General features: G+C 70.9%; 52 protein-coding genes and 1 pseudogene (2 of these 53 only partly in view). 28 read left to right on the top strand and 25 right to left on the bottom strand.

Annotated elements, in window-relative coordinates; translation table 11 throughout:
* Window positions 1-2,390, bottom strand: partial view of an FAD-dependent oxidoreductase gene (locus QSK17_RS16215; RefSeq protein WP_285705592.1) — the 5' portion only. The gene continues 349 nt to the left of window position 1, outside the view; the window shows 2,390 of its 2,739 coding nt (coding positions 1-2,390); its start codon is at window positions 2,388-2,390; the stop codon falls past the left edge of the window.
* A 158-nt stretch (window positions 2,391-2,548) separates the two neighbouring features.
* Between QSK17_RS16215 and QSK17_RS16220 the strand changes: the two genes are divergently transcribed.
* Window positions 2,549-3,166 (top strand): TetR/AcrR family transcriptional regulator, encoded by a 618-nt coding sequence (locus QSK17_RS16220; protein ID WP_285705593.1) that lies wholly within the window; start codon window positions 2,549-2,551, stop codon window positions 3,164-3,166.
* A gap of 710 nt (window positions 3,167-3,876) precedes the next feature.
* Here QSK17_RS16220 and QSK17_RS16225 read toward each other — a convergent pair.
* The gene (locus tag QSK17_RS16225; RefSeq protein WP_285705594.1) at window positions 3,877-4,296 is read right to left on the bottom strand and encodes a hypothetical protein; all 420 of its coding nucleotides are present in this window, start codon (window positions 4,294-4,296) and stop codon (window positions 3,877-3,879) included.
* A gap of 692 nt (window positions 4,297-4,988) precedes the next feature.
* Between QSK17_RS16225 and QSK17_RS16230 the strand changes: the two genes are divergently transcribed.
* Window positions 4,989-5,765: an SDR family oxidoreductase gene (locus tag QSK17_RS16230; RefSeq protein WP_285705595.1), complete on the top strand. Its 777-nt coding sequence runs from the start codon at window positions 4,989-4,991 to the stop codon at window positions 5,763-5,765.
* Between the two features lie 71 nt (window positions 5,766-5,836).
* Here QSK17_RS16230 and QSK17_RS16235 read toward each other — a convergent pair whose 3' ends face one another.
* Complete coding sequence (locus tag QSK17_RS16235) at window positions 5,837-6,775, bottom strand: 3-oxoacyl-ACP reductase (protein ID WP_285705596.1); 939 nt, start codon at window positions 6,773-6,775, stop codon at window positions 5,837-5,839.
* 232 nt (window positions 6,776-7,007) lie between these two features.
* Between QSK17_RS16235 and QSK17_RS16240 the strand changes: the two genes are divergently transcribed.
* The 5 genes from QSK17_RS16240 (at window position 7,008) to QSK17_RS16260 (ending at window position 11,829) form a co-directional block, all read left to right on the top strand.
* Window positions 7,008-8,180 carry a steroid 3-ketoacyl-CoA thiolase gene (locus QSK17_RS16240; protein ID WP_285705598.1) on the top strand — a complete coding sequence of 391 codons (1,173 nt, stop codon included), beginning with the start codon at window positions 7,008-7,010 and terminating at the stop codon, window positions 8,178-8,180.
* Between the two features lie 41 nt (window positions 8,181-8,221).
* Complete coding sequence (locus QSK17_RS16245; protein ID WP_285705599.1) at window positions 8,222-9,445, top strand: lipid-transfer protein; 1,224 nt, start codon at window positions 8,222-8,224, stop codon at window positions 9,443-9,445.
* A gap of 3 nt (window positions 9,446-9,448) precedes the next feature.
* Window positions 9,449-10,315, top strand: coding sequence for a MaoC family dehydratase (locus QSK17_RS16250; protein ID WP_285705600.1), 867 nt, complete (start codon window positions 9,449-9,451; stop codon window positions 10,313-10,315).
* Window positions 10,312-10,932: a PaaI family thioesterase gene (locus QSK17_RS16255; RefSeq protein ID WP_285705601.1), complete on the top strand. Its 621-nt coding sequence runs from the start codon at window positions 10,312-10,314 to the stop codon at window positions 10,930-10,932. The genes QSK17_RS16250 and QSK17_RS16255 overlap by 4 nt, the downstream gene beginning before the upstream one ends.
* A gap of 93 nt (window positions 10,933-11,025) precedes the next feature.
* Complete coding sequence (locus tag QSK17_RS16260; protein WP_285705602.1) at window positions 11,026-11,829, top strand: ribonuclease FAU-1 family protein; 804 nt, start codon at window positions 11,026-11,028, stop codon at window positions 11,827-11,829.
* 123 nt (window positions 11,830-11,952) lie between these two features.
* On the opposite strand, the gene gnd is transcribed toward QSK17_RS16260, so the two are convergent.
* The 4 genes and pseudogenes from gnd to zwf form a co-directional block, all read right to left on the bottom strand.
* Window positions 11,953-12,981: a phosphogluconate dehydrogenase (NAD(+)-dependent, decarboxylating) gene (gene gnd / locus QSK17_RS16265; RefSeq protein WP_285705603.1), complete on the bottom strand. Its 1,029-nt coding sequence runs from the start codon at window positions 12,979-12,981 to the stop codon at window positions 11,953-11,955.
* Between the two features lie 8 nt (window positions 12,982-12,989).
* Entirely contained in the window at window positions 12,990-14,621 is a 1,632-nt protein-coding gene (pgi, locus tag QSK17_RS16270; RefSeq protein WP_285705604.1) for a glucose-6-phosphate isomerase, read from the bottom strand.
* 12 nt (window positions 14,622-14,633) lie between these two features.
* On the bottom strand, window positions 14,634-16,697 hold the full coding sequence (tkt, locus tag QSK17_RS16275; RefSeq protein WP_285705605.1) for a transketolase: 2,064 nt from the start codon (window positions 16,695-16,697) through the stop codon (window positions 14,634-14,636).
* 270 nt (window positions 16,698-16,967) lie between these two features.
* A pseudogene (gene zwf / locus QSK17_RS16280) lies at window positions 16,968-18,360 on the bottom strand (glucose-6-phosphate dehydrogenase).
* 215 nt (window positions 18,361-18,575) lie between these two features.
* Between zwf and QSK17_RS16290 the strand changes: the two are divergent.
* Window positions 18,576-19,118, top strand: coding sequence for a DUF7822 domain-containing protein (locus QSK17_RS16290; protein WP_285705608.1), 543 nt, complete (start codon window positions 18,576-18,578; stop codon window positions 19,116-19,118).
* A gap of 110 nt (window positions 19,119-19,228) precedes the next feature.
* On the opposite strand, the gene casG is transcribed toward QSK17_RS16290, so the two are convergent.
* Window positions 19,229-20,890 (bottom strand): steroid-24-oyl-CoA synthetase, encoded by a 1,662-nt coding sequence (casG, locus tag QSK17_RS16295; RefSeq protein WP_502889224.1) that lies wholly within the window; start codon window positions 20,888-20,890, stop codon window positions 19,229-19,231.
* A 134-nt stretch (window positions 20,891-21,024) separates the two neighbouring features.
* Here casG and casI point away from each other — a divergent pair, with 134 nt between their 5' ends.
* The 7 genes from casI to QSK17_RS16330 are packed head-to-tail and all read left to right on the top strand — an operon-like array spanning window position 21,025 to window position 28,620.
* Window positions 21,025-22,680, top strand: coding sequence for a steroid-22-oyl-CoA synthetase (gene casI, locus QSK17_RS16300; protein ID WP_285705612.1), 1,656 nt, complete (start codon window positions 21,025-21,027; stop codon window positions 22,678-22,680).
* Between the two features lie 38 nt (window positions 22,681-22,718).
* Window positions 22,719-23,885, top strand: coding sequence for an acyl-CoA dehydrogenase family protein (locus tag QSK17_RS16305; RefSeq protein WP_285705613.1), 1,167 nt, complete (start codon window positions 22,719-22,721; stop codon window positions 23,883-23,885).
* Window positions 23,882-24,919 carry an FAS1-like dehydratase domain-containing protein gene (locus QSK17_RS16310; RefSeq protein ID WP_285705614.1) on the top strand — a complete coding sequence of 346 codons (1,038 nt, stop codon included), beginning with the start codon at window positions 23,882-23,884 and terminating at the stop codon, window positions 24,917-24,919. Before QSK17_RS16305 ends, QSK17_RS16310 begins: the two co-directional genes overlap by 4 nt.
* Window positions 24,919-26,112 carry an acyl-CoA dehydrogenase family protein gene (locus tag QSK17_RS16315; protein ID WP_285705616.1) on the top strand — a complete coding sequence of 398 codons (1,194 nt, stop codon included), beginning with the start codon at window positions 24,919-24,921 and terminating at the stop codon, window positions 26,110-26,112. Before QSK17_RS16310 ends, QSK17_RS16315 begins: the two co-directional genes overlap by 1 nt.
* The gene (locus QSK17_RS16320) at window positions 26,109-26,600 is read left to right on the top strand and encodes a MaoC family dehydratase (RefSeq protein ID WP_285705617.1); all 492 of its coding nucleotides are present in this window, start codon (window positions 26,109-26,111) and stop codon (window positions 26,598-26,600) included. The genes QSK17_RS16315 and QSK17_RS16320 overlap by 4 nt, the downstream gene beginning before the upstream one ends.
* Complete coding sequence (locus QSK17_RS16325) at window positions 26,597-27,781, top strand: lipid-transfer protein (RefSeq protein ID WP_285705618.1); 1,185 nt, start codon at window positions 26,597-26,599, stop codon at window positions 27,779-27,781. Before QSK17_RS16320 ends, QSK17_RS16325 begins: the two co-directional genes overlap by 4 nt.
* Window positions 27,778-28,620 carry a MaoC/PaaZ C-terminal domain-containing protein gene (locus tag QSK17_RS16330; protein ID WP_285705619.1) on the top strand — a complete coding sequence of 281 codons (843 nt, stop codon included), beginning with the start codon at window positions 27,778-27,780 and terminating at the stop codon, window positions 28,618-28,620. Before QSK17_RS16325 ends, QSK17_RS16330 begins: the two co-directional genes overlap by 4 nt.
* A 29-nt stretch (window positions 28,621-28,649) precedes the next feature.
* On the opposite strand, the gene QSK17_RS16335 is transcribed toward QSK17_RS16330, so the two are convergent.
* Window positions 28,650-29,426 carry an SDR family oxidoreductase gene (locus tag QSK17_RS16335; protein WP_285705620.1) on the bottom strand — a complete coding sequence of 259 codons (777 nt, stop codon included), beginning with the start codon at window positions 29,424-29,426 and terminating at the stop codon, window positions 28,650-28,652.
* 188 nt (window positions 29,427-29,614) lie between these two features.
* Here QSK17_RS16335 and QSK17_RS16340 point away from each other — a divergent pair, with 188 nt between their 5' ends.
* The 4 genes from QSK17_RS16340 (at window position 29,615) to QSK17_RS16355 (ending at window position 33,622) form a co-directional block, all read left to right on the top strand.
* Window positions 29,615-31,252: an AMP-binding protein gene (locus QSK17_RS16340; RefSeq protein ID WP_285705621.1), complete on the top strand. Its 1,638-nt coding sequence runs from the start codon at window positions 29,615-29,617 to the stop codon at window positions 31,250-31,252.
* A gap of 73 nt (window positions 31,253-31,325) precedes the next feature.
* Window positions 31,326-31,787, top strand: a complete 462-nt coding sequence (locus QSK17_RS16345; protein WP_285705622.1) for a hypothetical protein — start codon at window positions 31,326-31,328, stop codon at window positions 31,785-31,787.
* Entirely contained in the window at window positions 31,784-32,140 is a 357-nt protein-coding gene (locus tag QSK17_RS16350; RefSeq protein WP_285705623.1) for a hypothetical protein, read from the top strand. Before QSK17_RS16345 ends, QSK17_RS16350 begins: the two co-directional genes overlap by 4 nt.
* 186 nt (window positions 32,141-32,326) lie before the next feature.
* On the top strand, window positions 32,327-33,622 hold the full coding sequence (locus QSK17_RS16355) for a sensor histidine kinase (RefSeq protein ID WP_285705698.1): 1,296 nt from the start codon (window positions 32,327-32,329) through the stop codon (window positions 33,620-33,622).
* Window positions 33,623-33,671: 49 nt separating this feature from the next.
* Here QSK17_RS16355 and QSK17_RS16360 read toward each other — a convergent pair whose 3' ends face one another.
* Both QSK17_RS16360 and QSK17_RS16365 read right to left on the bottom strand, forming a co-directional pair.
* Complete coding sequence (locus QSK17_RS16360; RefSeq protein WP_285705624.1) at window positions 33,672-34,826, bottom strand: sensor histidine kinase; 1,155 nt, start codon at window positions 34,824-34,826, stop codon at window positions 33,672-33,674.
* A complete protein-coding gene (locus tag QSK17_RS16365; RefSeq protein ID WP_285705625.1) occupies window positions 34,823-35,479 on the bottom strand; it encodes a response regulator transcription factor in 657 nt (218 codons plus the stop codon). The genes QSK17_RS16360 and QSK17_RS16365 overlap by 4 nt, the downstream gene beginning before the upstream one ends.
* Before the next feature lie 185 nt (window positions 35,480-35,664).
* Between QSK17_RS16365 and QSK17_RS16370 the strand changes: the two genes are divergently transcribed.
* Window positions 35,665-37,110: a hypothetical protein gene (locus tag QSK17_RS16370; protein WP_285705626.1), complete on the top strand. Its 1,446-nt coding sequence runs from the start codon at window positions 35,665-35,667 to the stop codon at window positions 37,108-37,110.
* An 82-nt stretch (window positions 37,111-37,192) separates the two neighbouring features.
* Here QSK17_RS16370 and QSK17_RS16375 read toward each other — a convergent pair whose 3' ends face one another.
* The gene (locus tag QSK17_RS16375; RefSeq protein WP_285705627.1) at window positions 37,193-38,095 is read right to left on the bottom strand and encodes an SDR family oxidoreductase; all 903 of its coding nucleotides are present in this window, start codon (window positions 38,093-38,095) and stop codon (window positions 37,193-37,195) included.
* 104 nt (window positions 38,096-38,199) lie between these two features.
* Here QSK17_RS16375 and QSK17_RS16380 point away from each other — a divergent pair, with 104 nt between their 5' ends.
* From QSK17_RS16380 to QSK17_RS16395, 4 genes are read left to right on the top strand one after another with little or no spacing between them, the layout of a single operon-like run.
* The gene (locus tag QSK17_RS16380; RefSeq protein ID WP_285705628.1) at window positions 38,200-38,967 is read left to right on the top strand and encodes an enoyl-CoA hydratase family protein; all 768 of its coding nucleotides are present in this window, start codon (window positions 38,200-38,202) and stop codon (window positions 38,965-38,967) included.
* A gap of 22 nt (window positions 38,968-38,989) precedes the next feature.
* Entirely contained in the window at window positions 38,990-39,856 is an 867-nt protein-coding gene (locus QSK17_RS16385; protein WP_285705699.1) for a CoA transferase subunit A, read from the top strand.
* Window positions 39,853-40,605, top strand: coding sequence for a CoA-transferase subunit beta (locus QSK17_RS16390; RefSeq protein ID WP_285705629.1), 753 nt, complete (start codon window positions 39,853-39,855; stop codon window positions 40,603-40,605). The genes QSK17_RS16385 and QSK17_RS16390 overlap by 4 nt, the downstream gene beginning before the upstream one ends.
* On the top strand, window positions 40,605-41,666 hold the full coding sequence (locus tag QSK17_RS16395; RefSeq protein ID WP_285705700.1) for an NAD(P)H-dependent flavin oxidoreductase: 1,062 nt from the start codon (window positions 40,605-40,607) through the stop codon (window positions 41,664-41,666). Before QSK17_RS16390 ends, QSK17_RS16395 begins: the two co-directional genes overlap by 1 nt.
* A 19-nt stretch (window positions 41,667-41,685) precedes the next feature.
* Here the strand turns inward: QSK17_RS16395 and QSK17_RS16400 are convergent, their stop codons facing one another.
* The 4 genes from QSK17_RS16400 to QSK17_RS16415 form a co-directional block, all read right to left on the bottom strand.
* Entirely contained in the window at window positions 41,686-42,489 is an 804-nt protein-coding gene (locus tag QSK17_RS16400; RefSeq protein WP_285705630.1) for a DUF1838 family protein, read from the bottom strand.
* 224 nt (window positions 42,490-42,713) lie between these two features.
* Window positions 42,714-43,748 carry an acyl-CoA dehydrogenase family protein gene (locus QSK17_RS16405; RefSeq protein WP_285705632.1) on the bottom strand — a complete coding sequence of 345 codons (1,035 nt, stop codon included), beginning with the start codon at window positions 43,746-43,748 and terminating at the stop codon, window positions 42,714-42,716.
* 104 nt (window positions 43,749-43,852) lie between these two features.
* The gene (locus QSK17_RS16410) at window positions 43,853-44,980 is read right to left on the bottom strand and encodes an acyl-CoA dehydrogenase family protein (protein WP_285705634.1); all 1,128 of its coding nucleotides are present in this window, start codon (window positions 44,978-44,980) and stop codon (window positions 43,853-43,855) included.
* On the bottom strand, window positions 44,970-45,809 hold the full coding sequence (locus tag QSK17_RS16415; protein WP_285705635.1) for an enoyl-CoA hydratase: 840 nt from the start codon (window positions 45,807-45,809) through the stop codon (window positions 44,970-44,972). The genes QSK17_RS16410 and QSK17_RS16415 overlap by 11 nt, the downstream gene beginning before the upstream one ends.
* Window positions 45,810-45,881: 72 nt before the next feature.
* On the opposite strand from QSK17_RS16415, the gene QSK17_RS16420 reads away from it, so the two are divergent.
* From QSK17_RS16420 to QSK17_RS16430, 3 genes are read left to right on the top strand one after another with little or no spacing between them, the layout of a single operon-like run.
* Window positions 45,882-46,658: an SDR family oxidoreductase gene (locus tag QSK17_RS16420; protein WP_285705636.1), complete on the top strand. Its 777-nt coding sequence runs from the start codon at window positions 45,882-45,884 to the stop codon at window positions 46,656-46,658.
* A gap of 40 nt (window positions 46,659-46,698) precedes the next feature.
* On the top strand, window positions 46,699-47,325 hold the full coding sequence (locus QSK17_RS16425; protein ID WP_285705637.1) for a TetR/AcrR family transcriptional regulator: 627 nt from the start codon (window positions 46,699-46,701) through the stop codon (window positions 47,323-47,325).
* Window positions 47,325-48,482 (top strand): acetyl-CoA C-acetyltransferase, encoded by a 1,158-nt coding sequence (locus QSK17_RS16430; protein WP_285705638.1) that lies wholly within the window; start codon window positions 47,325-47,327, stop codon window positions 48,480-48,482. Before QSK17_RS16425 ends, QSK17_RS16430 begins: the two co-directional genes overlap by 1 nt.
* A 63-nt stretch (window positions 48,483-48,545) precedes the next feature.
* Here the strand turns inward: QSK17_RS16430 and QSK17_RS16435 are convergent, their stop codons facing one another.
* Window positions 48,546-50,033: a hypothetical protein gene (locus QSK17_RS16435; protein ID WP_285705639.1), complete on the bottom strand. Its 1,488-nt coding sequence runs from the start codon at window positions 50,031-50,033 to the stop codon at window positions 48,546-48,548.
* Window positions 50,034-50,512: 479 nt separating this feature from the next.
* Between QSK17_RS16435 and QSK17_RS16440 the strand changes: the two genes are divergently transcribed.
* A complete protein-coding gene (locus QSK17_RS16440; RefSeq protein WP_285705640.1) occupies window positions 50,513-50,902 on the top strand; it encodes a PadR family transcriptional regulator in 390 nt (129 codons plus the stop codon).
* Window positions 50,903-50,921: 19 nt separating this feature from the next.
* Here QSK17_RS16440 and QSK17_RS36420 read toward each other — a convergent pair whose 3' ends face one another.
* The 8 genes in view from QSK17_RS36420 to QSK17_RS16475 are tightly spaced (at most 42 nt apart) and all read right to left on the bottom strand, a layout consistent with a single transcriptional unit that may run on beyond the window.
* Window positions 50,922-51,029, bottom strand: a complete 108-nt coding sequence (locus QSK17_RS36420) for a DUF6893 family small protein (RefSeq protein WP_502889225.1) — start codon at window positions 51,027-51,029, stop codon at window positions 50,922-50,924.
* 42 nt (window positions 51,030-51,071) lie between these two features.
* Window positions 51,072-51,938 carry a hydrogenase maturation protease gene (locus QSK17_RS16445; protein WP_285705641.1) on the bottom strand — a complete coding sequence of 289 codons (867 nt, stop codon included), beginning with the start codon at window positions 51,936-51,938 and terminating at the stop codon, window positions 51,072-51,074.
* 2 nt (window positions 51,939-51,940) lie between these two features.
* Complete coding sequence (locus QSK17_RS16450) at window positions 51,941-53,011, bottom strand: hypothetical protein (RefSeq protein WP_285705642.1); 1,071 nt, start codon at window positions 53,009-53,011, stop codon at window positions 51,941-51,943.
* A gap of 7 nt (window positions 53,012-53,018) precedes the next feature.
* Entirely contained in the window at window positions 53,019-53,666 is a 648-nt protein-coding gene (locus QSK17_RS16455) for a DUF6084 family protein (RefSeq protein WP_285705643.1), read from the bottom strand.
* A gap of 18 nt (window positions 53,667-53,684) precedes the next feature.
* Entirely contained in the window at window positions 53,685-53,999 is a 315-nt protein-coding gene (locus QSK17_RS16460; RefSeq protein ID WP_285705644.1) for a hypothetical protein, read from the bottom strand.
* Complete coding sequence (locus QSK17_RS16465) at window positions 53,996-54,769, bottom strand: DUF5947 family protein (RefSeq protein ID WP_285705646.1); 774 nt, start codon at window positions 54,767-54,769, stop codon at window positions 53,996-53,998. The genes QSK17_RS16460 and QSK17_RS16465 overlap by 4 nt, the downstream gene beginning before the upstream one ends.
* Before the next feature lie 10 nt (window positions 54,770-54,779).
* Window positions 54,780-55,370 (bottom strand): NifU-related iron-sulfur-binding protein, encoded by a 591-nt coding sequence (locus tag QSK17_RS16470; protein ID WP_285705647.1) that lies wholly within the window; start codon window positions 55,368-55,370, stop codon window positions 54,780-54,782.
* Window positions 55,371-55,380: 10 nt separating this feature from the next.
* Window positions 55,381-55,522: the 3' portion of a nickel-dependent hydrogenase large subunit gene (locus tag QSK17_RS16475; RefSeq protein WP_285705648.1), read on the bottom strand. It continues 1,655 nt past the right edge of the window; only the last 142 of its 1,797 coding nucleotides appear in the window; its start codon lies beyond the right edge, outside the window — the gene reads right to left on this strand; the stop codon is at window positions 55,381-55,383.

Here is a 55,522-nt window from a genome sequence, read left to right on the forward strand (position 1 = left end):
TCCAGCACGGCGACGGGCCGCGTCCCGCCGTAGACCATGTTGCCGACCCGCGCGTCGCCCCACAGCAGCACGGCGGGCCCGGGATCGGCCGGCCAGTGCTCCTCCAGCCAGGTGAACGCGTCCTCGATCACCGGGATGCGCACGCCGTCGGAACGGCGGGTCCACTCGTAGTACGCGCGTTCCCGCTCGACATGGCTGCGCAGCGCGTCCTCGCCCGCCTCGGCGGCCCGGTCGGGGAGCAGGTCGGGGAGCAGGTCGGCGGCCCGCTCCAGCCCGTGGATCCCGGCCAGGACCCCCACGCTCGCGTCCTGGACCTCGCGTCGCTCCCGGGCGGTCGCGTCGTGCAGCCACCCGTCGAAGACGTACGGCGGGTTGTCGACGGGGACCCGGCCGTCGGCGCGGCTCATCACGAGGAACGGCACGCCGAGGACGTCGCCGGACTCCTCCAGCCAGTGCACCTCGGGGACGGGGACGTCGGTGTGCCGGGCCACCACCCGCATCACATCGAACTGCCGGCGCAGGTCGTAGCCGGGGAAGACCGGGAACGCGCTCGCCCGCGGCGCCAGCCTGGCGACCAGGCGCGCCCGGTGGTCCTCACCGGCGACGGCCCACTCGGCGTCGAACAGGACGGAGACGCTCGACATGCCCGAGTGACTCGGCCGGGTCAGCCCGCCGAGGCGGACCGGCCGGTCGGCGCCCAGCCGCTCGGTCAGCCAGCCGGCCAGGGCGGCGCGCAGCGCGTCGAGGTCCGTCGTGTCGACGGTGATGACACGTCGCGCCGCCTCCGGCACGTCACCGGACGGTCCCGGGGGTGCGGACGGTCGCATGTCATCGGCCATGTCATCGGCCATGTCATTGGCCGTGTTTCCTGCCATGTCCCGCGCCGCCCGATAGGCGAAGACCATCGCCGACCCGATCGGCACCCCCGGGCCCGGGTAGACACGCCCCGAGAAGGAGGCGCTGGTGTTGCCCGCGGCGTACAGGCCCTCGATCGGGCGGCCCGCGCCGTCCAGCACGCGGCCCTCCGTGTCGGTGCGCAGGCCGCCCTTCGTGCCGAGATCGCTGAGGACCAGGCGCGCGGCGTAATAGGGCGGCCGGTCGACCGAGATCAGGCACGGGTTCGATCCCCGGTCCCCGTCCCGGGACCGGTCGGCGAAGAACAGGTCGTACGGGTCCTCGCCTCGATGGAAGTCGGCGTCCACGCCGTCCCGGGTGAAGCCGTTGAACCGCTCGACCGTGGCGGCCAGCGCGGCGGCGGGCAGGCCCAGCTTCTCCGCCAGCTCGCCGAGGGTGTCGGCCTGGAGCCAGTTCGTCCCCGCGGCGCCCGGCACGGAGATCGCCGGGAGCCGCCCGCCGTGCCGCGAGTCGAAGACGAAGTACGCCGGCACCCGGTCCGCGGCAGCGGCCATCTCCCGGCCCATCCGGTCGTACGGGAGCGACTCGTTGGCGAACCTGCGCCCCGAGGCGTCCACCACGAGGCCGCCGCGGAAGCCCAGCGTGAAGCAGGCGCGGCCGCTCTCGTCCTCCACGCCCGGGCACCACCACGCCTGGTCCATCACGTCCGTGGCGGCGCCGGCGGCGACGGCGGCCAGGATCGGGTCGCCCGTGTTGGCCCCGGCCGGAGCCATCGACCAGCCCGCGTCGCCGGGGACGCCGTGCTCGGCGCGCATCTCGCCGTTGCCCTCGAAGCCGCCCGCGGCCAGCAGCACGCCGCGCGTCGCGCGGATCCGCACCGGGCCGCTCGCGGTCTCGGCCTCCACGCCGGTCACCCGGCCGTCCTCGACGACGAGGCGACGCAGTCGGGTGCCGGTGCGCACGGTGGCGTTCCCCGTGTTCGTCAGCGCGAGCAGCAGCCGCCCGATGAGGGCCCGGCCCTGGGAGAGCGGCGCGTCGGGGTGGCCCTGCCCGGCCCGGTCGCGGTCCACCGGAGGACGCACCAGGGAGGCGAGCTTGCCGAGCCGCTCGGCGGCCAGGTCGAGCGGGACGAATGACCGTCCCATGTCCATGCGGCCGGGGGCGGCGAAGTAGTCGGGGAAGGGACGCCACTCGAACTCGATCGCCGGATCGCGCTCCAGGAACTCGGCGACCTCCGGCGCTGTCGTCAGGAACGCCTCCTGCCTCCCGTCCGTGTCCTCGCCGAGCAGGGCGCGCAGGTAGGTCCGCGCGGACTCGGTCGAGTCCCCGATGCCCGCCCGTTCCTGCACCCGGGTGCCCGGCAGCCAGACGGCGGCGCCGGCGTACGCGGAGGTACCGCCGAGCAGGGAGGTCTTCTCCAGGACAGCGGTGCGCAGACCGCGCGAGGCCGCCGCCAGAGCTCCCGTCATGGCGCCGGCGCCGGAGCCGGCCACCACCACGTCGTACCCGTCGTCCCATCGCTCCGTACCGGCCATGCCGCCTGTCCTTCCGCGAACGCTCTCGCTGTCCGCCTTCAGGCAACCGCAGCGCGGCATCACGGTGGCCGTCGCATCCCACTCACCGGTATCGACCCGTTCACGGATTCACCAGAACCCGTGTGTAATGTCTTGTCGAAACGACCAGGGGGGAGAGCGTGCCGAGAATCGCCGAAGCCAGGCCGCCGGCTGAGCCGAGCTCGCCCGAGCAGCGCGCCCGGCATCTCCGCATCCTCCGCTCCGCCGCGCACCTCGCGGCGGACAAGGGCCTGGAACGGGTCCAGATGCACGAGGTCGCGAAGGCGGCCGGCGTTGCGATCGGCACGCTGTACCGCTACTTCCCGTCGAAGACGCACCTGTTCACCGCCGTGATGGCCGAGCAGGTCGATCGCCTCAACGAGAGCGTCACCCGCCCGAAGCCCGGCACCAGCCCCGAGGACGCGGTGGGCGATCTGCTGGTGAGCGCGAGCAGGCAGCTGCTGCGCCGGCCCGCGCTGGCGACCGCGATGCTCAACTCGTCCTTCGCCGCCAACGCCGCCGCGGTCGCCGATGCGGGCCGGATCGACAGCACGTTCCGCGACATCGTCCTGCGGGCACTCGGCATCGACAACCCCACCGCGCAGGACGTCACCCTGGTCCGGCTGCTCATGCAGTGCTGGTACGGCGTGCTGCAGTCCAGCCTCAACGGTCGGGCCTCGATCCCGGACATGGAGAGCGACATCCGGCTCGCCTCCCGGCTGCTGCTCGGTCCCCGCTCCAACGCCGCCGACGCCTGACCCCGTACTCACACGAGGAGAGGGGGCGCCGCAAGGGTCTGTGCGTCCAATTCCTACAGTCAGGTCGGGATTAACCCGCGCGAGCGCCTGCGGATCCAAGAATTGGAGCGAAGTGCCCTTCGGCGCAGCATTCTGATCTTATGGCCGAATGGTCCGGCGCCCGCGTGGGAGTGCCGGACCATTTTGAGAGATTGAGTTATGGCGGAGTGATTGTGCGGACCGCTCCATAACATTAGCCGGCGGAAGGTAGGTCTACCCGCACCTCCTGTTTGATTTCCTTTTCAAGGACAGTACGATTCCCCAGTGGCTTTTTTAAGCGTAGGTCTACTTTGAACGCATGTCCAAGCAGGATGATGTTTCTCTGCTGCCAGGGAAAGGCGGGCGTGCAGGTGTCCAGGGTCTGAATTCTTGATATCCCCGCCGAAGGCTTTGATGGCGTCGTGGATATCGATGAAATAATGGCGGCAGGGTGCGAGCGGGTTCGACTCGGTCATGTCGTTTCCCCGCTGTTTATATCCTTCTCGACGATATCCCCGTTAGATCGCACGGTGTAGACGGGGGAGGTCGGTCACTTTCCAGCCGCAGAGTTCATCGGTTGTCTTGCCCCCGGTCCAGTACAGATCGCCCTCCTGGGTGACCGCGTTTCCGACCGGATGCGCGAAGGGGACTTCCGCCACGGAGAGCCTGTCAGTCTGTTTCCAGACGAGCGGTCATCCGTCGATGACGGTGACCGGCTCGCCACTGACCTTGTCGATGATCTTCCGCTCTGCCAGCGGTGCTTTCAGTCGGAATTCCACCTCCAGCCCGTAGCCTTCGAGCGTATGGAATTCCTCCTGCCAGGGGAAGACCGGTGCGCAGTTGTCACGCAACTGGACCGAGATACTCACCTGGGTGGCAGATTCCTCGGATTCCTTGTCCGTCACCTCGTAACAGGAGGTGCTGTCGGCTTTAGGAGGCCCTATGGTCATTATCGCGACGATGGTCCGCTCGTCATCCGAGACTGTCGCTCTGAGGACCTGATCCCAGTACGGCTGCCTGCCGCAGCCTGCCAGTAACGCGATCTGGCTGACAAAAAGCAGACTTAAAGCGGCCCTCCTCGGGATGGAAGCGGGCGCATAGGGCCTCTCCATTAGTCGATCTTCCGTTTCTTGATGTCTCCGCCGAACGGGTTCACTACAGTTTGGAGGTCAGTGAAACCCTGCTTGCAGGGGAAAAAGAAGGTTCCAGAGGTAGGCTTTTCGCGGTTGCTGTAGTCAGTGATCCCCTTGCCGGTGATGAGCCTGGATCCGCTGGCGCTGCCGGTGTGGAGGTGATGACGAGAAGGGGCGTCATCAGTAGTCCGGCAACGACTGCTTTCGCGAGGCGTTGATGCCCATGGGAGTCGACCGAGTAGGGGGTTGTGCACAAGCGCTCCGATCTCGGGTAAAGATCACCCAGCGCTTGGAACTTACGCACCGCCTGACCGTAAGTCAATTGATCTATATCGATACTCTGTGTGACAGCCTCCGGCTGGGACGCCCCTCTCGTTCGAGTTCATGATCGCCCACCGTATGGGCGCTCTGACCATGGCCAAGCGGCTCTTCGTCGACGGCCGGGGAGGGGAGTCCGAGGACTGGGTGCTCGCGGTGGTGGTTGCGCTCCGCAGGTGGAGTCCTTCGACTGCCGCGGGCTCACCGTGCGCGCCTGTCGGGCGGCTGGGATCATCTCCTCCGGCGGCTGAGCCGTTCCGGCTCGTCCTGATGACCGGGATCCGCTGTCAGGCGGCCCGCCGTACGGCTATCGTCCGAGGCTACCGGGCACGACTCGGAAGGGGAGCGGACGAATGACGCGGAAGATCGCCGTCAGCGGTACGGCGTCTGGCATCGGCAGAGCACTGGCCGGACTGCTGCGCGAGCAGGGCGACCAGGTGATCGGGATCGATCTGAAGGACGCCGACGTGTGCGCGGACCTCGGCACCCGGGACGGGCGGGCGCTGGCGGTGGAGTCGGTGCTGCGGCTGGCCGGCGGCGCGCTCGACGGCGTGGTCGCCTGCGCGGGCGTCGCCGGGGTCACCCCGCTGACGGTGCGGGTGAACTACTTCGGCGTCGTCGCCCTGCTGGAGGGGCTGCGCCCGGCGCTCGCCGCCGCCCCCGCGCCGCGCGCCGCCGTGGTGTGCTCGATCGCCGGCACCCACGCGGTGGACCCGGACGTGGTGGCGGCCTGCTTGGGCGGCGACGAGGACGCCGCGGTTGCCCTGGCGGAGCGGGCGATCGAGCGCGAGGCGGGGGCGCTGCTCTACCCGTCGTCCAAGTCGTCGCTGGCGCGGTGGCTGCGCCGCGTCGCGGTCACGCCCGAGTGGGCGGGCACGGGCATCTCGCTCAACGCGATCGCCCCGGGCATCGTGCTCACGCCGATGACGGCGCCGCTCTTCGCGGACGAGGCGATGCGCGCGGTCATGGCGACCGCCGTCCCCATGCCCCTCAACGGGCACGCCCGGCCCGAGGCGATCGGCGAGGCGCTGCGCTGGCTGATCAGCCCGGCGAACACCCACATGGCGGGGCAGGTCGTGTACGTGGACGGCGGCGCCGAGGCCACCGTGCGCGGCCCGGACGTCTACTGACCGAACGCGGCCGGCGAGAGCCAGGCGGGGGAACCGCATGTACACGGAGGGGGCGGCCCCCGCCGCGTGAGTCACTTCTTTGCCGCGGCGGCGTTCGGGATCCCGGTCATGTCGAGTTCGGCCACGCTGTAGGCCGCGTAGTTCTGGTACGGGCTGCGGCCGCTGAAGTACGGCGTGATCTGCGAGTCGAACTCCTCCACGGAGAAGACGCCGTCGGCCGCGGTGAACTTCCGCTCGACGGTCGGGGCCGCCATCAGCGCGACCATGTCGCCGTACACCACGAACACCTGGCCGTTGATCTCGTCGGCGGCGGGCGAGGCGAGATAGCTCACGAAGGTGCCCACCCGCTCGGGGGCCAGGATGTCCAGCCCTCCGGCGGTGTTCCCTCCGTCGGCGAAGACGTGCGCCGTCATGCCGGTGCGGGCGCGCGGGCAGATCGCGTTGGCGCGCACGCCGTAGCGGGACAGGCCCTGGGCGGTCGAGAGGGTCAGCGCCACGATGCCCGCCTTGGCGGCCGAGTAGTTCGGCTGGCCCGCGGAGCCGAAGAGGAACGCCTCGGAGGAGGTGTTGACGACACGGCCGTAGACCGGTCCGCCGGCGGCCTTGCTCGCCTCGCGCCAGTACGTGGCGGCCGCGCGGGACACCGCCGCGTGCCCCTTGAGGTGGACGCGGACGACGTCGTCCCAGTCGGACTCGGTCAGGTTGAACAGCATCTTGTCGCGGAGCACGCCCGCGTTGTTGACCAGGATGTCGAGGCCGCCGAACGTGTCCACCGCAGTCCGGACCAGGCGGTCGCCCATGGACCAGTCACTCACGTCGCCGGTCACCGCGACGGCTTCCCGGCCAAGTGCCTTGATCTCGGCCACGACCTCGTCGGCGGCCGGGCCCATGTCGTTGACGACGACATTGGCGCCGCGCGCGGCGAGCGCGAGCGCCTCGCTGCGGCCGAGTCCGGCACCCGCGCCGGTGACGACGGCGGTCCTGCCCTCCAAGCTGACGTTTGGGCTCATGTCCCTGCTCCTGTCCGATCACGATATGAGGGCATAAAACTAGTACGTATTCTAATTTCGGCCGAGGTGGCGTCCCACTCAGTGGAGGGGGCTCGTCGGCCGCCGAGCTGTGGTTGCCACTCACCGGGACACGAGCATTGTGGCGAATAAGAATTGATTCTAGTGTCGCCGTCAGGCCTGCCCGCAGATCCGGGCCGGCGTGGACGGGAACCACTGAATCGAGGAGAACCCCATGGCTGAGGCCGTCATCGTCGACGCCGCGCGCACGCCGGTCGGCAGGCGCAGGGGCGTGCTGTCGGGCCTGCACCCCGCCGATCTGCTCGGCCGGGTCCACAAGGGCCTGCTCGACCGGACGGGCGTGGCTTTGGACGCGATCGGCCCGGTGATCGGACAGGTGATCGGCGGATGCGTCACCCAGGCCGGGGAACAGTCGAACAACGTCACCCGCCAGGCATGGCTGCACGCCGGCCTGCCGTACACGACGGCGTGCACGACGATCGACTGCGCCTGCGGGTCCTCCCAGCAGGCGGTACACCTGGTCGCTGGTCTGATCGCGTCCGGCGCGATCGACGCCGGCATCGGCTGCGGCGTCGAGTCGATGAGCCGGGTCTTCCTCGGCCAGGCGCTCACGCCCGAGACCGGCAGCCCCTTCCCCGAAGGCTGGTCCCTCGACATGCCGGACCAATTCACCGCCGCCGAGCGGATCGCGCGCAAGCGCGGCATCACCCGCGCCGACGTGGACGCGTTCGGCCTCGTGTCGCAGCAGCGGGCCGCCAGGGCGTGGGCCGAGGGCCGGTTCGACGGCCAGATCATCCCGGTCGAGGCGCCCGTGATGGGGGAGGAGGGCCCGACGGGGGAGACCGCCGTCGTCACCCGCGACCAGGGGCTGCGCGAGACCAGCCTGGAGGCGCTGGCGAAGCTCGCCCCCGTCATCCCCGACGGCGTGCACACCGCCGGGAACTCGTCGCAGATCAGCGACGGCGCGGCGGCCGTGCTGCTGATGAGCGCGGAGAGGGCGGCGGCGCTCGGCCTGCGGCCCCGAGCCCGCATCGTCGCGTCCGGGATGGTCGGATCCGATCCCTACTACCACCTGGACGGCCCGGTGCAGGCCACCGAGCACGTGCTGCGCGCGGCGGGGATGGCCCTCTCCGACATCGACCTGGTCGAGATCAACGAGGCGTTCGCCTCGGTGGTGCTCTCGTGGGCCCAGGTGCACAAGGCCGACATGGACAAGGTCAACGTGAACGGCGGCGCCATCGCCCTCGGACACGCGGTCGGCTCCACCGGCGCCCGCCTGATCACCCAGGCGCTGCACGAGCTGGAACGGAGCGGCACGTCCACCGCGCTGATCACCATGTGCGCGGGTGGCGCCCACTCCACGGCAACCATCATCGAACGGATCTGAACGGCCAAGGCCTGATACCCCCGGACACGAAGGAAGACCCCATGAGCAGCAGGACATTCGTCATCGGCGTGGGCATGACGAAGTTCGAGAAGATCGAGACCCGAGACTGGGAGTACCCGGACATGGTCGCGGAGGCCGTCGGCGCGGCGCTCGCGGACGCCGGGATCGGCTACGACGCCGTGGAGCGCGCCGCCGTCGGCTACGTGTTCGGCCCCTCCACCGCCGGGCAGCGCGCCCTCTACGAGGTGGGGCTGACCGGCATCCCGGTGGTCAACGTCAACAACAACTGCGCCACCGGCTCCACGGCGCTGATGCTGGCCAGGGAGTGGGTCCAGGCCGGCCTGGCCGACGTCGCGCTCGCGGTCGGCTTCGAGAAGATGACGAAGGACGCCCTGAACCCCTCGGGCGGCATGCCCAAGGTGACCACCGTGGACCGGCACCTGAAGGTGATGGTGCCCAAGCGCGGCTGGGCCAACGCGCCGATGACCGCGCAGTTCTTCGGCAACGCCGCCCGCGAACACATGGAGAGGCACGGCACGACCGCCGCGCAGATCGCCTCCGTCGCGGTGAAGAACCACCGGCACTCGGTGAACAACCCCTACGCCCAGTTCCAGAGCGAGTACACGCTCGACCAGGTGCTCGGTGACAAGCCGATCCACGACCCGCTCACCCGGTCCCAGTGCTCGCCGACCTCCGACGGCGCGGCCGCGGCCGTCGTCGTCAGCGAGCGCTTCGTCCGCGAGCACGGCCTCGCCGGCCGAGCGGTCGAGATCCTCGCCCAGGCGCTGACCACGGACACGGAGGAGGCCTTCGCCACCAGGTCGGACATCGACGTCGTCGGCGCCCCGATGACGCGCGCCGCCAAGGAGCAGGTCTTCGCCCAGGCGGGGATCGGCATCGACGACGTCGACGTCATCGAGCTGCACGACTGCTTCTCGATCAACGAGATCCTCACGTACGAGGCGCTCGGCATGTGCCCCGAGGGGGAGGGCGGCAAGCTCGCCGAGTCCGGCGCCACGACGTACGGCGGCCGGTGGGTCGTCAACCCGTCCGGCGGCCTCATCTCCAAGGGACACCCGCTGGGCGCGACGGGACTGGCCCAGTGCGCCGAGCTGACCTGGCAACTGCGCGGCGAGGCCGGCGCCCGCCAGGTGGACGGCGCGAAGGTCGGCCTGCAGCACAACCTCGGGCTCGGCGGCGCCTGCGTCGTCACCCTGTACGGCGCGGGCACGCTGGACGGCTCCGAGACGGGCAGGGAGGGCTGAGCCATGCCGATCGACGTCGCCACGGCGCTCGGCGCGCCGCCCTCGGTCCGCGAGATCGGCTGGACCAGCCGTGACGTGCTGCTCTACCACCTCAGCCTGGGGGCGGGCCGCGGTGCGGACCCCGAACTGCCCTACACCTACGAGCGCGGCCTGCGCGTGCTCCCGACCTTCGCGATGGTCGCGGGTCAGGGCATCTCCGCCGGGGACCGCGGTCCCACCGCGATGCACCTGCCCGGCATCGACATCGACCTGCGCCGGATCCTGCACGCCGGACAGGGCCTCACGACGCACCGGCCGCTGCCCGCCTCCGGCGCCGCCACCGTCACCTCGCGCGTGGCGCACGTCTGGGACAAGGGCAAGGCCGCGGTCATCGTCATGGAGCAGTCCGCGGCCGACCCCGGCGGCGAGCCGCTGTGGACCACGACCATGCAGATCTGGGCGCGGGGCGAGGGCGGCTTCGGCGGCGACCCGGGGCCGGAGACCCCGTGGGCGGCGCCGGAACGGGAGCCCGACCACGTGCTCGACTCGCCCACCACGGCCCGGCAGGCCCTGCTGTACCGGCTCAACGGAGACCTCAACCCGCTGCACGCCGACCCCGGGTTCGCGCGGGCGGCCGGCTTCGACCGGCCGATCCTGCACGGCCTCGCGTCGTACGGCATCGTCGCCAAGGCGATCGTGGACGGCGTGCTCGACGGCGACGTGTCCCGGCTGACCGGCCTGTCGGTGCGGTTCGCCGGCTCGCTGTTCCCGGGCGAGACGATCCGGACCACGGTGTGGCGCGAGGACGACCGGCTGGTGCTGACCTCAACCTGCCCGGAACGCGACGACGCCCCCGTGCTCACGCACGCGACGGCGCAGGTCACGGCATGAGCGAGACGCATCCGGAGCTGACCGCCAAGGCGAACAACAAGGGCGTGGACGCGGCCGTCGCCGCGGCCCGCCGCGTGATCGCCTCGCTGCTGCACGCCGGCGACTGCTCGGACGCCGAGATGGCCGGGGTGGCGGAGCGGCTGAACGCCGTCGCCGATTACCTCGACGAGCACGCTCCCGCCGTGGAGGAACGGATGGTCGACATGTGGCGGGGTGAGGGCGTGACCCGGCACGATCCGGTCACCGGGCCGGAGAACGCGATCGCGCCTCCGCTCCAGCTCACCGGCAAGGACGACGGCTCGATCGAGGGCGTCGTCGTCCTGGGCATGCCGTACCAGGGACCGCCCGGGTTCGTGCACGGCGGCGTCTCCGCGCTGCTGCTCGACCACACGCTCGGCGTGGCCAACGCCTGGGGCGGCCCGTCCGGCATGACCGCCGAGCTGACCCTGCGCTACCACCGGCCCACGCCGCTGTTCGAGCCGCTGACCGTAACGGGACGCCAGGTCGCGGTCGACGGCTGCAAGATCTGGACCACCGGCACGATCTCGGCCGGCGGTGAGGTCTGCGTCAGCGCCGAGGGCCTGTTCATCGCCAAACACCTCCCACGCCCCCGCTGACTCCGTAGGTGGCCGGGCCCGGCGGATGCCGCCGGGCCCGGGTATGCCGCCGGGCAGCACGTTTGATCAGACACGCGAGGGGCTGGGCACGGCATGTGGGGATGCGCGCCGGTCACGACCGCGGTGAGGGCTGCCTATGCCGAAGAGTCATGTGTCGAGCATGGCAGTGACGATTGCCTCCTACGCCCACCGGGCGGATTCTGTTTGCTTTACACGGATGCCGCCGCTGCCATGATCGAAGGCGTGCGTATCGAGCTGGGACAGACGCTTCGGTGGAACTTCTACTTCGGCGGGCACCTGAGTACGGTGAGTCCGGTCCGGGTCGTCGAGCACACTGAGCACGGCCTGCTGTTGTGGTTGGCCACCGGATCACCGGTCTGGCGAGCTGACCTGCCCGACGGCGCGCATCTGCGCGACATTCCGCCAGAGGACCGGCCGGTGAACGGCTATCCGCTCCGCGTCGACCGCTGGCGTCAGGGAAGCGCTTTGATCTACCAGCCCATCGGGGCGGCGCACGCCGTCTGGTGGCTGTTCTCCAAGAAGCGACTCTCCCGGAGACCGCTCTTCCAGGGGTGGTACGTGAATCTGGAGCGGCGTGTTCGGCGAGGTGAGGACATCGACATCAGTGATCTCGAGCTTGACATCGCTGTGGCATCGGATCGGAGCTGGAGATGGAAGGACGAGCGGTCCTTCACCGACAAGATCGGTCATCCCGCTTACTGGACAGCCGAGGAAGCTGCGGCCATCCGCGATGAAGGCCACCGGGTGGCCCAACTGGCGGAGACCGGGCGGTTCCCCTTCGACGGGAGCTGGTGTGATTTCGCGCCGCCGTCCGAGTGGTCCCTGCCGGAGCTGCCCGCCAAGCCGACGACCAGCTTGCTTCGTACTGGCTCTTGAGACGGAGCAGGGTCCAGAAGTCCAAGGGGATCGGCACAAGCCCGCTGGCATGCGTGGCCGGACCAAACGAGGGCGAAATAGGACGTCTCGCCGCGTCCTTCTTCGCAGCGGGGCATCTCTTCGTCATCCGCGTTTCTCGGCGTGGCCGCCGAACTCGCTGCGCATCGCGGACAGCGCCGCGTCGGTGAAGTGTCCGAGCCCGCGCGACTCGAATCGTTCGATGAGCGCCGACGTGATGACCGGGGCGGGCACGCTCTCGTCGATCGCCGCGTTCACAGTCCAACGGCCTTCGCCAGAGTCGGATACGCGGCCCTCGAAGCCGTCGAGCTGAGGTGACCGGGCGAGCGCGTCGGCGATCAGGTCGACGAGCCATGACCCGACGACCGAGCCGCGCCGCCAGACCTCGGCGACGTCGGCGACGTCGATGTCGTACTGATACGCCTCGGGATCTCGAAGAGGAGCGGTCTCGGCGTCGGTGGCGCGGCCCTTCTCGCCCACGTTGGCGTGCCGGATGATGGACAGCCCCTCCGCGATCGCGCCCATCATCCCGTACTCGACGCCGTTGTGGACCATCTTCACGAAGTGGCCGGCACCGCTGGGTCCGCAGTGCAGATAGCCATCGGGCGCGGTCCCGTTCCGCGTTCTGCTGGGCGTGGGTTCAGCGTCGCCCCTACCGGGCGCGATGGTGCGGAACACCGGGTCCAGTCTCCGTACGGCCGCGTCTTCGCCACCGATCATGAGGCAGTAGCCGCGTTCGAGGCCCCAGACCCCGCCAGAGGTCCCGCAGTCCACGTAGTGGAGCCGCTGTGCGGCGAGCCGCTTCGCGCGGGCGATGTCGTCCCGGTAGAAGGAGTTGCCGCCGTCGATCACGGTGTCGTCCGGTTCGAGCAGCGGGACCAGCTCGTCGAGCGTCGGCTGTACGACGGCGGCGGGCAGCATGAGCCAGACGGCCCGTGGCTTCTCGAGCTTGGCCACGAGGTCCTCGAGCGAGGTCGCTCCGATCGCGCCCTCGCCCGTGAGTTCCCGCACGGCTGTCTCGTCGAGGTCATAGACCACGCACCGGTGGCCGTCGCGCATCAGCCGTCGGACGAGGTTGGCGCCCATTCTTCCGAGCCCGACCATGCCGAGCTTCATCGGTCTGGCGGTCGTCATGGCATCCCCTAGATCTTCTTCAGCCTCCGGTAGCGGCGGATGAGACAGTTGGTCGACGAGTCGTGGGCGAGCTCGGGCTCGGCTGCGGCCTGCAACTCGGGCGCGATCTGTCCCGCGAGCACCTTGCCGAGCTCGACGCCCCACTGGTCGAAGGAGTCGATCCCCCAGATCGTTCCCTGGGTGAACACGCTGTGCTCGTAGAGCGCCACGAGAGTGCCGAGCCGGTGTGGGGTGAGCCGCTCGGCGAGCAGCACGTTGGTGGGACGGTTGCCCTGCATGACCCGATGCGGTACGACGCCCGGCGCCGTGCTCTCGGCCCGTACCTCCTCCTCGGTCCGGCCGAAGGCGAGTGCCTGCGCCTGCGCGAAGACGTTCGCCGACAACAGGTCCTGGTGGTCGCCCAGCGGGTTGAGGCTCTTGGCGAAGCCGATCAGGTCGAGCGGGATCAGCCGGGTGCCCTGGTGGATCAGCTGGTAGAAGCTGTGCTGGCCGTTCGTGCCCGGCTCACCCCAGTAGACCGGGCCGGTGTCATAGTCGACGACGCGGCCGTCGCGGCTGACATGCTTGCCGTTCGACTCCATCGTCAGCTGTTGCAGGTAGGCGGGAAACCGCTTCAGATACTGCTCATACGGCATGACGCCGATGGTCTGCACCCCGAAGAAGTTCACGTACCACACGGCGAGCAGCCCCAGCAGCACCGGCAGGTTCACTTCGAGCGGAGCCGTGCGGAAGTGCACGTCCATTTCGTGGAAGCCCCCGAGCATCTCACCGAAATGCTCGGGACCGATGGCGATCATCGTCGACAGTCCGATGGCGGAGTCCATCGAGTAACGGCCGCCGACCCAGTCCCAGAAGCCGAACATGTTCGCGGGGTCGATGCCGAACTCTGCGACGCGCGCGGCATCGGTCGAGACCGCGACGAAGTGCTGGGAGACCGCGCTCTCGCTGCCCAGCTGGCCGATCACCCAGTCGCGCGCCGAATGAGCGTTGGTGAGGGTCTCCAGCGTGCCGAACGTCTTGGAGCAGACGATGAACAACGTCTCGTCGGCGAACAGGTCGCGGGTCGCCTCGATGAGATCGGTGGAGTCGACGTTGGAGACGAACCGGAACGTCAGATCGCGCCGGCTGTAGTGGCGCAGCGCCTCGTAGGCCATGACCGGCCCGAGATCGGAGCCACCGATGCCCACGTTCACGACGTTCTTGATCGGCTTGCCGGTGTAGCCCTTCCACTGCCCCGAGCGAACCTGCCGGGCGAAGGCCGCCATCCGGTTGAGGACGTCGTGGACCTCCGGGACGACATCGACGCCGTCGACGGTGAGCGAGGCGCCTTCCGGCATCCGCAACGCGATGTGCAGCACCGACCGGTGCTCGGAGGTGTTGATCGGCTCGCCCCGGAACATCATGTCCCTGCGCTGCTCAAGCTCCGATTCCCGGGCGAGCTCGATCAGCAGGCGCAGCGTCTCGTCGGTGACGCGGTTCTTCGAGTAGTCCAGATACAACCCGGTGGCCTCGGCGCACATGCGCTCGCCACGGCGGGGATCCTCGGCGAACAGCTCGTGCAGATGCCGCCCGCCGATCTCGGTGTGGTGCTGCTCAAGCGCCTTCCACGAAGCTCGCTCACGGAGCGGGACGGTCGGCATCGGTTTCTCCGATCATCGGCGGGACGGCCGGCGGCCGGCCACGCGTTCGCGGGCGACCTGCGACACGCGTTCCGGGGTGAACCCGAACTTGGTGAGCAGTTGTTTGAGCGGTGCGGAGGCGCCGAAGGTGTGCATCCCGACGACGGCGCCCCCGGTGCCGATGTAGCGATCCCAGCCGAACGTCGACGCCTGCTCGATCGCGACCCGGGCCGTGACGTCCGGCGGGATCACCTGGTCGCGGTACTCCTCGGGCTGACGGTCGAACAGCTCCCAGCACGGCATGCTCACGACGCGGGCGCCGATGCCTTCGGCGGACAGTTCGTCGCGTGCGGCCAGCGCGAGCGCCACCTCCGATCCGGTGGCGAGCAGGATCACGTCCGGGGCGCCCGACGGGGCGTCCGCCAGTACGTAGGCACCCTTCGCGACTCCGGACGCGGCGCCGAGCCCGGATCGATCGAAGGTGGGAAGGGCCTGCCGCGACAGGACCAGCGCCGCGGGCTCCCGGTGGAGTCCGGCGACCACTCGCCAGGTCTCGACGACCTCGTTCGCGTCCGCGGGCCGGAACACCAGCAGCCCCGGCATGGCGCGCAGCGACGCGAGCTGTTCGACGGGCTGGTGGGTGGGACCGTCCTCCCCGACACCGATCGAGTCGTGGGTGAAGATGTGCAGGACCGGGATCTCCATCAGCGCGGACAGGCGGATCGCGGCGCGCGCGTAGTCCGAGAAGATCAAGAACCCGGACCAATACGGCCGCAGCTTGGTGAGCGCCATGCCATTGGCGATCGCGGCCGCCGCGTGCTCCCGTACACCGAAATGGAGGTTTCGTCCTGAGCGGTCGCCGGGCTGGAAGTCCTTGGCGCCGTCGAAGACCAGACGTGTCTTCGTCGACGGCGCGAGGTCGGCCGAGCCGCCCAGCAACCAGGGCACCGCCTGGGCCAGGGCGTTCAGCACACGGCCGGAAGAGTCACGGGTGGCGATCCCCTTGGGGTCCGGCGGGAAGCTGGGCAGCGCCGCCTCCCAGTCGTCCGGGAGCTCCCGTCGCTGGATGCGCTCAAGCTCATCGGCCGCCCGCGGATGGGCGTCACGGTACGCCTTGAGGCTGTCCTCCCACGCGGTTCTGGCCCTGTCGCCGCGGGTGCCGATTCCTTCGGCGAACCAGTCATAGACCTGCGGTGGGACGAAGAAGTCGGCATCCTCCGGCAGGCCGAAGAAACGCTTGGCCGCCCGCACGCCGTCCGGGCCCAGCGGCGCTCCGTGAGCTTTCGGCGTGTCCTCCACCGGTGAGCCGTATCCGATATGGCTGTGCACCACCACGAGAGTGGGCCGCTCGGTCTCGGCCTTGAACGTGTGTAGCGCCCGGCTCACTGCGTCGATGTCGTTCGCGTCGGCCACGGTCGTCACGTTCCAGCCGTAGGAGAGGAAGCGCGCGGCGACGTCCTCGGTGAAGGTGATCCCGGTGTAGCCCTCGATCGTCACGCGGTTCGAGTCGTAGATCCAGCACAGCTTGGACAGCCGCAGGTGGCCCGCGAGCGAGGCGGCCTCGGAGGAGATCCCCTCCATCATGCAGCCGTCGCCGGCCAGCGCGTACACGTCGAAGTCGAACAGGGGGAAGCCGTCCCGGTTGTAGCGGGCGGCGAGCCACTGGCCCGCGATCGCCATGCCGACCGAAGTCGCGACGCCTTGGCCGAGGGGACCGGTTGTCGCCTCGACACCGCTGGTCAGGCGGTATTCGGGGTGGCCGGGACAGTGCGAGCCGAGCTGGCGAAACGACTTCAGGTCATCGAGCGTGACCGCGCGGCGGCCGAGGATCTCATAGTCGGGATCGACGGCATGGACTCCGGTCAGATGGAACAGCGACCACAGCAGCGCCGAAGCATGACCCTCCGAGAGCACGAACCGGTCGCGGTTCGGCCAGATCGGGTCGGCGGGGTCGAACCGCAGGAAACGCTGCCACAACGTGTAGGCGACCGGAGCGATGTCCAGCGGAGTGCCGGGGTGCCCCGAGCCCGCGGCCTGGATCGCGTCCATGCACAGGCCGCGGATCGTGTTGATGGAAAGTGTGTCGAGATTGGTCATGATCTGCGTGGCCTCCTCCTGACGGAAACCTGGCGGTGCGCGATGGCGGTGCCGGTCCGATCCCGGAGATCGCAGGTCGGCGCGAGACTCTGGCGCGAACTCTCTGCAATGGCAGTATTGACATGTCCGACATCCAGGCTACTTGGGCGTGGCCGCGCCGGTGTGATCCCTGGGTTGCCGGTTGCCGGTTTTATCACCTCCACCGGGCGGGAAAGTAAACGCGACGGTGTCCTGCGGGTTGATCGTCTCCCACCTGCGGATCGATCCCGGTCACGTACGCACGTACGTGGGGATCCAGCGGCCGTCGTCGGTGAGGCGGTCGGCGCTGGACGGCCCCCACCCGCCGCGCGCGTACCTCTCCGGTGGCGTCTCGAAGTCGAGGATGGGATCGACGATGCGCCATTCCTCTTCCACGACATCCTGGCGGGCGAAGTGGCGCGGGTCGCCGGAGAGCGCGTCCGCGAGGATCCGTTCGTAAGCGCTTTCCGCCTGACCCGGCTGGGCCGCGAAGTCGACCGACACCGGCACGTCGCGAATCGCGTCGGCCTCGCCCGGGGCCTTGGCGAGCAGGTCGAAGGTGACCCCGGGATCGGGTTCCAGCCGGAACCGTACGATGTTGGATCGCGGGCGGCCGGCGTCGCCGGACAAGAACAGCATGCAGGGCGGCTGGCGAAGCCGGACCGCGACCTCGGTGCTGGTGACCGCGAGCGCCTTACCCGTCCTGATCAGGAACGGGACGTCGACCCAGCGCCAGTTTTCGATCCACAGCTTCATCGCGGCGTAGGTTTCGGTGGTCGACCCGGCGGCCACCCCCGGCGTATCGAGATAGCCGGCGTATTGGCCCCGGACCACATCGTCCGGATCGATCGCCCGTATCGCGCGCATCAGCCGACGCTTCTCATCGCGTTCGGTCTCGGCGCTGTCGTCGGCCGGCGGATCCATCGTCAGGTACGCCAGGACCTGCAGCAGGTGGTTCTGCACGACATCGCGGACGGCACCCACCGCGTCGTAGAACGCCCCCCGGCCGGCGACGTCGAACGCCTCGGCCATCGTGATCTGCACGGCCGCGACATGGTCGCGGTTCCAGATGGGCTCCAGCAGGCTGTTGGCGAAGCGGAACATCACGAGATTCTGGACCGGCTCCTTGCCGAGGAAATGGTCGACGCGAAGCAACCGCTCCTCCGAGAAGTACCGGTGCAGGTGCGTGTTGAGCTGCCGCGCGGAGGCCAGGTCGTGACCGAACGGCTTCTCCACCACGAGCCGGCCCCGGGTGTTCAGCCCCACGGCGCCCAATCCTTCGGCTATCGGCGCGAACAGTGGAGGTGGCACGGCCAGATAAATGGACGGCGAACGCGTCGTCGGCGATGTGCCGCGCGAGTTCGGTGTAGACCGCCGGTTCGGTCACATCGCCGGTGACCAGCACCAGCCTCTCGGCGAGCGCGCCGAACACGTCCTCATCGACCTGTCCGTACGCGGTCGTAACGCTGTCGTGGACGTGTTGCCGCAGCGTGGCGATGTCCCGATAGCCGCGGGCCACGCCGATGACCGGGACGTCGAGTATGCCGCGGGCGGTGAGCCGATACAGCGCTGGAATGACCATCTTCTCGGCGAGATCCCCGGCGATGCCGTACAGCACCAGGACCTGCCCTCGCGGTACGTTCATGATGCCCCCACTCGGCTCCTGGACGTCTAGCCGCACCCCTACCCACCGACCTGGTTCGCCACATCACGACGGACTTCGATCGCATCGAGAACCGGGCCCGTGAATGCGGATCGCTCCAAGGGGAAAGCCGACCGGCCGCGAGGCTTCCGTTCCTCGGGCGCTGACGGCCATGCATAGTCCGTTTCTTGTCGGCTGGCGCTGTTATGGTCGCGGCCATGGCCAACCGTTCCTACCTCTACTCCGCAGACTCGCTGCCCAGCGTGGGGGACATTCCGACGCCGGTCCGGTGCATCTCTGAGCACAATTGGAGTATCCCGCTCGCGCACAAGTTGCTGGTCGGACGTGAGACGGCTGTCGTTCCGTCCATGATCTGGAGCGCGCGCATCGGCATCGCCGCGGATTTCGCCGGTGGCTCGAAACTGCTCGGAGACCTCCTGCAGGTGGTGGGCCAGGGGCTTGCGGACCGCGAATTCGCCGCATGCGTCGACAAGACCATGGCCCACCTGGACAAGCAGCAGGGGAAGTTCTTTCTGCTGGAGACGGGGGAGATCATCTCAATCGCCGGCAATGATCTCGAGCAGGAGGTGCGTGATCTGGTCGCCCACGACATCCCCGCTGCCGTGGCCCAGGCCGAAGCGGCGCTCGCCGGTGACAACGATGAGTGGCTCGCGTCCGTGCGCGCCGACTGGCAGGACCACTTCGGACCCTTTTACAGCGAGTGGCTTTACTACTCCTTCCCGACTTCGGTGAGCGAATAGTCCCCATCGACCTGCGGGTCGCGCAGGAGTGGGGTGCGCTCCCTTCGGGGAGGCAGGACGGCGGAACCCCGCCACGTGGGCGGGGTTCCGCTTCTTTCTGGCCGGACCACTCAGGAGGAGCGGCCGCTCACGGAGATCTCCACGTGGTGGCGGACCACCTTGCCGGTTGCGTTGCGCGGCAGCGGCTCCGTGGTGATCCGCCAGCGGGACGGCACCTTGAAGTAGGCCAGCTCGCCCCGGGTGTGCGCCCGGAGCTCCTCCTCGCTGACGGGGTGCTCGCCGTTCGTGACGACCACGGCCATGACCTCCTGGCCGAGGTCGGGGTGGGGGACGCCGATGACGACGCACTCCAGCACCGCTGGGTGTTCCGCCAGGACATTCTCGATCTCGGCGGGGTAGACGTTCTCGCCGCCGCGCAGGATCAGGTCGGAGCGCCGGGTGGTGAGGCGGAGCCGTCCCTGCTCGATAACGCCGATGTCGCCGGTGTGCAGCCACCGGTCGGCGCGGATGGTCAGTTCGGTGGCCGCCGGGTCCTTCCAGTAGCCGAGCATGTTGAACGGGCTGCGCACGCAGATCTCGCCCTCCTCACCCTCGGGCAGCGGCTCGCCCAGCGGGTCGCGGATCTCCACCCGTACGGTGGCGGTGGGACGGCCCAGCGTGCCGGGCGCCTCCGCGAGGTCAGCGGGGGTCGCCACGGACACGGCGGTCGAGGTCTCGGTCAGGCCGTAGCTGTCCACCAGGGCCTGCCGGGCGACCGGCAACGCTTTACGCAGCCGCTCCTTGAACGCGGTCGAGGACGGCGCGGACGCCAGCGCGAAGGCGGTCAGCGAGGAGAGGTCGTACGCCGACAGGTCGCCGTGCTCGATCAGCCGGTGCGCCATCGTGGGCACGGCGCCCCAGTTGGTGACCCGCTCCTTCTCGATCAGCCGCAGCACCCGGTCCACGTCGAAGGCGCCCTGGTGCATGACCACGGCGCTGCCGGTCGCCAGGCGGGGCACGGCGAGGTTGTGCAGGCCGGCGATGTGGAACAGCGGCAGGGCCAGCAGGTAGCGCCGGTCGGCGGAGTCGGTCGGGTCGCCGAACGCGCGGGCAATGGCGTCGTTCATCCGGTGGTACTCGATGACCGAGGTCACGCTCCGGTGTGAGTGGACCGCGCCCTTCGGCCGCCCGGACGTCCCGCTGGTGTAGAGGATGACGGCGGGGTCGTCCTCGGCGACGTCGGCGGTGGGCAGGGCGGCGTCCGGATGACTGCGGGCCAGCCGGGGGATGTCGTCCTCGACGGTCAGGATGGTCACGTCGCCCTCGACCGGCTCGGCGCGCTTGGCGTCCGCGATGAGCACCACGGGCTCGGTGTGGCCGATCGCGTACGCGACCTCGCGGCGCGACCACCAGGCGTTGTAGCCCACGGCGACGGCGCCGAGCGCGACCGTGGCCCAGAACGAGACGATCCAGGCGGGGGAGTTGGCCGCGTTGACGGCGACCCGGTCACCGGGGCGCACGCCGTACTCGTCGCGGAGCGCGGTGGCCAGCGACGCGACCTGGGCGAGGTGCTCGGCGAAGCTCAGCCGCTCGCTCGCTGTCACGATGTAGTCGCGGTCGCCGAACCGGGCGGAGTCGGCCAGGACCTCTCCGAGCGAGCGGGCGCGGTTCTTGAAGACCTGCATGCGCGCGCCGAGGACGTCCTCCTCGACCAGCTCGAAATCGCCGCCGGGACCGGTGAGTCGGGTCATGGCGGCGAGGGCAGCCGCTCTCGGATCTGTCGACGTGGACATCAGTTCCCTCTCGTGCCGCGGGGAGTCCGTCTTCCTGGCCGCCAATTCTGGTTTTCGAGCGCGCCGCCGAACGCGTTTTCCCGGTCAGCGGGACTGCCCGGCCTGCGCAGGCGGGCCCACATCACCATTGCGTTGTGCGACACGAGACGATCGCCGACCTGCTGCTCGACCGGGTGGGCGACGACCGCCCGGGCCTGCGGACCCGCGAGCGGACCTGGACCTGGGACGAGGTGGTGCGCGAGAGCGCCGCCCGGGCGTCCCTCGCCAGGGAGCTGCGGGCACCGGGCCCCTTCCACATCGGGGTCCTGCTCGACAACGTGCCGGAGTACGTCTTCTGGCTCGGCGCGGCGGCGCTCAGCGGCGCCTCGATCGTCGGCATCAACTCGACCCGTCGCGGCGCGTACCTGGAGCAGGAGGTCAGGCATGCCGACCTCCAGCTCGTCATCACCGACGAGGCCGGGCTGAAGCTGCTCGACGGCCTCGACATCGGCGTGGACCGCGACCGCTTCCTCCTCGTGGACGGCGAGGAGTACGCGGGGCGGGTCGCCGCGCACGCCTGCGAGCCGGTGCGCGACCCGGAGATCACGGCGGCGACCCGGATGCTGCTGCTGTTCACGTCGGGGACCACCGGCGCGTCCAAGGCCGCGATCTGCTCGCAGGGGCGGCTCGCCGCGCTGGGCTACGCCAACTGCGCGAAGTTCGGCGTCACGCGGGACGACGTCACCTACTGCTGCATGCCCCTGTTCCACGGCAACGCGGTGATGGCACTGTGGACGCCCTCGCTGACGGCGGGCGCCTGCGTCACCCTCGTGCCCACGTTCTCCGCGTCCGGATTTCTGCCCGACGTCCGGTTCTACGGGGTCACGTTCTTCACGTACGTCGGAAAGGCCATCGCGTACATCCTGGCCACGCCGGAGGCGGCGGACGACGCGGACAACACGCTCACGCACGCCTTCGGCACCGAGGCCTCGCCGGAGGACCAGGCCGAGTTCCTGCGCCGTTTCGGCTGCCGGCTGATCGAGGGCTACGGGTCGAGCGAAGGGTCCGGCATGATTCGGCTCGCGCCCGAGGGGCCCGCGAGCGCGCTGGGTCGGCCCGCCCACGGCGGTGTCGTCGTCGTCGACCCGGAGACCAGGGAGCCGCGTCCCCGCGCCGCGCTCGACGAGCACGGCCGGGTGACCAACGCCGAGGAGGCGATCGGCGAGATCGTCGACACCGAGGGCGCGGCGAAGTTCGAGGGCTACTACAAGAACGACGCCGCGAACGCGGAGCGGGTACGGCACGGCTGGTACTGGACCGGCGACCTCGGCTACGTCGACGAGGCGGGCTACATCTACTTCGCCGGACGCTCAGGCGACTGGATCCGGGTGGACGGGGAGAACATCTCCGCGCTCCTGAGCGAACGCGTCCTGCGCCGCCACCCGCAGATCGTCGCCGCCGCCGTCTTCGGGGTGCCCGACGCCCGGTCGGGCGACCAGGTGATGGCCGCGATCGAGGTTCCCGAGGGGGTGGGCTTCGAGGACCTCGGCCTGCCCGCCTTCCTCGCCGAGCAGGCGGACCTCGGCACCAAGGGGACGCCCCGCTACGTCCGGGTGTCCCACGCGCTGCCCGCCACCGGTTCGGGCAAGCTCCGCAAGAAAGAGATGCAGCATGACGGCTGGCGGACCGACGACGCGGTGTACCGCTGGGTCGGCCGCGGCGAGCCCCATTACACCCTGATGACCGGCGAGGACAAGACCGCGCTGCGCGAGGAGTTCCACGCCAACGGGCGCCGGCGATTCCTGCCGTAGCCCGTCCCGGCTCAGCAACCCAAGTAGGAGAGCGGAACATGGATCTGCGCGAGACCGCCGCGCAACGAGAGCTGCGCAAGGAGCTGCGAAGCTACTTCGCGGGTCTCATGCCGGAGGACGAACGCCGCCGGGTCGGCGAGGCGGGCGTCGGGGGTGACCGCTTCCGCGAAGTGGTCAGCCGGCTCGGCGCCGACGGCTGGCTCGGCGTCGGATGGCTGGCGGAGTACGGCGGGCAGGGCCGGTCGATCGAGGAGCAGTACATCTTCTTCGACGAGGTCCAGCGGGCCGGGCTGCCGTTCCCGTTCGTCACCGTCAACACGGTCGGCCCCACGCTGATGAGCCACGGGTCGGAGGAGCAGAAGAAGCGCTTCCTGCCCGGCATCCTCTCCGGCGACATCGTGTTCGCGATCGGCTACACCGAACCCGACGCCGGCACCGACCTGGCGTCCCTGACCACCCGAGCGGTCCAGGACGGCGACGAGTTCGTCATCGACGGCAGCAAGATCTTCACGAGCGGCGCGAACACCGCCGACTACGTGTGGCTGGCCTGCCGTACCGACCCGGACGCGCCGAAGCACAAGGGCATCTCGATCCTGATCGTCCCGACGGAGGCGCCCGGGTTCTCGTGGAGCCCGATCCGCACCGTGGGCGGCATGGTCGTGACCGCCACGTACTACAGCGGCGTCCGGGTGCCCGCCACCGAGGTGGTCGGCGAGGTCGACGGCGGCTGGCGGCTCATCACGCACCAGCTCAACCACGAGCGGATCGGGCTCGCCGCCCTCGGCGGGCGCATGATCCAGCTCTGGGAGAGCGTCCTCGGCTGGGCCAAGGAGAACGGCGCCATCGAGCTGCCGTGGGTCCAGCGGGACTTCGCCCGCACCTACGCCAAGCTGGAGGCGATGCGCCTGCTGAACTGGAAGATGACCAGCGCGGTGGCGCGGGGCACCCTGTCCGGAGCCGACGCTGGCGCGGCCAAGGCGTACGGCACCGAGACCCACATCGACGTGCAGCGCACCCTCACCGGCATCCTCGGCGCGGCCGGGCGGATCCGTCCCGAGTCGCCCGGTGCCGTGCTCGCCGGGCAGATCGAGCAACTGTCCCGGCAGGGCATCGTCAACACCTTCGGCGGCGGCGTGAACGAGATCCTCAGGGACATGGTCGCCACCCAGGGGCTCGGCCTGCCCCGGCTGGGGCGCGGCGCATGAACGAGACGTACGAGGAGCGGCTGCGGGCCTTCGTCGGCCGCGAGATCAACCCGCTGAAGTCCGGCCAGGAGCCGGTCAACCGGCCGATGATCCGACACTGGGTCGAGGCCATGGAGGACGACAACCCGATCTATCTGGACGAGGAGGCCGCCCGCGACGCCGGCAGGGACGGGATCGTCGCGCCCGCCTCCATGATCCAGGCGTGGACGATGCGCGGGTACGCCGCGACGACGGCGGCGAAGGGCGGCGGCGGCCCCGCCGACGAGCTGACCGACCTGCTCGCCGAGGGCGGCTACACCTCGGTGGTGGCGACCGACTCGGAGTTCGAGTTCCACCGCGAGCTGGTGCCCGGCGACCACGTTGCCGCGCGGGAGGTCGTCGAGTCCATCTCGCCGGAGAAGACCACCGCCCTGGGCGCGGGCCGCTTCATCACGTCGCTGCGGACGTACCACGACCAGGACGGCGAGGTCGTGGCCGTGCAGCGCTGGCGCATCCTGCGGTTCCGGCCGAAGGAGAAGCCCACCGGGAAGCCGGACGCGACGCCCGCCGAGACGCCGGACGCGAAGCCCGTGGGGAAGCCGGACGCGAAGCCGGACACGAAGCCCGCCGAGACGCCGGAGCCGAAGGCGCGGCGACCCCGCCCCGCGCTCAACAAGGACAACGCGTTCTGGTTCGAGGCGGCGCGCGAGCACCGGCTGCTGATCCAGCGGTGCGCGGCGTGCCGGACGCTGCGCCACCCGCCCGGCCCCTGCTGCCCGGAGTGCGGTTCGTTCGAGTGGGACACCGTGGAGGCATCCGGCCGAGGGCACGTCTACAGCTTCGTGGTCAACCACCATCCCCGCCATCCGGCGTTCGAGTTCCCGATGATCGTCGCGGTCGTGGAGCTGGCCGAAGGCACCCGGCTGATCACCAACCTGGTCGGTGTCACCCCGGAGGAGGTCGAGATCGACATGCCGGTCGTCCTCGAATGGCTGGACCCAGACCCCGAATTGTCGCTTCCGGTGTTCCGGCCGGTCGCCCAGGAAGGTCACTGATGAACTTCACCCTTGACGAAGAGCTCGAAGCGATCCGCGACCTGGCACGGAAGATCTTCGCCGACCGCGCCACCACGGAGCGGGTGCGGGAGGTGGAGAACTCGCCGGCGCGTGTGGACGAGAGCCTGTGGGCCGAGCTGGGCAAGGCGGGCCTGCTCGGCATCGCGGCGCCGGAGGAGGCCGGGGGCGCCGGCCTCGGACTCGGCGCGCTGTGCGTCCTGCTGGAGGAGCAGGGCCGTGTCGTGGCCCCGGTGCCGCTGTGGGCGGCATCCGTCGGCGCGCTGGCGATCGCCGCGCACGGCACCGCCGAGCAGCGCGAGAGCCTGCTGCCCGGCTTCGTGGAGGGATCGTCGCGGCTCACGGTGGCGCTGGAGGAGTTCGGGCCGTACGCCCCCGGCGAGCCCCAGTGTGTGGCCCGGTGTGTGACGCAGCGTGTGGCACAGGGCGCGGCCACGAAGGACCGCGGCCGGCCCGGAGGACAGGGCAGTGGACATGACAGGGGGCAGGACGGCGACGGCTGGCGGCTGACCGGCGTCAAGGCGGTCGTGCCGTCGCCCTTCGGCGCCGGGCACGTCCTGGTCGCCGCCCGCGCCGAGACCGGCACCGGGCTGTTCCTGGTCGCCGCCGACGCGGACGGCGTGACCTGGGAGCGGGCCGAGACCACGAGCCACGACCTCAGCGCCAACCTGATCCTCTCCGACGCCCCCGCGCAGGCGGTGGGCGAGCCCGGGACCGGCGTCCTCGACTGGGCCGTCGAGCGCGCCTCGGTCGCGCTCGCCGCCGTCCAGCTCGGCGTCGCCCAGGGCGCGCTGCGGCTCGCCGCCGGCTACCTCAGCGAGCGGAAGCAGTTCGGCCGTCCGCTGGCCACGTTCCAGGCGGTGCAGCACCAGCTCGCCGACTGCTACATCGACATCGAGGCCATGGGGGTCGCCCTGTGGCAGGCCGTCACCACGATCGAGGAGGGCGAGCCCGCCGCGGCCGCCGCCCTGGTCGCCAAGTGGTGGGCGGGTGAGGCCGGGCTGAACGTCGTCCACCGTGTCCAGCACGTCCACGGCGGCATCGGCGTCGACGTCGACTACCCGGTGCACCGGTACTTCCTCTGGGGCAAACAGATCGCGGGCACCCTCGGCGGCGCCGGCGCGGATCTCGCCCGCCTCGGCACGGTGCTGGCCGCCGGGCCGGTGGTGTCATGACCGCGCCCATCGGAACGCACGCCGAAAAGACCGCGGCGAAGTCCGCCGAGAAGCGCGTCGCGAAGGCGGGCCTGACGTACGACGAGGTGACGGTCGGCGATCGGCTCCCCGAGCTGTCGATCCCGCTGACCAGGACCCTGATCGTCGCGACCGCCATCGCCAGCCGTGACTATCAGGACGTGCACCACGACCCCGAGCTCGCGGTCGAGCGCGGATCCAAGGACATCTTCATGAACATCCTGACCAGCAACGGCCTGGTCGAACGGTTCGTCACCCGCTGGGCCGGCCCGGCCGCGGTCGTCACCGCGATCAGGATCCGGCTCGGCGCGCCCAACTATCCCGGCGACACGATGGTGCTGACCGGCGACGTCACCGCGAAGGACGACGCGGAGAACCGGGTCGAGGTCGCCGTGCGCGGCGTGAACGCGATCGGTCCGCACGTGACGGGCACCGTCGTCGTACGGCTCCCGAAGGGAGATGACGCGTGACCGGCCCCAGCCCCCTGTCCGGAGCCGCGGCGATCGCGGGCATCGGCGCCACCGAGTTCTCCAAGGACTCCGGACGCAGCGAGCTCCAGCTCGCCTGCGAGGCGGTGCTCGCCGCCGTCGCCGACGCCGGGCTGAAGCCGTCCGACGTCGACGGCCTCGTCACGTTCACCGCCGACACCAACGCCGAGATCCACGTCGCGCGCAACACCGGCATCGGGGAGCTGACGTTCTTCTCCCGGATCGGGTACGGCGGCGGCGCGGCCTGCGGCACGCTCCAGCAGGCCGCGATGGCCGTCGCCACCGGCGTCGCCGACGTGGTCGTCTGCTACCGCGCGTTCAACGAGCGGTCCGGCGAGCGGTACGGCCTCGGCCAGGCGGGCCGGGCGATGGACACCGGCGCCGACAGCGCCGCGTACTCGTGGATGACACCGTTCGGCCTGGCCACCCCGGCGCAGTGGGTCGCGATGTTCGCCCGCCGCTACATGCACGAGTACGGCGCGACCAGCGAGGACTTCGGCCGCGTCGCGGTGGTGGACCGCAGGCACGCGGCGAACAACCCGGCGGCCTGGTTCTATCAGCGGCCGATCACGCTGGAGGACCACCAGGCGTCGCGCTGGATCGCCGAGCCGCTGCACCTGCTGGACTGCTGCCAGGAGACCGACGGCGGCCAGGCGTTGGTCGTGGTCTCCGCGGAGCGGGCCCGCGACCTGCCGCACGCGCCCGCGATCATCCGGGCCGCCGCCCAGGGATCGGGCAAGGACCAGCACATGATGACCAGCTACTACCGGCCCACGATTTCCGACATCCCGGAGATGGGCCTCGTCGGGCAGCAACTGTACGGGCAGAGCGGCCTCGGGCCGGGCGACATCGACGCGGCGATCCTGTACGACCACTTCACGCCGCTGGTGCTCCCGCAGCTGGAGGAGCTGGGCTTCTGCGAGCGGGGAGAGGCCAAGGACTTCATTGCCGACGGGAACCTCGAGGTCGGCGGGAGGTTGCCGTGCAACACCCACGGCGGCCAGCTCGGCGAGGCGTACCTGCACGGCATGAACGGCGTCGCCGAGGCGGTCCGGCTGGTCCGCGGCACGTCCGTGAACCAGCCGTCCGAGGTCCGCAACGTGATCGTCACCGCCGGTACGGGCGTGCCCACCAGCGGTCTGGTGCTGGGAGCCGACGAATGAGCGCGGGAACGGCCGAGGTGAGCGAACAGAACGCGGGCTCGTGGGCGGGCCGCGACCTCGGCGAGCGCACGGTCGCCTACGACGAGCGGGACGTGATCCTCTACGCGCTCGCGGTCGGCGCGGCGGCGACCGACCTGGACCTGGTGTTCGAGGAGCGGCTGCGGGTGCTGCCCACGTTCGCGCTGACGCAGGCCCAGTGGGCTCCGGACGCGCTCGGCTCGCTGGGCGCGTTCGACATCACGACGGCGGTGCACGGCTCCCAGCGGCTGCTGGCGCGCGCGCCGCTTCCGGCGTCCGGCGAGCTGACGATGCGGGCCCGGGTCGCGGACGTGTGGGACAAGGGCAGCGCGGCGGTGTTCGACGTCGAGGTGGAGAGCGAGTACTTCCTCGCCACCTGGTCGCTGTTCGCGCCGGGCCGCGGCGGCTTCGGCGGGGAGCGCGGTCCCTCCAGGCCGAAGCCGCGCGAGACGCCCGCCGGCCACGAGCTGGAGATCCGCACCTCGCCCAACCAGACGGCGCTGTACCGCCTGCTGGGCGATCGGCACCACATGCACATCGACCCGGAGGCGGCGAAGGCGGCGGGCATGCCCCGGCCGTTCATGCACGGCCTGTGCACGCTGGCGGCGGTGACCCTGCCGCTGGCGGCGGCCGTGGGCGCGCATCCCGCCGACCTGGTCGAGCTGGAGGGGCGGTTCGCCGCGCCCGTCTTCCCCGGCGACCGGCTCGACGCGCGGGGCTGGACGGGCGGAGAGGACGGGACAGCCGTGCACTTCGAGGTGACCGCGGACGGGAGGACGGCGATCTCAGGTGGCCGGGCCCGGTTCCGCGCCACGGAGTAGCGGGCCGGGTCAGTAGGTAGCGCGCCGGGTTACTGAGTCGCGGGGCGGGTCACCAGGTAGCGGGCCGGGAACTCGCCGCCGCCGTGCACGGCGATGTCCGCGCCCGTGACGTACGACGCCAGGTCGCCGGCCAGGTAGAGGCAGGTGTCCGCCACATCGGCGGGCACCGCCATCCTGCCCATCGGGATCACCTTCGTCACCGCGGCGCCCTCGTCCGGGCCGTACACGTGCGCGGCGGCCTCGGTGCGGATCAGCCCGGTCGTGATGTGGTTGACCCGCACCTTGGGGGACCATTCGAGCGCCAGCGCACGGGTCAGCCCGAGCAGACCGGCCTTGGCGGCGGAGTAGGCCGCGGTGCCGGGCTGCGGGTCGTGGGCGGACACGCTGCCGATGTTGATGATCGAGCCACCGGTCTCCTGCTCGCGCATCACCTTGTTGGCCGGCTGCGCCACGTAGAACGGCGCCAGCAGGTTCAGGTCCACGATCCGCTCCACGAACCGGGGCGAGACCGTGGCGGCGTCCGCCTCCGGCGACCCTCCGGCGTTGTTCACCAGCACGTCGAGCCGTCCGAACGCGGCCACGACGCTCTCCACCAGGCCCGCGGCGGCCGCGGCGTCCCGGACGTCCGCCGAGAAGAACCGCGCGGTCCGGCCGCCTGCGTTCGGCAGGACGTCGGGCTCGTTGCGCCCGCACACGGCCACCTCGGCGCCCGCAGCCAGGAACCCCTCCGCGATCACGAACCCGATGCCCTTGGTGCCCCCGGTCACCAGTACGGCACGGCCGCTGAAGTCAACCGTCGTGTTCACCGCGGTCCTCTCGTCGACGTCGATCCGATTCCCCGGAGGCTACGGCGGGGCACCGCCCGGCGGGGGCCGGGTACCACCCAGCGGGACGACCGCCCCGGCCGCCGGGAATGGGCGACACGATGGTCATCCCGGCAGGTCCGGCAGGTCGCCACCGGAGCCCGACAGGTCCCCACCGAGGCAGGGAGCTCATGATCGACAACGACACATTGACGATTCCGGGTGTCCTGGAGCGCGCCGCGCGCGACTTCCCGGACGTCGAGGCCGTCGTGGACGGCCCGGTCCGGGTGACGTACGCGGAGCTGCGGGACCGGGCCCGCGAGGCGGCGCGGGCGTTCATCGCGCACGGCGTCGGGCGCGGAGACCGGATCGCCCTCTGGGCGCCGAACAGCCTGCGCTGGATGGTCACCGCCCTCGGCGTGCTCGCGGCCGGCGCCGTCGTCGTCCCGATCAACACCAGGTACAAGGGCGACGAGGCGCGGTGGCTGCTCCAGCGCAGCCGGGCCCGGATGCTGTTCGTGGAGGACGGGTTCCTCGGCAACGGCTACCTGTCCATGCTGGGTGTGCCCGTAGGGAACACGGACGAGGGGAACACCGACGAGGGAAACACGGGCGAGCGAAACACGGGCGAGGGCGGGGGCGCCGGCGCGGGGCTGCCCGACCTCCGCACGGTGGTCGCGTACGACGCCGGGCCGCGGCCGGGGGCCGCCCCCTGGGAGGAGTTCGTCGGCGGGGCGGCCTCCGTCACGGACGAGCAGGCGGCGGCGCGGGCGCGGTCGGTGTCCCCGGAGGACGTCGCGGACATCCTGTTCACCTCGGGCACGACGGGCCGATCCAAGGGCGCCATGTGCACGCATGAGCAGAACGTCCGCACCTACCGGTCGTGGTGCGGCCGGACGGGCGTCACCCACGGCGACCGCTACCTCATCGTCAACCCGTTCTTCCACTCCTTCGGCTACAAGGCGGGCATGTTCGCCTGTCTGCTTCAGGGCGCCACGATGGTGCTCCAGCCGGTCTTCGAGGCCGCCGAGACGATGCGGCTGATCGAGGCCGAGCGGATCACGGTGCTGCCCGGTGCGCCGACCATCTACGTGTCGATGCTGGACGCGCCGGAGAGGTCGCGGTTCGACCTGTCCTCGCTCCGCCTCGCGGTGACCGGTTCGTCGACGGTGCCGGTCGCGCTGGTGCAGCGGATGCGGGCCGAGCTGTTCCCCCAGGTCGTCACCGCGTACGGACTGACCGAGTCGTGCGGCACGGTCACCTCGTGCTCTCTCGACGACGACGCCGAGACCGTGGCGAACACGGCCGGACGTGTCATCGACGGCGTGGAGATCCAGGTCGTCGACGGCGACGGCCGCGAGGTCGCGCCGGGGGAGGACGGCGAGGTCCTCGTCCGGGGCTACAACGTGATGCTCGGCTACCTCGACGACGAGGAGGCGACCGCCGCCGCGATCAGGGACGGCTGGCTCGTGACCGGCGACCGCGGCCGCCTCGACACGCGCGGCAACCTGACCATCACCGGCCGCTCGAAGGACATGTTCGTGGTCGGCGGGTTCAACGTGTACCCCGCCGAGATCGAGCAGGTGCTCGCCCGCCACGAAGGGGTCGCCGAGGTCGCCGTCATCGGCGTTCCCGACCAGCGGATGGGCGAGGTCGGCCGGGCCTACGTCGTGGCGCGCCCCGGCGCCGACCTCGCGCCCGAGGCGCTCGTGGAGTACTGCCGGGACCGGTTGGCGAACTTCAAGGTGCCCCGCGAGGTCGTCATCGTAGAGGGCCTGCCGAAGAACGCGACCGGCAAGGTGCAGAAGGCGGAACTCTCGCGCGCCTGACCCGGGCCGCCCGAGCGGCATCGGAGGACGGGACGGCCTTTACTTCGGAACGTGTTCCGAAGTATGGTGCGGTATGACCGTGCCCACTGTCCCGTTCTCCGATCTGTCGAAGCACTCGAAGCGTGTCGCCGAGACCATCGATCGGTGTCATCGCGTGCACGTCAAGCGCCGCGACGGAGAAGACCTGTTCATCTCCACGGCGCGGCATGACCGGCAGCGGGAGGAGACCGCGGATATCGCGGCTCGCATGATCGCCGCACTGCTCGCCAGCGATGAAGGCACCCGCGCGGTCTTGCACGCCCTGCCATCGGTTTTCCCGTGGGTCCGGCACCTCGCTGCGGAGGAGACGAGGGAGTTCGTCCAGGAGCTCGTCGACACCACGCGGGACGCGGTCGATCTGGACGTCCACGCCACGTTGCACCGAATCATCGTCGAATGGCGTGCCACCGCACGGATCCTGGCCGATCCCGCGCTGACCGCGCAGCTCACCCGCGCGCTGCCCGATGAGGACCACGGCGAGGTGTCCGCTCCGTGAGTCCCAAGCGCGGCGACACCGTGGCCCCGCCGCCGGTCGGTGACGAATGGCACCTGAGATTCGCCACCAATGAGGCGGCCAAGGGATGGATCGACCTGTGCGCCGAAGCCGCGGGCAACTCCCGGCGCTGCTTCGAGGCGTTGCGCGATGCCCCGCTGTCGTTGGAAGATCCGGACCGGCAGCACCGGCTGCGGGGCCGCCTCGCCACCGGGACGCTGGGCGGTTGTGAATATCCACAGTGGGAATATGAGGTCACCGCGGGTGGTCGTGTGCGCTACCTCGTCGACGAGTCCCGGCGAACCGTCCACCTGGTCTATGCCTCGCCTCGCCACCCCAGGGACACCGACACCTGAGGCGTGGTGACCCCGCCGAGCGGGCACCTGATCGAGGGTGGGGCAAGGGACGTGTTCGCCGGCCACTAATTATCCTTTTTTGGGATTAAATCTCCAGCTAACAGAAAAAAGCTGTCCTAGTGTGGCGATGTCATGGCCCCGGTGCGCATATGGCAGCGATGCTCTATCAGAACCCGCTTGACGGTGATGACGACCGCCGTCATGGCGCTGATCTGCACTGTTATCGCGGCGCTCATCCTGGTGAGCGTACGGGACAATGTCCGGGAATATTACTCGAAGGACCTCGTCGCCGAGGCTGTGCAGATCAGTCAGGAGGTACGCCAGAAGGGCACAGTCTCCCATCTCCCCAAGGATCCGGACATTGCGATCCAGGTGTTCGACCCCTCTGGCGCCCTCGTCGCGGCGACACCGAACGTGGCCAGCGCGCCACCGATGGAGAGGCTCATCTACCGCGCCGACAACATCGCGACCAGCGACATCTGCAACCTGCGGGCCTTCCCGGGCGAGTGCAAGATCGGCGTCTATTTCCCCTTCCACGTGTCCGACGGGCTCTGGCGGCTCCATATGGCGGTCTCCGACGTCCCCTGGTACATCAGCCCCCGTTTCCTGGGCCTGCTCATCGCGGGCTGGCTCCTGCTGGTCGGGGTCACCGCCCTGGCCGCCTACCGGGCCGTGAGCAGCACGCTCGAACCGGTGGACGCGATGACGTCCAAGCTGGCCGAGATCACCGGTGGCGACCTGAGCCAGCGGGTTCCGGTGCCCTGGTTCCACGACGAGCTGCGCCGGCTCGCGGAACGGGCGAACCAGACATTGGACCGGGCGGAGCGCGCGGTGGAACAGCAGCGCCGTTTCGCCTCCGACACGTCCCATGATCTGCGCACCCCCTTGACCGCCATGCACACCGAGCTCGATGAGGCGCTCCTCCACCCGGAGGAGACCGACTGGCCGCGCACCGCGCGTACGGCGCTGGACAGCCTGGAACGGCTGCAGGTCATGGTCACCAGCCTTCTGGACATCGCGCGCCTGGACGCGGGTGCTCCCGGGCGGCGCGAACCCGTCGACCTGGCCGAGCTGGTGAAGTCCGAGCTGGTACGGCGGGCACGCAAGGTCACGGTGACCGAGCAGCTCACCCCCGGCGTGGTGGTCGACGGCGATCCGCTGCACCTGTCTCGGCTCCTGGGCAACCTTCTCGACAACGCGGAGCGCCACGCCGAGCGCAACGTAACGGTCGAGGTCGCTCGCGATGACGGATCAGCGGTGCTCGAAGTGGTGGACGACGGCGACGGCATCCCGCCCGATCAACGGGAGATCGTCTTCCAGCGTTTCGCCCGGCTGGACGCCTCACGGAGAAAGGACGCCGGGGGCACCGGCCTCGGCCTGCCGATCGCCCGGCAGATCGCGGAGAGCCACGGCGGCACGCTCACGATCGGCGACTCCCCGCGCGGCGCCAGGTTCGTGCTCCGCCTGCCTTTGCGCTCCTGAAGCGCACGGCAGGCCGACGGTCCGGTGCCCGGCCCCACGCCCCGGGGTCTCAGGCGCTCTCCTGCGGCAGCTCGACGGCGATCGTGAGGCCGCCCTCCTCGCGGGGTTCGGCGGTCACGGTGCCGCCGTGCGCCTCGGCGACCACCCGGACGATGGACAGCCCGAGCCCGCTGCCCCGGTCGGAGCGCAGCCGGTCGCCGTGCAGCCGCCGGAACGGTTCGAAGATCGTCTCGATCTCGTACGGCGGCACGGGCAGGCCGCTGTTGGACACGACCAGCTCCACCCGGTCGGTCCGCCGCCGGGTGGACACCCACACCTCGCCGCCCGTGTGGTTGTGCCGGATCGCGTTCTCCACCAGGTTCTGCACGAGCCGTTCGACCAGGACGGCCTCGCCCGCGGTGGGGGCGGGGTCGAGCAGCCGGTGGACGGTCACGCCCTGCTCCTTGGCTTCGCCGGCGGCCAGGTCGAGCACGTGCTCGGCCACGTCGGCCAGGTCGAACGGCCGCCGGTCCAGCACCGCCCGCTCGCCCTCGGCCAGGGCGAGGAGGCCGTTGATCAGCCGCTCGTGCCGGGTGTTGACCACCAGCAGGGACTCGCCGAGCCGTTTGACGTCCTCGCTCGCGTCGGGCCGCCGGACCGCCACGTCCACCAGGGTGCGGTTGATGGTGAGCGGCGTGCGCAGCTCGTGCGAGGCGTTGGCGATGAACCGCCGCTGCCCGTCGAACGAGCGGGCCAGCCGGGCGAGGACGATGTCGACGGTGTCGGCCAGCTCCTTGACCTCGTCGTCCGGCCCCGTGTGGGCGATGCGTTCGGTGAGGTCGTGGCTCTGGGCGACGCGCACCGCGCGCGCCGTGACCGACCGCACGGGGAGCATCGTCCATCCGGCGGCCCGCCAGCCGGCCGCCGCCGCCAGCCCGCCGCCCGCGAGGACGGCGACGCCGCCCCAGACCAGTACGTTCTTGATCGTGTCGGCCTGGTAGATGCGCCTGACCTGCGCGACCCGCTGCCCTGCGACGTAGTACGGCTCGCTGGGGGGCGGGTACATGTTCCCCGCGGCGCGGATCCACTTGGGCTGCCGGAGCCCGTCACGCGGTTCCAGGCTCTGCCGTACGACGAAGGCGAGCACCGCGACCAGGATGACGCCGATGAGGACGAAGACCGCGCCGCAGGCGAGGGCGAAGCGGAGCCGGACGCTGCTCTTCATGGGATCCGGTACCCCGCTCCGGTGACGGTCTCGATGACCGGCGGGTCGCCGATCTTGCGGCGCAGCTTCATCATCGTGGTGCGCACCGTGTTGGTGAACGGGTCGATGTGCTCGTCCCACACCTTCTCCAGCAACGTCTCGGCGGAGACCACCGCCCCGCGGGCGCGCAGCAGCTCGGCCAGCACGCCGAACTCCTTGCGCGCCAGCGGCACGTAGCGCCCGTCCCGGAACGCCTGCCGGTGCGCCCAGTCGAGGCGGATGCCCGCTCGCTCCAGGATCGGCGGATCGGCCGCCCGGACCCGGCGGCCCAGCGCGTGGACCCGGGCCACCAGCTCCTCGAACGCGAACGGCTTGGGCAGGTAGTCGTCGGCTCCGAGGGAGAGGCCCGCCACCCGGGAGCGCACGTCAGCCGACGCGGTGAGCATGAGGATGCGCACGGCCGCGGCGTCGGCGACCACGGCCCGGCACACCTCGTCGCCGTGCACGCCCGGCAGGTCCCGATCCAGGATCAGCACGTCGTAGTCGTGGATCCGCACCCGTTCCAGCGCCGCCTCCCCGTCGTAGGCGACGTCCACGGCGAGCGCCTCCCCGCGCAGCCCCTCCGCGATCGAGTCGGCGAGCATCCGCTCGTCCTCGGCGACCAATACCCGCAACGTGCCCCCTATGTCATGCGATGCCGTCGAGCTGTTCGTCGAAAACGCCGTCGAATCGCGCCACCATGCCATCAACGCCATAACGCGGACGTAACCGGATCAGGTGACGCCGAGTTTAGCGATCATCGGTTTCAGTTCTCCTCTGATGCCGGGAACCGCCCGGCCCTGAATCAGGGGGACCATCCATGCTCACCTCACCGGGTGGCGTCCAGATGGAACAAGCCGAACCCGTCACGGAGGGCGTCACGAAGGGTGGTGGCGCGCGCCATCGCCTGCGCCGGGCGCTCAGCTCGGGCCACAGCCTGTTCGTCGTCGTGATCACCCTGGCGGCGGCGCTGCGCGCCGTCGTGATGCTCGGCTACAACACCGCCCAGCTGTATTGGTACGACTCGTTCACGTACCTGGACACGGCCGTCCACCTGAAGCCCGGCGGCGCGTTCCATCCCGCCGGCTACTCGTTCTTCCTGCGGCTGCTCTGGCCGTTCCACAGCGTCTCGCTTGTGGTCGGCGTGCAGCACGTCATGGGGCTCGGCATGGGCCTGATGATCTATCTCCTGCTGCGCCGCCGTTCGCTGCCCGCGTGGGGCGCGACGCTGGCCACGCTGCCCGTGCTGTTCGACCCGTCGTTCGTGCGGCTCGAACACTCCGTGCTCTCGGACACCCAGGTCACGTTCCTCGTCATCGCCGCGCTGACGGTTCTCATGTGGCGGGCGAAGCCCTCGGTGCGGTCGGCCGCGGTGGCCGGGGTGCTGCTCGCGGTGGCCGGGCTGACCCGGACGGCCGCGGCGCCGCTGCTCGTCCTGTTCGTGCTCTACCTGGTCCTGCAGCGGGTCGGATGGCGGCAGGTGGTCGCGCTGGCGGTCGCGGGGACGCTGCCGCTCGCCGCCTACGCGGGCTGGTATCAGCAGCACCACGGGCGCTTCGCGCTCAGCGGCTCGGACGGAGTGGCGCTGTGGGCGCGCACCATGACGTTCGCCGACTGCTCGAAGATCAAGCCGCCGGCCGAGGAGGCGCGGCTCTGCCCGAACGGCACCGTCGTCGACGCCGCCGGGGAGTACGTGTGGGCAGCGGACACATCGCTCAACCGGCTGCCCGGCGACCGCTTCTCCCACAACGACCTGGCCAGGTCCTTCGCGCTGCGCGCCATCGCCGCCCAGCCGCTCGACTACCTCCGCGAGGTGGTCTCCGACGCGTCGCTCGCCTTCGCGTGGACGCCCGTGAGCCACCCGAAGCGGGTCGTTCCGGCTCTGATGTTCCCGGTCGGCTCCTGGCCGCTGCCCTCGTTCCCGCTGATCCACCAGGTCCGGGTCGCGTACGACCCCGCCATCCGCGGCATGGCGTCCGTCGAGCCCTACGACAGGTTCTTCGCGGCGTACCGCTACCCGAACGCCCTGCACGGCCCGCTGTTCGGCCTGGTTCTGCTGCTCGGCGGCCTCGGCGCGATCGGGCGGCGGCGTCCGGCGCTGCTGCCGTGGGCCGCGGCGATGTTCCTGTTCGTCGGGCCGATCGCCGCGCTCGACTTCGACCACCGCTACATGCTGCCCGCGGTTCCGGTGGCGTGTGTCGCCGCGGCCCTGGGCGCGGCGAGCCTGTGGCGCGCCCGCCCGGGCCGCCGCGCGACGGCCCAGTGAACGACCGCGTGAACCGCCCGGTGAGGACACGGTGACCGGCGTGGTCACCGGCGTCGTGAGCGGCGTGGTGTAGCCCGGGCTGTCAGGCGCCGTAGACGGGCTCGGGGCGGGCGGCCTCCTTCAGCAGCCCACCGATCTCCGCGCCCAGCTCCGCCGGGTTCCAGCGGGCGCCCTTGTCGGTGGACGGGCCGCGCCGGAAGCCGTCCATCACGCAGATCCGGCCGCCTTCGACCTCGAAGACGCGGCCGGTGACGTCCCTCGACTCGGCCGAGCCAAGCCACACCACCAGCGGGGAGACGTTCTCCGGCGCCATCGCGTCGAAGGCGCCCTCCTCCGGCGCCGCCATCGTGGCCGCGAACACCTGCTCGGTCATCCGCGTGCGGGCCGCCGGGGCGATGGCGTTGACGGTCACGCCGTACCGGCCGAGCTCGGCGGCGGCGACCAGGGTGAGGCCCACGATGCCGGCCTTGGCGGCCGAGTAGTTGCCCTGCCCCACGCTGCCGAGCAGGCCCGCGCCGGACGAGGTGTTGATCACCCGGGCGTCCGGCCGGCCACCCGCCTTGGACTCCGCCCGCCAGTGCAGGCCGGCGTGCTTGAGCGGCAGGAAGTGTCCCTTGAGGTGGACCCGCATCACGGCGTCCCACTCCTCCTCGGACAGGTTGACCAGCATGCGGTCGCGGAGGAATCCGGCGTTGTTGACCAGGACGTCCAGCCGGCCGAAGGTCTCCAGCGCCGTGCTCACCAGCGCCCGGGCCCCGGCGTCGGTGGCGATGTCGGACCCCTCGGCGACGGCCTCGCCGCCGAGCGCGCGGATCTCCTCGACCACCTGCTGGGCCGGCGCGGCGGAGCCGCCCTCGCCGGACCGGCTCACGCCGAGGTCGTTGACGACGACCTTGGCACCCTGACGGGCGAACTCCAGGGCGTGCGCGCGGCCGAGGCCACGCCCGGCGCCGGTGACGATGATGACGCGGTCCTTGCAGATCATTCTCAGCTCTCCTTGCCGGCGGCGGTCGGGAAGGCGGGCCGTGTCCAGGCACGGTACCTTCTGCTACGGTCATTTCTAACAAATGTTTGGTGGAAAGGTAGCGTATGGGAATCTCCACCAGGAACCATGGGGACGGCATCGCCGAGGTGGTGGTCGACGCGCCGCCGGTCAACGCCCTGACCGTGCGCGGCTGGTTCGACCTGGCCGACGCCGTGCGGCAGGCCGGCCGCGAGCCGGAGACCCGCGTCGTCGTCCTGCGCGCCGAGGGTCGCGGCTTCAACGCCGGGGTGGACATCAAGGAGATGCAGGCGACCTCCGGCTTCGACGCGCTGGTCGGCGCGAACCGGGGCTGCTACGCCGCGTTCTCCGCGGTGTACGAGTGCGAGGTGCCGGTGATCGCGGCCGTGCACGGGTTCTGCCTCGGCGGCGGCATCGGCCTCGTGGGCAACGCCGACGTCGTGGTGGCCTCCGATGACGCCTATTTCGGGCTGCCCGAGGTCGATCGCGGCGCGCTGGGTGCGGCCACGCATCTGGCCCGGCTGGTTCCGCAGCACCTGATGCGGGCGATGGTGTACACCTGCCGGAACGTCACGGCCGCCGAATTGCACGCGTTCGGATCGGTGCTGGACGTGGTGCCCCGTGACCGGCTCAGAGACGCTGCCTTCGAGGTCGCGGCCCAGATCGCCGGCAAGGACCCCTATGTGATCCGGCGGGCAAAGGAGTCGCTGAACGGCATCGACCCGGTCGACGTCCACCGCAGCTACCGCTTCGAGCAGGGCTTCACGTTCGAGCTCAACCTCATGGGCGCCGGCGACCGGCACCGCGACAGCTTCGTCAACGATTCCGCCCGCGCGGCGAATGAGGAGTGGTGAGCGACTCGTGAGCACCAAGGTCATGACGATCGAGGAGGTCGTCGGGTCGCTGGAGAGCGGCATGACGATCGGCATCGGCGGCTGGGGTGCCCGGCGCAAGCCGATGGCCCTGGTCCGCGCGATCTACCGCTCGCCCCTTGAGGATCTGACGATCGTGTCGTACGGCGGGGCCGACGTGGGCCTGCTGTGCGCCGCGGGCAAGGTCCGCAAGGTGATCGCCCCGTTCGTGACGCTCGACTCCGTGCCGCTGGAGCCCCATTTCAGGGCGGCCAGGCAGAACGGCGCGATCGAGTTCACGGAGTATGACGAGGGCATGTTCATGTTCGGCCTGCTGGCCGCCGCGCATCGGCTGCCGTTCCTGCCCACCCGGGCGGGTCTCGGCTCGGACGTCATGCGGGTGAATCCGGAGCTGCGCACCGTCCGTTCGCCGTACGACGATCAGGAGGAGTTCGTCGCGGCGCCCGCGCTGACGCTGGACGTGGCCCTGGTGCACATGGACCGGGCTGATACGCGGGGCAACGGCCAGTACCTCGGTCCCGACCCGTACATGGACGACATGCTGGCCAAGGCCGCGGGCCGCTGCTACGTGAGCTGCGAGCGCCTGGTGGAGCCCGGAAAGCTGGAGGGCCCGCCGCAGACGCTGCTCATCAGCCGCATGTACACGGCCGGAGTGGTGGAGACCCCGAACGGCGGCCATTTCACCGACTGCGGGCCGGATCACGGCCGCGACGAGGCGTTCCAGCGGCACTACGCCAGGTCGGCGGCCGACCCCGAGGCGTGGGCCGCGTTCGCGGACCGGTTCCTGGCCGGGGACGAGACGGCCTACCAGGAGGCGGTCGTGCGGTGGCACGAGGAGCAGCACCAGGAGCAGAGGGAGAGGGCACGATGAGCGCGACCTGTGCGGAGATCTGCGTGACGGCCTGCGCCGAGGCGTGGCGGGGCGACGGCGAGATCCTGGCCGCGGCGATGGGCACCTGCTCGATCCTCGGCGCCCGGCTGGCCCGGCACACCTTCGAGCCCGGACTGCTGACCACCGACGGCGGCGCGTTGCTCACCGCCGAACCGGTGCCGATCGGCGCGCCCGCCGGCCCGGTCGAGGGCTGGATGCCGTTCCGCGACCACCTGTGGCTGGTGCAGAACGGGCGGCGGCACGTCATGCTGGGCGCCTCCCAGATCGACAGGTACGGCAACACCAACATCTCGGCCATCGGAGCCTGGGAACGGCCCACGTCGCAGCTGCTCGGGGTGCGCGGCGCCCCCGGCAACACGTTCTGCAACACGACGAGCTACTGGATCCCCAAGCAGTCCAGGCGGGTGTTCGTGCCGAAGGTGGACATGGTCAGTGGTGTCGGCTACGACCGGGCGGCAGAGCTGGGCCCGGAGGCGTCCCGCTTCCACGGCCTGCGCCGGGTGGTGACCGATCTGGGCGTGTTCGACTTCGGCACCCCGGACAGGGTGATGCGGCTGGTCTCGGTCCACCCCGGTGTGGAGGTGGAGCAGGTCGTCGCCGCCACCGGGTTCGACCTCGTGATCGACGGTGACGTGCCGGAGACCCGGCAGCCGACGGACGAGGAGCTGCGGCTGATCCGCGAGGTGCTCGACCCGAGGAGCCTGCGGGACCTGGAGGTCCGGGCGTGATCGACCAGGTCCTGGACACGCCGCTGACCCGGCTCACCGGTGTGCGCCACCCCGTCGTGCAGACCGGCATGGGGTGGGTGGCGGGTCCGCGTCTGGTCTCGGCGGTGGCGAACGCGGGCGGCCTGGGCATCCTCGCCTCGGCCACCATGACGCTCGACCAGCTCGCCACCGCCGTCGAGGAGGTGCGCTCGCGCACCGACGCGCCCTTCGGCGTGAACCTGCGTGCCGACGCCTCGGACGCCGGCGAGCGCGTCGACCTGCTGATCAAGAGCCGGGTGAAGGTCGCCTCGTTCGCGCTGGCCCCCCGCCAGGAGCTCATCGCCAAGCTGAAGGACGCCGGGGTCGTGGTGATCCCGTCGGTCGGCGCGCGGCGGCACGCGGAGAAGGTCGCCGCGTGGGGTGCGGACGCCGTACTGGTCCAGGGTGGCGAGGGCGGCGGCCACACCGGAGCGGTCGCCACCACGCTGCTGCTGCCCCAGGTCGTGGACGCGGTCGGCATCCCGGTGATCGCCGCGGGCGGTTTCTTCGACGGGCGCGGTCTCGCCGCCGCGCTCGCGTACGGCGCGGCCGGCGTGGCCATGGGCACCCGCTTCCTGCTCACCGTGGACAGCTCGGTCCCCGACTCGGTCAAGCGGACCTACCTCGGCATGTCGGAGACCGTGGTCACCCGCCAGGTGGACGGCATGCCGCACCGGGTGCTGCGCACTCCGCTGGTCAACGGTCTGGAGCGTGCGGGCCGGGTCTCCGGCCTGCTCCGCGCGGTGCGCAATGCCGCGAGGTTCCGCCGCATCTCGGGCATGTCCTGGCCCGGCATGATCCGCGACGGGCTCGCCATGAAGCACGGCAAGGAGCTCACCTGGTCCCAGGTCCTGATGGCGGCCAACACGCCGATGCTGCTCAAGGCGGCCATGGTGGACGGCCGCCCGGACCTCGGCGTGATGGCCTCCGGCCAGGTCGTGGCGCTCATCGACGACCTGCCCTCGTGCGAGGAGCTGATCGACGGGATTGTCACCCAGGCCGCCGACGTCCTGCGCGGTCTCGGCGCCAACCTCGCGGACTGACCCCGGCGAGCCGCGGGTTTCAGGCCGGTTTGCGCATTTTCTTGAAGTACGTCCAGCTCGTCTCGTTCGGGGCGGTGAACTCCTCCGGGGCGTGGGCGTACTCGGGATGGTTCTTCTCGACGTAGGCACGCACGCCGGACGGCAGGTCGTCGTAGGCGTCCAGCTTGGCTCCCCGGCAGTGGAAGACCAGACTGCCGGGGCGCTGCGCCATCTCCATCCACGGCAGCCAGGCCGAGAGCCGCATCCACGACACGTCGCACCGCACGCTGGCGATCGCCGGATCGAGCAGCTCCGCGCGTGGCGCGTAGAACTGGAAGAGCTCCACCGCGCGGTAGACGTCGTCGGCGGAGTTCTTCGGCCACTCGGCGACGGGCAGCGCCGAAGGGGCGCTGATGGGGATGTCGAGGTTGAACGCCACCGTCTCGCCCAGATCGGTGTACGGCGCGTGCCACGGGCCGTACGGCGACTGCAGCCGGAAGCGCTGGTTGACCGGGTCGTTCCAGACGTGCAGGACGTCCACGTCCTCGTCGGTGAACGGGTTGTGCCAGGTCTCGAGGATCTCGCGGGTCACCGGGTCGAGGTAGAAGGCCGCCTCCCGGGTGAGGAGGTCGTAACCGCCCTCCACCGCCACGGCGCGGGCCACGTTGAAGCCGACGAACCCGAACAGCCTGCGGGTGTCCGCGCCGGGCACCTGGCTGTAGACGTCGCCCGTCCACCAGATCGTGTACTCGCCGCCGTCGGTTCCGGCCCGGGTGCGCACCAGCGCCTCCAGGTTGCCGGCCGGGTCGTCGAGCTCCGCGATTCGGGGCGCTTCGGTCGTCATGCTGGTCTCCTTCACGGCGTTCGGACGGCTGATCGCAATCTGTTGACGTCGGTGACTCCGGCGAAATATTTCTGGAACAGCATTCCGCCAAGCGGAATGCGAGTCAAGGTGGTGTCCGATGCCGCCACAACGCCGCTCAGCCCATGAACGCCCCCGCCTGGACGGCGTTCCGCGTGATGCGGGAGCCTGGCGGCCGGAACGGCCGCCGCGCAAATACGTCCGGCTCAGGTCAGGGCGGCGATCACTCGGGCGCGATGGGCGGCGGGGGAGCCCCACGCCGAGCGGAGTGCGCGGGCCTTCCTGATCCACAGGCTCGGGTCGTACTCGTCGGTGTAGCCGATGGCCCCGTGCACCTGAAGGGCGATCTTCGCCACCGCGTACGCCGCCTCCGACGCCGCGACCTTCGCGGCGGACACGTCACGCGGGAAGTCGGGCGAGCCGTGGGCGAGGGCCGCGCCGTGCACCAGAGGGCGGGCGTACTCCAGGCCCACGAGCGCGTTCGCGAGGTGGTGCTTGATCGCCTGGAACTCGCCGATCGGCCGCCCGAACTGCCGCCGCGTCGTGGCGTACGCCACCGAGACGTCGAGCAGCGCGCGGCCCACCCCGACGAGCTGGGCGGCGCAGGCGAGCGCGCCCATGTCGTACGCCGCCTCCGCCGCGGCCCGCACCGCGGGCCCGGAGGCGAGAACGTCACCCCCGGTGACGGTGAACAGCCGCCGCGCGGGGTCGAGGGAGGACCGTGCCTCGCCCGGCACCCCCGCGCGCAGCTCGTCGCCGTCCACCAGCAGGACGATGTCGGCCGCGTCCGCGTCCAGCGCGTACGGCATGGCCGGGGGCAGCGCGAGCGAGGCGACCGTCCTTCCCTCGGCGACGCCCTCCGACCATTTGCCCTCCGACCATTCGCCGGCCGGCCCGATCAGCCGGTCGTCGGCGACCGCCCCCAGGCCGTCCAGTAGGTCCAGCCGGTCGAGCAGCGCGGCGACGGCGACGGTCTCGGCGTACGGCCCCGGCACGGCGTGCCGCCCCAGCTCGTGGAAGGCGGTGACCAGCTCGACCGGAAGCGGGCCGGCGCCGCCCGCGGACTCGGGCACGGCGACGGCGAGGACGCCCGCGTCGGCGAGCGAGCGCCACAGGGCCAAGCCCGGCTCGCGCGTCCCCGCCGCCCAGTCGCGGATCACGGCCGGCGTGCCGGCCTCGGCCAGGAGCTTGTGCAGTGTGTCGCCGAACAGCCGCTGCTCGGCGTCGAGCAGGAACTTCACGGCTGCCTCCCGAAAGTCGTCACCGCGCCGCCGTCGATGTCGCCGTCGGTGCCGCCCGCGCCGCCGTCGATGCCGCCGTCGATGTCACGGTCGCGTGCCACGGGTCACCGTCCCGCTCTGGGCAGGCCGAGCACGCGCTCGGCGATGACATTGCGCTGGATCTCGTTCGTCCCTGCGTAGATCGGGCCGGCGAGGGAGAAGACGTAGCCCTCCAGCCACTCGCCGTCGAGCTCACCGTCCGGTCCGAGCAGGTCGAGCGCGGTCTCGTGCAGCGCCACGTCGAGCTCCGACCAGAAGATCTTGTTGATGCTGGACTCGGCCCCGACGTCCTCGGTGCGCGAGATGGTCTCGAACCCCTTCAGCCGGTACGCACGGGACTTGATCCACGCGTCGGCCACCCGGTCGCGCAGCGCCGTGTCGGCGGGGTCGGCGCGCTCCTTCCAGAGATCGACCAGGCGGTCGGCGGCGGCCAGGAACCGGCCGGGACTGCGCAGCGTGAGCCCGCGCTCGTTGCCGGTGGTGCTCATCGCCACCCGCCAGCCCTCACCCGGCGCGCCGATCACGTCGCGGTCGGGCACGAAGACGTCGTCGAAGAACAGCTCGGCGAAGGCCGGCTTGCCGTCGATGCGGCCGATCGGGCGGCGGGTGACGCCCTTCGCGTCCAGGGGGAACATCAGGTACGTCAGGCCGCGGTGCCGCTGCGCCTCCGGGTCGGAGCGGAACGGGCCGAAGCCCCAGTCGGCGAAGGCCGCGCGGGAGCTCCACGTCTTCTGGCCGTTGAGCAGCCAGCCGCCGTCCACCCGGGTCGCGGTGGCGCGCAGGGAGGCCAGGTCGCTGCCCGCGCCCGGCTCCGACCACGCCTGGGCCCAGATCACCTCGCCCGAGGCCATCGACGGCAGTACCCGGTCGAGCTGCTCGGGCGTGCCGTGGTTGAACAGGGTCGGGGCGAGGAGGTTGATGCCGTTCTGGCTGACCCGGCCCGGAGCCCCGGCCGCGTAGTACTCCTCCTCGAAGATCAGCCACTCCAGCGGGCTCACGTCCCGCCCGCCGTACCGGGCCGGCCAGGACACGACGGACAGGCGCGCCTCGTGCAGCTCGCGCTCCCAGGCGCGGTGCGCGGCGAAGCCCTCCTCGACCTCCAGTGAGGGCAGGGGAGTGCCGGGGACGTGCGCGCGCAGCCAGTCCCGGACCTCGGCCCGGAACGGTTCGACGGACGACAGGTCAAGATCCATCAGCGGCGGCCTTCATGCTCTTGGGGTCCATCCCGGCCAGGGAGTCGGCCGAGGTCTCCGCGTTGTGCGCGTGGGCGAGGTGATGCAGGCCGAACACCGAGTCCATCCCGGCGTGCATGCCCTGGAGGTCCTCGGCCTGGTTCACGGCCTTCTTCGTCAGCGCGAGCCCGAGGCGCGGCATGGCGGCGATCCGCTCGGCCAGCGCGAAGGTCTCGGTCTCCAGCTCGTCGCGCGCGACAACGCGGTTGACCATGCCGACCTCGTATGCGCGCCGGGCGGGCATCCGGTCGCCGGTGTAGAGGAACTCCTTGGCGATCCGCGGCGGCATCACCCACGGGTGGGCGAAGTACTCCACGCCGGGGATGCCCATGCGCACCACCGGGTCGGCGAAGAACGCGTCGTCGGAGGCGACGATCAGGTCGCACACCCAGGCGAGCATGAGCCCGCCCGCGATGCAGGCGCCCTGCACCATCGCGATCGTCGGCTTGGGGATCTCGCGCCAGCGGCGGCACATGCCGAGGTACACCTCGGACTCGCGGGCGAAGCGGCTCTCGGCGCCCTCCTTGCCCACGTGGTCCCACCAGAGGCTCGCCCTGCGCTCGAACGTGACGTGCGCGTCCCGTCCCGGCGTGCCGATGTCGTGCCCGGCGGAGAAGTGCCCGCCCTCGCCGGCCAGCACGATCACCTTGACCTCGTCGTCGGCGACCGCCCGGTAGAAGGCCTCGTCCAGGGCGTAGGTCATCGCTGAGTTCTGCGCGTTGCGGTACTCCGGGCGGTTCATGGTGACCACCGCCACCGGCCCGCGCCGCTCGTAGCGCACTACGGTCATCGGGACCCCTCATTCTTTCTAACAATTGTTTGGTAGGGTAACCCATGTGAAGCTCAGTGAGGAGGGCCGGGGATGAAGCCGTCTTATGTTCCGGGCCACGGTCTGCTCCGTGACCGGGTGGCGGTGGTGACCGCGGCCGCCGGCACCGGCATCGGCGGCGCCTGCGCCCGCCGGATGCTGGAGGAGGGCGCCCGCGTGGTGATCAGCGACGCCCACGAGCGGCGGCTGTCGGAAAGCCTCGCCGCCCTGGAGAAGGAGTTCGATCCCGCCTCGGTGACCGCGGTGCCGTGCGACGTGACCTCGGAGGAGCAGGTGCGGAATCTGTTCGCGGTCGCGGAGGAGCGTTTCGGCCCGGCCGACGTGGTCGTCAACAACGCCGGCCTCGGCGGCACGGCGAAGCTCGTCGAGATGACCGACGAGCAGTGGAGCCGGGTGCTCGACGTGACGCTGACCGGCACCATGCGCTGCACCCGTGCCGCGCTGGCGCGGATGCAGCCGCGAGAGCGCGGCGTGATCGTGAACAACGCCTCCGTGATCGGCTGGCGGGCCCAGGAGGGCCAGGCGCACTACGCGGCGGCCAAGGCCGGCGTCATGGCGCTGACGCGGTGCGCCGCGATCGAGGCCGCGCCGTACGGGGTGCGCGTCAACGCGGTGGCGCCCTCCCTCGCCATGCACCCCCACCTGGCCAAGGTGACCACGGAGGAGCTGCTCGACGAGCTCACCAGGCGCGAGGCGTTCGGCCGGTACGCCGAGCCGTGGGAGGTCGCCAACGTGATGGTCTTCCTCGCGAGCGACTACTCCTCGTACATGACCGGAGAGGTCGTCTCCGTGTCCAGTCAGCATCCGTGACCGGCATCCCCGAGCAGCGCACCGAAAGGTCTCCCGTTCCATGAGTCCACGTCGCCGAGACTCCGAGAGCACCGCGGCCGCACGGGCCGAGCGGCGGGCCGAGCTGCTCGCCGCGGCGGCCGAGGTCTTCGCCTCGCGGGGATACGCGGTCACGACCGTCCGTGAGGTGGCCGACGCGGCGGGCATTCTCGGCGGCAGCCTCTACTACCACTTCGACTCCAAGGAGTCGATGGCGGACGAGATCCTGTCGGCTTTCCTCGCCGACATGTGGGCGGTCTACGAGGAGGTGCTCGGCTCCGGCCGCGGCGCCCGCGACACCTTCCGGGCGCTGATCGGCGCGTCGTTCCAGACGATCCACCGCCATCGCCCAGCAGTCGTGATTTATCAGAACGAATCAAAACACCTCGCGACAAATCCGCGTTTCTCGTACCTGCTGGACAGCCAGCGGCGGTTCAGGGAGGTGTGGTTGTCGGTGCTGGACCGGGGCGTCATGGACGGCGAGCTCCGCGCCGACCTCGACACCGGCCTCATCTACCGGTTCATCCGCGACACCGTCTGGGTGGCCGCGAGCTGGTACCGGAGCGACGGCCCGCTGTCCGCGGACGAGATCGCCAGGCAGTACCTCGCGATGGTCCTGGAAGGGATCCTTCAACCAAAGGAGTTCTGATGGCGGAGGCATACATCGTCGAATCGGTGCGCACTCCCGTGGGCAAGCGGGGCGGCGGCCTGTCCGGCGTGCACCCGGCCGATCTCGGCGCGCACGCGCTGAACGCGCTGATGGCCCGTTCCGGAGTGGACCCGTCGGCCGTGGAGGACGTGGTCTTCGGGTGCCTCGACACCGTCGGCCCGCAGGCCGGCGACATCGCGCGCACCTGCTGGCTGGCCGCCGGGCTGCCCGAGGAGGTGCCCGGCGTCACCGTCGACCGGCAGTGCGGCTCGTCCCAGCAGGCGCTGCACTTCGCCGCGCAGGCCGTCATGTCCGGCACCTCCGACCTCGTGGTCGCGGGCGGCGTGCAGAACATGTCGCAGATCCCCATCGCCTTCGCCTCGCGCGGCGCCGCCGACTCCCTCGGCTTCACCGAGGGCCCGTACGTCGGCTCGCACGGCTGGCAGGCCAGGTACGGCAGGCAGGACGTGTCGCAGTTCCGCGGCGCCGAGATGATCGCCCGTGACTGGGACATCTCCCGCGAGGACATGGAGCATTTCGCCTACCAGTCGCACCGGCGCGCGATCCGGGCCATCGACGAGGGCCGCTTCGCCAGGGAGATCGAGCCGATCGAGGGCGTCGAGCACGACGAGGGCCCGCGCCGCGACACCACGCTCGAGAAGATGGCCGGGCTGAAGACCCTGGAGGAGGGCGGGCGGCTCACCGCCGCGGTCGCCTCGCAGATCTCCGACGGCGCCGCCGCCCTCCTCATCGCCTCCGAGGAGGCGGTGCGGACGCACGGCCTGCGGCCCCGCGCCCGCATCCACCACCTCTCCGCGCGCGGCGAGGACCCCATCCGGATGCTGTCCGCGCCGATCCCCGCCACGGCGTACGCGCTGAAGAAGACCGGCATGCAGATCGGCGACATGGACCTGGTCGAGATCAACGAGGCGTTCGCCTCGGTCGTGCTGGCCTGGCTGAAGGAGACCGGCGCCGACCCCGAGCGGGTCAACGTCAACGGCGGCGCCATCGCCCTCGGCCACCCCCTCGGCGCCACCGGAGCCCGGCTGATGATCAGCCTGCTCCACGAGCTGGAGCGCACCGGTGGCCGCTACGGCCTGCAGACCATGTGCGAGGGCGGCGGCCAGGCGAACGTCACGATCATCGAACGCCTCTGATCAGCGTTTTCCGGCCGCCGCACCCCGCCGCCGCACCCCGCCGCTCGCCCCGGCGTACGGGGACTACCGGGCCTGCGGCGGCCGGTAGAGGTACCACCGCTGGCCGTCCACCGTGATGAGGGGCACGCGGTGCCAGATCGAGAGGAACGCGGCCGGCGTGTCCTTCCTGTTGCTCAGGACGCCGACCCACTCGCCGCGGGTGAGCGCGGCGTCGATCTGCCGGGGAAGCTCGTACCCGCCGTAGTTCGTGGTGATCCCGACCATGCCGCAGCCGCTCAGGTAGCCGACCTGGATGGCCGCGTGGCCGTAAAGGAAGCACGGCCGGGTGATGCCGTGACCGCGCAACGCCTCGGCGGCGAGGCGGTCGGGCTCCCGGGCGGCGCCCTCGATCTCGGCCCGCTCGAGCAGTGTGCCTCCCTGGAGCGCGAAGAACGCGACCATCGCGACGGCGACCAGAACGCGCCCCACGCGCGCCCGCGCCACCGACGCCAGGCCGCAGGCCACGGGCAGGGCGAGCAGGGCGTAGGCCGGCAGCAGGAACCGCGGCGCGGCGTACCCGATCGTGAAGATGTACGACAGCGCGAGCGCGGCTCCGGAGGCGGTGGCGATGAGCAGCGGCCGCCGCCGCGCCGGCTTGCGGACGGCCCACAGGCCGACAGCGGCGAGGACCGGGATGGCGGCGAACCAGGCGACGTGCGCGAGCGGGATGTCACCGCACGGGTGGCCGAAGCGGCACAGGATGGGCCCGTCCAGGGCCCGCAGGTGCTCGCCCAGGCTGAAGTGGAGCCCGGCCTCGTTCTTCGCGCCCGCCGCGGACAGCCGCGCGAACGGGCCGCCGTACTTCAGCGCCGCCTCGGCGAACCACTCGCCCCAGCCGACGACCAGCCCCGCGACGACTGCGACGACCGCGCGGAAGCGCCTGGTCACCAGCCCGTACCCCACGAGGGGGAGCGCCAGCCAGGACGCGTCCGTGGGGCGGACCAGCGACGCGATGGCGAAGGCGACGACGATCCCCACGAGGGACCACTTCCGCTTGTACAGGCTGAACAGGCCCGCGCCGGCCACCGCGCAGAAGGCGACCCAGATGTTCGGCATCGCCTCGCTGCCGTAGAACAGCGACGTCCATAGCCCCGCGAACAGGGCGGCGGCCGCGGGAACGGCGGCGCCCGGGCGCAACCGCACCCAGGGGTAGTAGGCGAGGAACAGCCCGAGGCCCGACAGCAGGCTGAGATAGACGCGGATGACGATGACCGACGAGGTGAACAAGGTCACCGGCGCGACCAGCAGGGGGACGCCCCGGGCGCGCGGCGCGCTGAACCAGGCCGGGGGGAGGCCAGGGGTGACCTGGCTAACGTAGATGCTCTCGTCCCACCCCAGCCCGACCCGGGCCGTCACCAGGAGCTGGACCGCCGAGTAGCAGGCGGCCACCACGGCGAGCGCCAGGTACCAGCGGCGCGAGGCCATCCAGCGCTTGACGCCCTTCTTGGAGGACAGCTCCGGCGCTCGCAGGGAGGCGCCACCCCGTGTGGCGGTCTCCGTAAGCTGATTCATCGTATTTCTCCCCGTCACAACCGGCACAGGTGTCACACCTGGCTCGGCGGAATCATCTGCGCCAGATTAGTTAGCGCATATTCAGCAGTCGTCGAGCATCAAGTAAAGGCAGGTTTAACTCCGCTCCGGCTGGTTACGAACGGCATTTTTCGGGCATCCCGCCGCGCTCACTCATCCCGCGCTCTCGAAATCGCCTTTTCGGCGTGCTCGCGTTGCCGCCTATTTGCGCAATGGCGGTGAGGCTCTGGGGAAAGGATGTGAATCCGGATATGTCGCAGGGCGTGCGAGGGTGTGCCCATACGGGTATCCACACGCCGAATCCCGGAATTCCCATCCCGCTCGCATTCCCGAACGGCTCCTCAGCTGTACGAAACGAGTCGTCAGCGGAACGAGCAGTCGGGACGAGCCGCGGAAACGCGGCCGGGAACGAGCAGCGGGGAACGAGCAGCCGGAACGAACAGCCAGAACGGTGGTCCGGAGTGAGCGGTTTCGAACCGAGGAACCTACTGAGCTCCTGCCTGCTTCTGCTCCTCGGTGAGCGCCCCGACCACGGCTACGAACTGGTCCAGCGGCTACGCCCCCTCGGCATCACCGACGGTGACACCAGCACCGTCTATCGCACGCTGCGCTCGCTGGAGCACCACGGTTGCCTGTGCTCCGACTGGGCGCCCTCCGGCGCCGGCCCGGCGCGGCGCATCTACCGGATCACCGCCAAGGGGCGGGCGGAGCTGCTGAGCTGGCTGGGCACGCTGGAGGAGACGCGCAGGAGGCTCGACTACTACATGCGCCGGCTGGCGCCGCTCATCGAGAACCGCCGCCCGGCCGCCGAGGGCGCGGCCCGCGAGCCCGACGAGGACAGGTCCTGCTGAAGCGCGTGCCCCGGGCGCGCTACATGCGCCTCATCCTGAGGTAGCGGCGGATGTCCGGCCACATCATGACGAGCAGCGCCGCCGCGGCGCAGGCCAGGACCACGGCGGTCACCTTGAGCTTCTTCATCGCCGCATACTCCGTTCCTCCGGGTGCTCTCCCGGATGTCCGTCACGAACCAGCAGAACCAGGCCCGCCGCACTCCGCGATCAGATCTGCGACCAACGAGACGACGAAGCGCGCGGCGTCGCCGACCACCGCCCGCACCGGGGCGCTGAGCTCGACCAGCACGTCCTCGTCGGGCGTACCCCGCAGCACCGTCGCCGGTTCGCAGCACAGGATGAGGACGCGCGGAGGAATCCGGCCGAGCTCCCGGGCGAGGCGCAGGACCTGCACCGGGTCCATGCCGTGCGTCTCCACCGGCACGCCCCGCTCGTCGGCGAGACGTGGTTCGAGAAGGGTGAGCGTCCCCGGGCGCTCACCGCGCTGCGCGGCGTCCACGAACAGCACGGCGGCGTAGTCCCGTTGCAGCGCGTAGGCCAGATCCATCCCGCGGATCCCGAAGTCGACGACGTCCACGCCCGGGGGCAGCTCGGGCACCTCGGGCGGCCGGGCCTGCTCCAGGCGGCGGACGACCTCGACGCCGAAGCCGTCGTCGCCGAGGAAGATGTTGCCGATCCCGGCGACGAGGACGCGGACCGGCCGCTCGGCGCCGGAGTCGGCGGCGAGCGGTTCGACCTCGTCGGCCGTGTAGAAGAAGCGGTGGCCGGGCAGCCGCGCCTCCCCGAGGTCGCGGCCGGGATCGTCCTCCAGGGTGACCGCGAGATGCGGCGTGCCCTCGTCGTCCTGCTCGACCGCCTCCACGACGGCGATCCGCCCGTCGAGCGCGAGGTCGAAGATGTCCGCGCGGGACGGCTGGGACCCCTGTCGTGACCCCAGCCGCGGCCGGAGCCGGACCCGGCTGCCGGGGCCGACGGGCACGCCGTCCACGACCACCGTGTCCGGCCCCCGCCCTTCCATGCGCGTCCAGAAGTTCATGTTCACGTCCCCGGCCCTTCCCCGACCATCGGCCGTGACGGTCGGTTCGGGCGGGTCGGCCGGGTGGGCCGTACGTCCCGCAGGGTGCCGTTCAGCCGCATGAGCTGCTCCGGCGTGAGCGAGGCGCAGCGGTCGAGGATCTCCCGCGCCCGGGGGTCACCCTCGCGGATCTCCCGCCGCTCCTCGTCGGTCAGCGACAGGACGCTCAGGGTCAGCAGTTGGTCGATCTCCGTGGCGTCGAACAGGTCGCCGGGGCTCTCGGGTGCGATCTCGGGGTGGTCGTACAGGATGATCGGCGCGGACAGCATCGTGTCCCGCGTGCCCTCCGGTCCCACGAGGACGGGCCAGACGCCGATGTTCCGGCAGCCCTCGGCGAACGACCGGAGCTCGGCCGGGGGATCCATGAGCGACACGAAGCCGCCGTCGCCGTTGGCGCGCAGCACCGTGTGGCAGGACAGGAGCGTCCGCTTCAGCGCCTCCTCGCGGGAGTCTCCCTCCCAGCCGCTCGTGTTGACGACCAGGACGGTCAGCCGGAAGAGCCCGGGAGCCGACCGCTCGGCGCGGATCTCCACCTCGCCGCGTACCTTCCGCCAGCTGCGGACGATCGCGCCGACCCGGCGTCCGGACGGGTCCGACAGCCACTCGACCTCGCGGCCCGCGGGGAAGTCCACCGGCACCCGATGGGGGCGGTCCGCGAGCGAGCCGAGGCGGAGGCCGCACACCGGCACCTCGCGCTCGGTCGCCTCCTCGCGGGCGACGTGCCGCAGTTCGCCGGCCATCAGCTCCGGCACCGGCTCCAGCCGCAGTCCGTGCCCGTCGTCGCGCGGCCGTGCCGGGTCGTGCGCGACCGCGTGCAGGAAACGCACCTCGACGTCCACGGTGTCCTCGGGCGCCGCCTCGACGAGGCACTGCGTCTGGGCGTACCACGCGTCGCCGCCCTCCGCGCAGTACGCCCGGGGGTGGATGCCGCCGATTGTCCACCGCTGTCGGTTCTTGAGCGCCGACTGCCGGTAGGGCCACAGCAGGTAGCCCTCGTACAGCACGGCCTGGGCGATCAGTCGCACCGCGTCCACGGCCCGCTCACCGCCCTTCGAGCAGGGCCGACATCACGTCGTCCCAGCCGGTGAGCGTGTTGCGCACCCTGTAGGCGTAGAGCCGGTCGAAGACCGCGCGGTCGAGGCGCATCCAGGCGCTGCCGGGAAAGTAGTGGTCCATGAGGTCCTTCCAGACGTGTACCGGCATGGTGAACTCGGCCTCGGTGTCCCACGGGATCCGGGCCGCCCGCAGTGACCCGCCGTCGAGGTAGAAGATCGTGCCGCTGAAGAGGAACTCCAGCGGGACCTCCCCGTCCGGCAGGGCGTGGAAGTACTTGGCCGCGACCACCTCGAAGTCGTACGTGCAGGTCACCGGGATCTCGGTCAGGCAGACGCCGTCGCGGAACGCCGGGACCTGGGTCGCGGCGTGCGTCCACAGCAGACTCCGCAGCGCGCGGCCCCAGTCCTCCGGTCCGCCGAACAGTTCGGCGAGGCGGTCGCGCGCCACGGCGTCGTAGGAACGGCGCGCCGCCGCGATGCGGAGCTGCGTATGCAGGGCGACGGAGCGGATCTCGGCGGGGCCCGTGCTGTCGAGCCGCACCTGGAACCGCAGTGTGGGGACGGCGGCGAACTCCGCCGCCTCCACGCCCTCGACCGATATCCGCACCGCGGGCGGGCAGGCCGTCGTCGTCATCGGATGCTCCCCTCCACCTCAGGCCGGGGAGAGGTTCGGCATGCGCGGGTCGATCGGGTCGTGCGCGCGCGGGTTGATGCCGGTGGACCTGGCCGCCGTCGAGCGCCCGTCAGGGAGGTGGCCCCGCTGGTGGGCGTAGTTCCCCGCCGCGTTGCCTTCCTTGATCCCCTTGAGGTGCGCGGTCGCGTCCGGGCGGATCATGGGCCGGCCGGTCCTGATCGGCTCGGCCGCCTTCCCCTTCTTGACCGGGGTCCTCGTGGCGGTCCCGCCGCCGGCCCCGCTGTTCGACCTGGTCCTCGACCCGGTGCTCGACTTCGTCCTCGACTTGGTCATTGCTTGGCTCCCTCCGGTCGGTTCCCGTCGTGCGTGCCGCCGCCGGCGTCCACGGTCCTGGACCGTCCGCGCAGGGCGGTGAAGAAGCCGCCGATCTCGCGCCAGACGTCCGGCCCGCCGGCCAGCCCCTTCCAGCGCGTACGGATCAGGCCCACCAGGGCATAGCAGTCGTCGATCGGCACGATCCAGTGATCGCGCGCATCCCCCGTACGGTTGACCAGCAGGGCCTCCACGTCGGGGGCCAGCCCGCCGAGCACCGGGTTGGCCGCCTCCAGCCGGGCCCAGGTCGGCCGGGCCAGCGGGGACTCGACGGGTCCTCCCAGGCTGGGATAGTGGAGCACCGCTCGCCGCGCCGACGAGTCGTGGAAGAAGAACGCCATCTGAACGGGAATGTGCAGGCCGTCCCACGCCGCGTCGTCCAGGGCGAAGCCGCGGAGGTACCAGCGCCGGTCGGGGACGGCGCGGTACCGCTGCCCGCCTCTCTCGGCCCGGTCGAACAGCGTCGCGCAGGGCCGGCAGGCGCAGCGGATTTCGCGGCTGGACAGGTCGATCAGGTGCCGGTGGTCGTCGGCGACCGGCACGCCGCACAGATCGCACCGCCCCGAGACGCTCCGCTCTGGGACATCCCGCCCGGGGACACTCCGCCCTGAGAGGTCCCCCTCCGAGACGTTCCCCTCCGAGGCGTCCCGCCGCGGCTCCGCCGGGGACCGGGCGTCCTGCGGCCGGACGAGATACCTGCGCAGGGCGTTCATCGTGATCCGTCGCTCCATGACGCCCGCCTCACGACGTCCGGGTGCCGGAACGGCCCCGCAGGAGGCTGTCCACGGGGATCACGGCCGCCGGCGGGGCGGCCTCCTCGACCTCGACCCGCGCGATCTCCGGCGCGGCGTCGCGGATCGCCTCCTCCAGCGCGGCGCGCAGGGCCGGAGCGGAGGAGCGGCAGCCGCCGCGCCCGCGCAGGCGGACCCGGACCACTCCTCCCTCGGTCCCTCGCTCGCCACCGCCTTCGCCGCAGCCTTCGACACCGACCAGGTCGGCGGTGGCCCCGCCGAGGCGCGGGCCGGTCCGCTCCAGCGCCGCGCGCACGCGGGTCTCCACGTCCTCCGGGTGCAGGCCGTGCAGCAGGAGCAGGTGCCCGACCAGCTCGTCCGCCGCCAGCGTGCTCCCCAGCGCCGCGCCACCCGCGGCCGTGGCCGCGGACATGATCCGGGCGAGGCCCTCGCCGTACAGCTCGAGGAGCTGCTGGAGGAGCTCCGTGACGGTGGCGCGGGCGTCCGGGTCGGTCATCGACTCGATCCGCTCCAGCAGGGCCTCCACGCGGTGCGCGTGGTCGGCGGCCTCCTCGTCGTTCAGCGAAATGTGCGGTGACATCGGTCCCACCTCAGCCCGACACGCTCGTGCCCAGGGTGGGGGAGTGGACCTTCTTGAGCACCTTGCCTTCGCCGAGGTACATGTGCACGCCGCAGGGCAGGCACGGGTCGAAGCTGCGCACCGTGCGCATGATGTCGATGCCCTTGAAGTTC

It is taken from the genome of Microtetraspora sp. NBRC 16547 (assembly GCF_030268965.1).
Lineage (GTDB): Bacteria > Actinomycetota > Actinomycetes > Streptosporangiales > Streptosporangiaceae > Microtetraspora.

What these genes read in the sequence shown, in the direction of transcription:
- QSK17_RS16310 (WP_285705614.1), top strand. Translation starts at nt 23,882, where the DNA reads ATGAACGAGACGTACGAGGAGCGGCTGCGGGCCTTCGTCGGCCGCGAG.
- QSK17_RS16340 (WP_285705621.1), top strand. Translation starts at nt 29,615, where the DNA reads ATGATCGACAACGACACATTGACGATTCCGGGTGTCCTGGAGCGCGCC.
- QSK17_RS16260 (WP_285705602.1), top strand. Translation starts at nt 11,026, where the DNA reads ATGTGGGGATGCGCGCCGGTCACGACCGCGGTGAGGGCTGCCTATGCC.
- QSK17_RS16415 (WP_285705635.1), bottom strand. Translation starts at nt 45,809, where the DNA reads ATGACCGTAGTGCGCTACGAGCGGCGCGGGCCGGTGGCGGTGGTCACC.
- QSK17_RS16305 (WP_285705613.1), top strand. Translation starts at nt 22,719, where the DNA reads ATGGATCTGCGCGAGACCGCCGCGCAACGAGAGCTGCGCAAGGAGCTG.
- QSK17_RS16455 (WP_285705643.1), bottom strand. Translation starts at nt 53,666, where the DNA reads ATGACGACGACGGCCTGCCCGCCCGCGGTGCGGATATCGGTCGAGGGC.
- QSK17_RS16250 (WP_285705600.1), top strand. Translation starts at nt 9,449, where the DNA reads ATGCCGATCGACGTCGCCACGGCGCTCGGCGCGCCGCCCTCGGTCCGC.
- QSK17_RS16380 (WP_285705628.1), top strand. Translation starts at nt 38,200, where the DNA reads ATGGGAATCTCCACCAGGAACCATGGGGACGGCATCGCCGAGGTGGTG.
- tkt (WP_285705605.1), bottom strand. Translation starts at nt 16,697, where the DNA reads ATGACCAATCTCGACACACTTTCCATCAACACGATCCGCGGCCTGTGC.
- QSK17_RS16435 (WP_285705639.1), bottom strand. Translation starts at nt 50,033, where the DNA reads ATGAATCAGCTTACGGAGACCGCCACACGGGGTGGCGCCTCCCTGCGA.
- QSK17_RS16420 (WP_285705636.1), top strand. Translation starts at nt 45,882, where the DNA reads ATGAAGCCGTCTTATGTTCCGGGCCACGGTCTGCTCCGTGACCGGGTG.
- QSK17_RS16400 (WP_285705630.1), bottom strand. Translation starts at nt 42,489, where the DNA reads ATGACGACCGAAGCGCCCCGAATCGCGGAGCTCGACGACCCGGCCGGC.
- gnd (WP_285705603.1), bottom strand. Translation starts at nt 12,981, where the DNA reads ATGACGACCGCCAGACCGATGAAGCTCGGCATGGTCGGGCTCGGAAGA.
- QSK17_RS16375 (WP_285705627.1), bottom strand. Translation starts at nt 38,095, where the DNA reads ATGATCTGCAAGGACCGCGTCATCATCGTCACCGGCGCCGGGCGTGGC.
- QSK17_RS16230 (WP_285705595.1), top strand. Translation starts at nt 4,989, where the DNA reads ATGACGCGGAAGATCGCCGTCAGCGGTACGGCGTCTGGCATCGGCAGA.
- QSK17_RS16330 (WP_285705619.1), top strand. Translation starts at nt 27,778, where the DNA reads ATGAGCGCGGGAACGGCCGAGGTGAGCGAACAGAACGCGGGCTCGTGG.
- QSK17_RS16255 (WP_285705601.1), top strand. Translation starts at nt 10,312, where the DNA reads ATGAGCGAGACGCATCCGGAGCTGACCGCCAAGGCGAACAACAAGGGC.
- QSK17_RS16315 (WP_285705616.1), top strand. Translation starts at nt 24,919, where the DNA reads ATGAACTTCACCCTTGACGAAGAGCTCGAAGCGATCCGCGACCTGGCA.
- QSK17_RS16465 (WP_285705646.1), bottom strand. Translation starts at nt 54,769, where the DNA reads ATGGAGCGACGGATCACGATGAACGCCCTGCGCAGGTATCTCGTCCGG.
- QSK17_RS16425 (WP_285705637.1), top strand. Translation starts at nt 46,699, where the DNA reads ATGAGTCCACGTCGCCGAGACTCCGAGAGCACCGCGGCCGCACGGGCC.
- QSK17_RS16290 (WP_285705608.1), top strand. Translation starts at nt 18,576, where the DNA reads ATGGCCAACCGTTCCTACCTCTACTCCGCAGACTCGCTGCCCAGCGTG.
- QSK17_RS16470 (WP_285705647.1), bottom strand. Translation starts at nt 55,370, where the DNA reads ATGTCACCGCACATTTCGCTGAACGACGAGGAGGCCGCCGACCACGCG.
- QSK17_RS16445 (WP_285705641.1), bottom strand. Translation starts at nt 51,938, where the DNA reads ATGAACTTCTGGACGCGCATGGAAGGGCGGGGGCCGGACACGGTGGTC.
- QSK17_RS16385 (WP_285705699.1), top strand. Translation starts at nt 38,990, where the DNA reads ATGACGATCGAGGAGGTCGTCGGGTCGCTGGAGAGCGGCATGACGATC.
- QSK17_RS16390 (WP_285705629.1), top strand. Translation starts at nt 39,853, where the DNA reads ATGAGCGCGACCTGTGCGGAGATCTGCGTGACGGCCTGCGCCGAGGCG.
- QSK17_RS16370 (WP_285705626.1), top strand. Translation starts at nt 35,665, where the DNA reads ATGCTCACCTCACCGGGTGGCGTCCAGATGGAACAAGCCGAACCCGTC.
- QSK17_RS16240 (WP_285705598.1), top strand. Translation starts at nt 7,008, where the DNA reads ATGGCTGAGGCCGTCATCGTCGACGCCGCGCGCACGCCGGTCGGCAGG.
- QSK17_RS16235 (WP_285705596.1), bottom strand. Translation starts at nt 6,775, where the DNA reads ATGAGCCCAAACGTCAGCTTGGAGGGCAGGACCGCCGTCGTCACCGGC.
- QSK17_RS16410 (WP_285705634.1), bottom strand. Translation starts at nt 44,980, where the DNA reads ATGGATCTTGACCTGTCGTCCGTCGAACCGTTCCGGGCCGAGGTCCGG.
- casG (WP_502889224.1), bottom strand. Translation starts at nt 20,890, where the DNA reads ATGTCCACGTCGACAGATCCGAGAGCGGCTGCCCTCGCCGCCATGACC.
- QSK17_RS16355 (WP_285705698.1), top strand. Translation starts at nt 32,327, where the DNA reads ATGACGACCGCCGTCATGGCGCTGATCTGCACTGTTATCGCGGCGCTC.
- QSK17_RS16430 (WP_285705638.1), top strand. Translation starts at nt 47,325, where the DNA reads ATGGCGGAGGCATACATCGTCGAATCGGTGCGCACTCCCGTGGGCAAG.
- QSK17_RS16460 (WP_285705644.1), bottom strand. Translation starts at nt 53,999, where the DNA reads ATGACCAAGTCGAGGACGAAGTCGAGCACCGGGTCGAGGACCAGGTCG.
- QSK17_RS16225 (WP_285705594.1), bottom strand. Translation starts at nt 4,296, where the DNA reads ATGGAGAGGCCCTATGCGCCCGCTTCCATCCCGAGGAGGGCCGCTTTA.
- QSK17_RS16320 (WP_285705617.1), top strand. Translation starts at nt 26,109, where the DNA reads ATGACCGCGCCCATCGGAACGCACGCCGAAAAGACCGCGGCGAAGTCC.
- QSK17_RS16360 (WP_285705624.1), bottom strand. Translation starts at nt 34,826, where the DNA reads ATGAAGAGCAGCGTCCGGCTCCGCTTCGCCCTCGCCTGCGGCGCGGTC.
- QSK17_RS16245 (WP_285705599.1), top strand. Translation starts at nt 8,222, where the DNA reads ATGAGCAGCAGGACATTCGTCATCGGCGTGGGCATGACGAAGTTCGAG.
- QSK17_RS36420 (WP_502889225.1), bottom strand. Translation starts at nt 51,029, where the DNA reads ATGAAGAAGCTCAAGGTGACCGCCGTGGTCCTGGCCTGCGCCGCGGCG.
- QSK17_RS16345 (WP_285705622.1), top strand. Translation starts at nt 31,326, where the DNA reads ATGACCGTGCCCACTGTCCCGTTCTCCGATCTGTCGAAGCACTCGAAG.
- pgi (WP_285705604.1), bottom strand. Translation starts at nt 14,621, where the DNA reads ATGCCGACCGTCCCGCTCCGTGAGCGAGCTTCGTGGAAGGCGCTTGAG.